The sequence below is a fragment of the Pseudarthrobacter sp. 10T415 genome, assembly GCF_056394175.1.
In genome coordinates this window covers 393,921-451,591 of record NZ_JBFTHJ010000001.1, presented here as the reverse complement: position 1 = coordinate 451,591, position 57,671 = coordinate 393,921, and the positions used below count along the sequence as shown (strand labels likewise).

Sequence of the window (57,671 nt, the reverse complement as noted above, 5' to 3'; positions counted from 1 at the left end):
TGGTTCCGTGGCAGGATCAGGTATGCCCCAGCGCCTGATGCTGCTCGACACTGCCTCGCTGTACTTCCGTGCCTTCTACGGCCTCCCGGACACCATCCGGCGCGCCGACGGAACGCCGGTCAACGCGGTCCGGGGCCTGCTGGACATGATTGCCCGGCTCACCACGGACTACCACGCCACCCACCTGGTGGCCTGCTGGGACGATGACTGGCGGCCGCAGTGGCGCGTGGACCTGGTCCCCACCTACAAGGCGCACCGGGTGGCCGAGGCCAGGCCCGGCGGCACCGACGTTGAAGTGGTGCCCGATGCCCTGGAGGCGCAGTTGCCGATGATCCGGAAGGCCCTGGAGCTTGCCGGCATCGCCATCGTGGGGGCAGCGCAGCATGAGGCCGACGACGTCATCGGCACCTACGCCGCGCACGCGGCCATGCCCGTGGACGTCGTCACCGGGGACCGGGACCTCTTCCAGGTCTGCGACGACGAACGGCAGGTCCGGGTGATCTACACGGCGCGCGGAATGCGGAACCTGGAGGTCTGCACGGAGGAAACCATCGTGGCCAAGTACAAGGTCCTGCCGCAGCAGTACGCCGACTACGCCACCCTCCGCGGCGACGCGTCCGACGGCCTGCCAGGCGTTGCCGGCATCGGTGAGAAGACCGCGGCGTCCCTGCTGCTCAAGTACGGCACTCTGGATGCCCTCCTGGCGGCAGCGGACACGCCCGACGGCGGCGTGTCCGGACCCGTCCGGGCGCGGCTGTCCGCCGCGGCCGCCTACCTCGAAGCAGCCCCCGCCGTCGTCCGCCTGGTGCGGGACCTGCAGTTGCCCGCCCTGGAGGAGGCCGGCGCCCTGCTGGAACCGGTGGCCGGCGACCGGCGGGCGGAACTGGAAAGTATCGCCACCGACTGGAACCTCGGCGGATCCGTCCGCCGGCTCCTGGATGCCCTGGACCTCCGGGGGCAGCCGGGCTGACCCGCGCAGGCACAGACCCCGGGTTGCTGCCGGGCCGGGATCAGAGGCTCTTCAGCGCCCGTCCCAGCCGGGCCGCAGCCTCCTCGAGCCGGGGCACGGAAACATCGCCGAACGCAAAGCGCAGGTGGCGGTCCGAACCGGTGCCCGGCCCCGAAGCGAAGAACGAACCCCGCTGGTACTCGACGCCTTCGGCACTGGCCGCCGCCGCCAGGAGGTCCGGATCGATGCCGGCGTCGCGCAGCCGCGGCCACAGGAAGAGTCCGCCGCCAGGGAGCACGCTGTCGAACGCCCCGGGCGCCTCCCGCTCAAGTGCCGCGATCAGCGCCTCGGCCCGCGTGCGGTACAGCTCGCGCGCCCGGCCAAGGGTCGAATCGAACAGGCCCGGGTCCGCCGTCAGCGCCTCGCCCACCATCGCCTGCACCAGGGTGGAACTGTGCGAGTCCTGGCGGCTCCGCAGCGCCACGAGGTCCGGCAGCAGGCGCTCCGGTGCCACGAGCCAGCCCAGCCGCAGGCCCGGTCCCAGGGTCTTGGTGAAGGTGTTGATGTGGATGACGTGGTCCGAGTGATTGAAGGCATCCACGCTCTCCGGCCCGCCTGAATACCAAAGCTCGCGGTAGGGGTTGTCAGCCAGGACCACGAATCCGTAATGCTCCGCCAGTGCTGCCAGCCTGCTGCGGGCCTCGGCGGGGAGTGTGCCCTGGGACGGGTTGTGGAAGTCCGGCACCGTGTACAGGGCCGAGGGCCGGGCGCCCTGGCGCAGTTTGTTTTCCAGCTCGTCCACGTCGATGCCGTGGGCGCCGACTGTCACAGGCAGGGTCTGGGCTCCGGAGAGCTGCAGCCCGCGCAGGAACAGCGGGAAGATCGGGTTGTCCACGGCTACGAGGTCACCGCGCTCCACGACGGTCTGGATGCCGAGGGACAGGCCATGGAATCCGCCGTTGGTGATGATGATCCGCTCGACCGGCATGCCCTCGCGGTCTGCGATCCACTCGCGCAGGGGTGAGATGCCTTCGGTGCGGGAGTACTGCAGGGAGGGCAGCCCGGGCCTCGAAAGGACCCTCGCCGTGGCTGCGGCCAGCTCCGCCGCCGGAAGGACGCCGGGGTCCGGGACGCCGCCCAGCAGCTCGATGGCGTCCTCCCGCTTGTCCCGCAGGGTGGCATCACCAAACCCCTTGGGGGCGGTGAAGCCGGCGATCAGGGCGGGCTTCCGCAGCGATTCCGGGCGGGCTGTTGCGGTGGGGGTCAAAGTCATAATGCTGCCTCTGCTAGTTTCGGGATTCGGCTGTGTTCCGCGGGAGTGTCTGCCAGTGCGGGCGGCGCCAGTCCTGAGGTGCCCGGGATGGCGTCCAGGAGCGCCCGTGTGTAGGGGTGCTGCGGCCGCTCGAAGACCTGGTCCACCGTGCCGTGCTCCACCACCTGGCCGCGGCGCAGCACTGACACGGTGTCGGCCACCTGCCGCACCAGGGCAAGGTCATGGGAGACGAACACGTAGGTCAGCCCAAGGTCCCGCTGGAGCCGGGCCAGCAGCTCGAGGATGCCGGCCTGCACGCTGACGTCGAGTGCCGAGGTGGGCTCGTCCAGGACCACGACGTCGGGACGGACCACCAGTGCGCGGGCGATGGCCACGCGCTGCCGTTGCCCGCCGGAGAGCTGGGCCGGACGGCGGTCCGCAGCGTCGTCCGGCAGGCCGACGGACTGGAGGGCCTCCCTCACACTGTCAGCGCGGTCAGCCGTGCTGCCCACCCCGAACCGGTCCAGGGGCTCCCGGACGATCTTTCCCACCCGCCACGTGGGGTCCAGCGACGTAAACGGGTTCTGGTAGACCAGCTGCAGGTGGCGGCGCACATCGCGCAGGCCGGCCCGGGTAAGTCCGGCGGTGGAGTCGCCGCCCACCGTGATGGTGCCGCTGTCCGGCTGTTCCAGTCCGAGCAGCAGCCGGACAGCTGTGGTCTTGCCGGAGCCGGATTCGCCCACCAGGGCATGGGTTCGGCCGCGTTCGACGGCGAAAGATACTCCATCGACGGCGCGCACCTCCTTGCCGCGCGTCCGGAAGCTCTTGGTGACATCCGTGACCGCGATCTGCGCCGGCCGGTCCGCGGTGGTGAGGTCCGCCGTCGTACCGTCCTGCGTGGCGACGGCCTGTGAAACGGCGTCCTGTGAAGCGCTGTCCTGCCAAGTGCGCCGCAGCGTGTCCCGGGGCTCGCCGGTGCGCTGGCTGCGGTACCGGTCCGGATTGAGGGCCGGAACATCGGCCTGCAGGTTGCGCGTGTAGTCCGTTCGGGGGGCTGCGAACACCTGGGCCGAGGGGCCCTGTTCCTGGACTGCCCCGTCCTTGAGCACCACCAGCGTGTCGGCGCGTTCGGCCGCGATCGCGAGGTCGTGCGTGATCAGCAGCAGGCCGATGTCCAGCTCCTTCCGCAGTTCGCCCAGCAGGTCCAGGATGAGCTTCTGGACCGTGACATCGAGGGCCGAGGTTGGCTCGTCCGCCACGATCAGGGACGGCCGCGGCAGCACCGTCAGGGCGATGAGCACGCGCTGGAGCATCCCGCCGGACAGCTGGTGGGGATAGGAATCGTAGACGCGGACAGGATCGGGCAGGCCCACCTGGTCGAAGACCTCCAGGATGATCCGGCGGCGGGCGGCGGCGTCCCGTTCGCCGGTCAGTGCGGCGGCCTCGTGGGCCTGGGCGCCGATGCTGCGCACCGGATTTAGTGCCGAGCCGGGGTCCTGCGGGATGAACCCAAGCTGCTTGCCGCGCAGGGGGCGGAACTGCCGCTCCGGCAGGGACAGCACTTCGGTCCCGGCCAGCCGTACGCTGCCGCCCACCGTCGCTTCGGCGGGCTGCAGCAGCCGCAGCACTGCCTTGGCGATGGTGGACTTCCCGGACCCGGATTCGCCGATCAGGGCCAGGCTTCCGCCGCGGGCCAGGGTGAACCCGACGTCGTGGACCACTTTCCTGCGGCCGTAGGCGACGTGCAGGCCCTCGACGCTGAGCAACGGGGATGCCTTGGTTTCCGGCACTGTCGTGTCCTTTCCTCTGGTGGTTCCACCGGGGTTGGGGGCGCTCATTTGCTGTTCCTAAGCCACCGGCTGATGCGGTTGATGGACAGGACCGTGGCCACGATCACCAGGGCCGGGGCGTAGACCAGCCACGGCGCGGTGACGTAGGTCTTGCCCGAGGCCACCAGCAGGCCCCAGTCCGAGGATGGGGGCGGATCACCGTAGCCGAGGAAGGCGAGGGAAGCGATTACCAGGATGGACGTTCCAAACTGCAGCACCGCCAGCACCAGCACCGAACGGTAGGCGTTGGGCAGGACATGGGTCAGCAGGGCCTGGAGCCTGTTGCCGCCCTCCAGATATGACGCTTCCACGAACGCCGAGCGGCGGACCCGGATGACCTCCGCACGCATGAGCCGGGCGAAGACGGCCACGGCGGAAACCCCGGTGGCGATCGCGGCGTTGATGGTCTGGAAGCCCAGCGAACTGACAATCACCACGGCCAGCAGGAAACCGGGGATGGCCAGGAGCACGTCAACGAACCTGCCGAGGGTGGCATCCAGCCAGCCGCCGCGGAAGCCGCTGGCAAGGCCGATTGCGCTGCCCACCAGCAGGCCGATGGCCACGGCAACCAGGGCGCTGGTGACCGAGGACGCTGTTCCGTAAACCACCCGTGCGTACTGGTCCCGGCCCAGGTAGTCGGTGCCGAACCAGTGCTGCAGGCTGGGCGCGTTGAGTTTGCTGCCGGTATCGCCGTTCACGGGGCTGTACCCGGTGAACAGTGAAGGCAGCAGCGACCACAACACCACCACCAGGACCACGAGGAAGGACAACAGCACCGTGGGCGGGATGGCGGCCCGGGTGCGGAGCGTTGCCGTCCCGGCGCTGCGGAGACGGGCGAAATTCAGGTCCGCGCTCATGCGTTGGCTGCCTCTCTGACGTTGACCCTCGGGTCGAGCAACGGGGTAAGGAGGTCCGCGGCGAGGTTGACCGCCACGAAGACCACCGCGGAAAGGGACACCACCGCCTGCAGGACCGGCTGGTCCTCGCCCGTGACGGCTTTCTGGACCACTGTGCCGATGCCGTCCCGGCCAAAGATGGTCTCGGTGATGACGGACCCGCCCAGCAGTTCGCCCACAATGAGGGCCACCATGGCCACCGAAGGCAGCGCCGAGGGCTTCACCAGGTGCCGGGCGAACAGCTGCGCTTCGGCGAGGCCCCGGGAGCGGGCCACAAGTGCATACTCCTGGCGGGATTCGTGGTCCAGGCTGGCGATCAGCACTTCAGCAAGTGGAGCGGAAACCGGGATGGCGAGGGTGACGGCCGCGAACAGGGTTGCGGTGGCACTGTTCGGGTCGGTGGTGGTGAAGGCGTGCAGCCGGAACGCGAAAAGCTCGATCAGGACCAGGCCGATCACGAAGTTGGGCACGGACAGGAAGAAGGACGGAATGGAGCGCAGGATGCCGGCCCACCTCGGCGGAGCGTAGTGCGCCCCGTAGGCAATGACGACCGCGAAGACCACGGCGATGGCCAGGGCGGTGGTGGCCAGGGTGAGCGTCGACGGCAGGGCGTCACCCACGATCTGGGCCACCGGCAGGTTGGACTGCAGGGAGAAGCCCAGCTCGCCGGTCAGGAAGCGGCCCAGCGACAGCACCAGTTGGACGAGGACCGGCTGGTCCAGCCCGTAGTACTGCACGATCCGCTGGATGTCGGCTTCGCTCAGGCCGGACTGCGGGTCGCGCAGCGAGTTGGTGATGGCGTCACCGGGCAGGACGCTGATGACCAGGAACGTCAGCACATAGGCCAGGAGCACGACGACTGCCGCCTGCCCGGCCCGGGCAAGGGCGAAGCGGCCATAGCCGCTGGTCACTTGGCCACCCAGGCAGTGTAGAAGTTGGCGTACGCCAGGCCGTTGTACTGGACGCCCTTGACCGCGGGCGAGATGAGGTAGAGGCGCTGTACCAGCTGGTTCAGGGGGATGAAGTAGCCCTGTTCCAGGACGTACTGCTGCAGGTCACCGGCGACCTTCTCGCGGGATTCCCGGTCAGAAGCGCTGGCGATCGCAGTGGACAGGTCATTGAGTTTCTGGTCGCTGGTGCCCAGGTTGAACCAGTTTTCACCGTTGTTCTGGCTGGTCAGTACACCGGCCACCGTTCCCACGTCAACGAAGCTGCGGGAGGTCTGGAACAGCGGCGGGCGGCTGGCCTGGATGGCGGCGTAACCTGCCACGTCCACCACCTTGAGGTTGACCTTGATGCCGATGCGCTCCAGCTGCTGGGCGATGAGCTCGTCCTCGGCCTTGGTGGAGGGGACGTACGGGTTGGGCGTGAGCGGGAATTCGAGGACCTTGCCGTCCTTCACGCGGAACCCGTCGGGCCCGGGCTTCCAGCCGGCGTCGTCCAGCAGCTTCTTCGCTTTGTCCGCGTCGAAGGCGAAGGCACTGCTGTAATCGCCGGCCTCCGGGACGTTGCCCTGGATGAAGGTGGTGGCCGCGTCCCAGTCCTCCGTGTACACGGTCTTGCGGATTTCCTCACGGTCGATGCCGTGCTGGATGGCCTGGCGGACGCTGGGATCGTTGGTGGGGAAGGCCTGGGTGTTGACCTGGAAGCCGTCTACGAAGCCCAGGTACTTGGGTGTGCCCACGGTGAAGCCCTGGGCTTTAAGGGAGTCGATTTCCTGCGGTTCCACATTGAAGGCAACCTCGGCCTGTCCGGACGCCACCGTCGAGGTCCGCACCGACGTGTCTTTGATGACCTTGTAGGTGATGGTGTCGAGCCGGGCGGCACCGGTGTGGCCCAGGGCGGCCGGACCCCAGTTGTAGTCCTTGCGCTTCTCGAGCACGTAGGAGTCGCCCTGTTTCCAGGACTTGAGGACGAACGGGCCGCTGCCGATTTCCTGCGCCAGGTCCGCCTGGGCGTCCACCGGCAGGGCGAGGGTCTTGGGGGACAGCAGGATGCAGCCGTGGTACGCAAGCGTGGCGATGAAGCCCAGGGCGGGGGAGGAGAAGGACACCTTGACCGTCCTGGCGTCGGTGGCTTCCGCACTGACGAAGTTGCTGGACGGGAACAGGCCCACCTTGCTGACGCCGCGGTCCGGGGCGCCCTTGGCCCAGGCGTTGAGGTTGGCCACGACGGCGGCCGCGTCCAGGGGTGTGCCGTCGGAGAAGGTCACTCCGTCCTTGAGGTGCAGGACGAAGTCCTTGGCCCCGTTGAGTTCTTCCCAGCTCTCGGCGACCCAGGGGCTGAGCTGTCCCTTGTCGTCGACGTAAACCAGCTTGTCGGTGATCTGGCCCCAGAGGTTGCCCTCGTAGCTGGAAATGGACGTCTTGCTCGAGACCCAGCCGGTGTCGTAGCCCTGGATGAGGAAGGTGATGTTTCCCCCGTCAACCGGCGTGCCGGCGTCGGAAGAGCTGGTGGCTGCGGGGCCGCCGCATGCGGTGAGGACGGCGGAGCCGGCGATGGCGCTGATGCCGGCGAGGAAGACGCGGCGGCGGAATTCGATGGGGGTCATGGGAGTTCTCCTGGGTGGAAGTGGTGGGAGCCCGCTGGGCTAGATGGCTTTGCCGGGGTTGAGCAGTGCTTGCGGGTCCAGAGCTGATTTGATGGCGTGCTGCGCCTGGCGGATCCGGGGGGAGAGTTCCAGCGCGGCCCAGTCCTGCTTGATGCTGCCGATGCCGTGTTCGCCGGTGACGGTGCCGCCGAGCGAGAGGGCCACGCGGACCAGTTCGGTGGCGGCCTCCTGGAGGGCCGCCGGCGGCTGCGCGGGGTCGTCGCCGGGCTGCCTGTCGAGCGTGATCAGCGGGTGGAGGTTGCCGTCGCCGGCGTGCGATACGGCCGAGATGTCGACGCCGAACCGTGCTTCCAGCGCCGGAAACGCTGCATAGACTTCGGGGAGCCGGGACTTCGGGACGGCAATGTCCTCGCCGATGTACCACTTGTCCTTCGGGAGGCCGCGGCCGCTGCGGCGCAGTTCCCAGAGCCGCACGCCGTCGTCGTCCGATTCCACTGTGACCCGCCCGCCGGCGGCGGTGAGTGCAGCGGCAAGGTCCGCGGACTGCGCCTCGATGCCGTAGCCGTCGAGTTCGATCAGGATCAGCGCGGCGCCGCGGGCGCGGAGGCCGGTGCCGGAATAGCTGTCGATGTTTTCCAGGGTGGGGGTATCGAAGAACTCGATGGCCGCCGGCCGGACGGGGGAAAGGGTGATGGCGGAGAGGCCCTTGGCGCCCGCCGCCGTGCTGTCAAAGAACGCTGTGACCGTCTTCCGGGCCACCGGGATGGGCCGCAGCCGGACAGTGGCCCTGACCACGATCCCCAGGATCCCCTCCGAGCCGACGAACAGCGAGGTCAGGTCCAACCCTGTCACGCCTTTGATGGAGCGGTGCCCCACGCTGACCAGGCTGCCGTCGGCGAGGACGACGTCGAGGGCCAGGACGGATTCGCGGGTCACCCCGTACTTGGCGCACCTCAGTCCGCCGGCGTTGGTGGCGATGTTGCCGCCGATCGACGAGATGTCGAAGCTGGCGGGATCGGGGGCATAGAACAGTCCGTGCGGCGCGAGGCGTGCGTTCAGCTCAGCGTTAATGAGGCCCGGTTCAACCACGGCAACTTCGTCGAGCGGCGAGACCTCGATGACAGCTGTCAGCCGTTCCGTGGACACCACCACCTGGCCGGCGGTTGCGGTGGCGCCGCCGGACAGTCCGGTACCGGCGCCGCGGGGAACCACCGAGACGCCCAGTTCAGCGGCCAGCCGCACCACCTGCTGCACCTCACCGGCGCTGGCAGGGAAGACAACTGCGGGACCATCTGTGCCGGCGTCGGGCGCGGCCGTTTTCGCCGTCGCGGCGTCGTAACGGTAGGACCCGGTTTCCGGCGTCGGCGCCAACACCTCAATGCCCGGGTGGCGGGCGGAAAGTTCCAGGACGAATGAGTCCACGGCACGTTGCGTATGGGTGGGGCGTGGCCGCGTTTCGGGTTCTGCTGATGTCATGCCGGAATCTCTTTCGGGGTGGGTGCCTGGCGGAAGAATGTGACAGTGAGGGAAAGAGGAATTTCCCGGGAGCGTCATTTTTCAATTCGGTTCTAAGGGAAATTAGCTTTGTTGGCCCCTGCGCCGCGAACCTGGACGAAACCGGAATAAACAAATCGAAATTGCAGGACATGCGGATCAACGGGCGGTAAGAAACGGTCATGAACGGCGTAACAGTGCCGTCAGATGACGCCGCGGGTACCGGCGTGAAGCCGCGTTGCGGAGCGCGTCAGTGCATTGCGGCTGTGCTTGTCGAATTGATTTGGGTAATGGTTTGGTGAGGTAACGATCCAAACGAGAGGCCACATAATGACAGCCACATCAGATCTTGCCCCCCGCCGGCTTCGCGATATTTTTGGAACCTTTGCCAGCGGGCTGACGGTAATTACCAGCTCAACCCCGCAAGGGCCGGCCGGCTTTACCTGCCAGTCGTTCGCATCCCTGTCGCTGGAACCCGCGCTGGTCACGTTCAGCCCCGCCCGAACCTCCAGCACGTGGCCCGTCCTGCGGGACGCGGGCTCCTTCACGGTGAACATCCTGCCGGCCGAACACCAGCACCTCGCCGGACAGTTTGCCCGCTCCGGAACGGACAAGTTCGCCGGGGTCAGCCACACGTCCTCGCCCCTGGGCAACCCCATCCTTGACGATGCCCTCGCCTGGATCGATTGCGAACTCCATGCGGAGTACGACGGCGGCGACCACACCATTGTGGTGGCCAGCGTGCGGCACCTGAGTGCCCGGATGGACGCAGAGCCGCTCCTGTTCTTCAAGGGCCGGTACGCCGGACTTTCGCCGGCCCGCCTGCTTGAAGCCGCCAGCTGACCACCCACTTCCGCTTCGGGATGGCGACGCAGCGGGCGGCCGTTTCCGCCCGGGTGGCGGCCTGGTCCTGATCCGGCTTCCTGCAGGGTTCTTGCATCCGCACCGCCGAGTAGTAAGCTTGCTGAGCATTACCGTAAGCTTGCTGATTAGCGGACGATGGAAGCAGGAACAATGGGCGCAGTATTCGGCGTTGCCTGGTCACTGATGCTCACTGCCGGCGGAGCAGCCGTTGCCGCGTCAGCCCCTTATGGCGGTGCGGCGCCCGGCGGACAGTACCTTGCCGGCCATGTGCTGCTGGGCGTGGGCATCGGGCAGTTGGCAGCGGTCCTGCTGCGCGCAGCGGTCCAGGGCGTCCTCGGACGTCTCCGCGCCCACGCTGGCACCCGGCACGGCCCGCAGCCTGTTGCCGGGGCCGATGCCGCCGAACGCGATATCGCCGCGGTCCCAGTTCCGGCGCGGGTTTCCACCCTGCCGATGCGCCCGGCTGCGTCCCTGGCCCCACTCCGGGGCCGGCATGCTGCCTGAGTTGATGCCGGGCGGTGAAGCCCCGGCCGCGAGGCCCGTAGCACCGTTACCCGTAGCCCCTTCATGGCCAACACGGCGCCCCCGCCGCCTGTCACGCTCCACTCTCCTCCGCAGCGGTATCGCCGTCCTGGTCGCTGCGGCCCTCACGGCCGGCTCCGCGGCTGTCTATCAGGGGCAACAGGCCGGCGACACCGATCAGGCCACTATGCGGGGCTTCCAGATCCGGGTCCTGAGCATCAGCCAGGCGGCCGCGGAAAACAGGCTCGAGGGCGCACTTGCTGCCCTGCAGGGACTCGAAGATGACCTCGACCGTGCCGCCCTCGACGGCCGGATCACCGCACCGCGGCTGCGCGGCATCGAGAGTGCCCTGGGCGAGGTGCGGGCCGACATCACCGGGCAGCTTGAGTCCCGGGCTGCGGTGGCCGGCACCGCCGCTGCCGCCGGGACAGCACCCACAGCGGAGGCCGCCCAACCCGCGGACGGCACGCCAACAGCCGGTTCCGCAGGCACCGTGGCCGTGCCCGAAGCACCTGCTCCTGCTCCTGCTCCTGCCGCGCCGGATCCCGCGCCGGCCGTGCAGCAGCAACCCGGACCTCCGCCCGGCGTCACAGCACCCCAAGGCAAAGCCAAGGGCCACAAGAAACCCTGACCCGTCCGCCCGGGACCACGCTGCAGGACTTCGGGGGACCGGGCTGCAGGCAGAATGGACAGGTGAGTTTGTCCACGGGTCCGTCCGCCACCCCTGATACCCAGCCCTTTGACCTCGCTGCCATTGGCGCTGACCTCGCGTTCGCGCGGTCCCTCCCCGAACTCCGGAAGGCGCTCGACGCCGGCGGTCCGTCCGCCGCTGCCGTGGTCCAGGCACCTCCCGGCACCGGCAAGACCACCATGCTGCCGCCGCTGCTGGCCAACCTGGCCGGTGGAGAGGGCCGCGTTGTGGTGACCCAGCCGCGCCGCGTCGCAGCCCGTGCCGCCGCGCGGCGGCTGGCCTCCCTGGATGCCAGCCAGCTGGGCGGCAGGGTGGGCTACACCGTCCGCGGCGAGCGCCGGGCCGGAGCGGAAACCCTCGTCGAGTTCGTGACCCCCGGCATCCTGTTGCGCCGCCTGCTGGCCGATCCCGGGCTGACAGGCGTGGCCGCCGTCGTGCTGGACGAAGTCCACGAAAGGGGCCTGGAAACGGACCTGCTGGTGGGAATGCTGGCCGAGGTGCGCCAGTTGCGCGGCGACCTGCAGGTGGTGGCCATGTCCGCCACGGTGGAGGCTGCACGGTTCGCGGCCCTGCTGGGGGATCCCGACGGCGGCCGGCCGGCTCCCGTGGTGGACTCGCCGTCGGTCCTCCATGCCCTGGAGGTCCGCTGGCATCCGGCCACCGTTTCCAGGCTGGATGACCGCGGCGTGACGCGCGCGTTCCTTGACCACGTCGCCATCACCGCAGCGGAAGCCCAGGAGCAGGCCCTGCGCACCGACCCGTCCTCCGATGCCCTGGTCTTCCTTCCCGGCGCCCGGGAGGTGGCTCATGTGGCGGCGGGACTGCGCCATCGGCTGGGCGCCGCCATGGACGTCCTCGAACTCCACGGCCAGGCCGGCCCTGCTGAACAGGACAGGGCAGTCTCAGGCCGCCTGCCGGGCGGCAAGCCAAGGATCATCGTGTCTACGGACCTTGCCGAATCGTCGCTGACAGTACCCGGCGTCCGCCTGGTGATTGACTCCGGCCTGGCCAGGGAACCCCGGCGCGACGCTGCCCGCGGCATGGCCGGCCTGGTGACAGTGTCCTGCGCACGCGCCTCGGCGGACCAGCGGGCGGGCCGTGCGGCACGTCAGGGGCCCGGCACCGTGGTCCGCTGTTACAGCCAGCAGGCGTTCGGTGCGGCGCCCGCGCATGCCACCCCGGAGATCAGGGTGGCGGACCTGGCCGGCGCCGCCCTGACCCTGGCCTGCTGGGGTTCCCCCGGGGGCCAGGGCCTGGCGCTGCCGGACGCGCCGCCGCAGCTGGCCATGGACGAGGCCATGGAAGTGCTGCGGGAGCTCGGTGCCGTCACCCCTGACGGTCATGCCACCGCCGCCGGACGGGTCCTCGCGGAGATTCCGGCAGACCCGCGGCTGGCCCGCGCCCTGCTCGACGGCGCCGCGGACGTGGGTGCGCAGGCAGCCGCCGAAGTGGTGGCGGCCATTGCTGGGGACCAGCGGGCGCCCGACGCCGACCTGCCGCGGCTGCTCGGCAGGTTGCGTACGGAGGCGGGGCCGGCCCAGCGGCGGTGGCAGGAGGAGACCCGGCGCCTGGAAGCACTCGCCCGCCGGCACGGGCCAAACGCCGCAGGACGCAACGCGGCCGGACGCGCCGGCCCCGCCACCGGCGGGGCGCCGGGCGTCGTCGTCGCGCTGGCATACCCGGACCGGGTGGCACGCCTGGTGCCCGGCGACGGACCTGCCCGCTACCTGCTGAGCTCCGGGACCAGGGCCGGGCTGCCGGCGGGCAGTTCACTGGGCGGCCATGAGTGGCTCGCAGTCGCGGAAGTGTCGAGGGCCGATGGGCGGGACGCCGCGGGCACCGGGGCAGTGATCAGGTCGGCGGCGCCGCTCACCGCAGCGCAGGCTGAGCACGCCGCCAGCCACCTCCTGGCCGAAGCCGTTGAGGCAGAGTTCCGGCAGGGGCGGGTCACGGCACGGAAGGTCCGGCGCCTTGGCGCCATAGTGCTGGCGGAGACTCCCGTCCGGCCCACGCCGGAGGCGGGCCGTGCGGCGGTCAGCGCGGCCCTGCGCCGGGATGGGCTCGCCCTGCTGGAATGGTCGACGGCGGCACGGGACTTTCGCGGGCGCCTCGCCCTCCTGCACCGCGAGCTGGGCGGACCGTGGCCCGATGTTTCGGACGGTGCGCTCCTGCAGCGCCTCGACGAGTGGCTCGGACCGGAACTCCAGGCACTCGCTGAAGGGGCCGCCGTCGCGCGCGTTGACTTGGCCCGGCCGCTGCGGAACCTGCTGCCCTGGCCGGACACGGCACGGTTCGATGAGCTGGCACCCGAATGGCTTGAGGTCCCCAGCGGTTCAAGGATCCGGGTGTCCTACCCGGTCCCCGGCGAGGAAACCACCCGGCCCGTTGTGGCCGTGAAGCTGCAGGAGTGCTTCGGGCTGGCCGAGTCCCCGCGCCTGGCCGGCGGACGGGTTCCGGTCCTGTTCCATCTGCTGTCCCCGGCACGCCGGCCGCTGGCCGTCACCGATGACCTCACCTCCTTCTGGTCCGGGCCGTATGCCCAGGTCAGGGCCGAGATGCGCGGCAGGTATCCCCGGCATCCTTGGCCCGAGGATCCCTGGGCAGCTCCGGCCACCGCACGGACCAACCGGCGGAACTGAGGCATGCATCGGCAGTAAGCCGCGGCGCATGGCTGCGCAGACGGCTGCGTGAGAACAACGATACAAAGCCGAAACGTCCCGTCGACGTGCTGAAACATCCCTTGCCTAGGCTCTTTCCTACGCGGACAGCGTGGTCCGCACCACCTACGGAAGGACTCATCATGTTTCTCTTGACCAGCCTCAACCTCCTGCTGGATGGCCGCCGCAATGACGCCGGTGGATCCCGCAACGCCGAGTCCGGCACGTTCCCGGCGGGCCGGCTGACCTCAGCAGCGTGGGAGGGCTGGTGGCACGAAGACGCCGCCTAGCCTGCGCCAAGCTATGGCGTTATCCGCCGCTGGCCCTGATGAAATCCGCCACCGGCGCCGCCAACGAGGCACCAACCTGGCCTGCGGGCCGTTTAGCCCCCGCCACCGCAAAGGAATGGTCGCCGCCGTCCACCCACTGCAGGACCGCCGTCGGGCCGATCCGGGCCACCACGTCCTCAAGGAGGGCGGCAGTGGCAAAGGTGTCCCGGCTGCCCTGCAGGAACAGCATAGGCGTGGCCAGCCCGTACAGGTGTTCGTCGCGCAGCTTCTCCGGCTTGCCCGGCGGATGCAGCGGGTAGCCCAGGTAGATGAGGCCGGCCGCCGGCATCCCCTCCGCCACGGCCATTGACGCCATCCGGCCGCCAAATGATTTACCGCAGGCCCACACGGGGCCTGTGTCACCGTTGACCGTTGCCTGCTCCGCGGCGGTATCCATGACGGCCCGCCAGGTGGCGATGGCCAGCGGCGGGCGGTCCGGAAATTTACGGCCCGCTTCACGGTAAGGGAAGTTGAACCGGAGCGTGGCCAGGCCCAATACGTTCAGGGCATCGGTGAACCCGCGCAGGAACGGGTGCTCCATCCCGGCGCCGGCACCGTGCGCCACCACCACAGTAGGTACGGGGCCCGCCGGGCTGTCCGGGCGGGCATAGTCGGCGGAGACGGCGGTATCGCCCACCGGGATGGACAGGTGCTGATCGGTTGCGGGCATGGATCCATCATGCCGGACCTGGCAGGGCAAATGTGCTGCCGTACGGACCGCGGGGTGTACGTTGTCCCCATGGCGAGCGAACAGACCACCATCACCGTCCCGGGCCCCCACGGCGAGCGCGAGATGCGCATTTCCAGCCCCAGCCGGGTCCTGTTCCCGGACCTGGGCCTGACCAAACTGGATCTCGCCCGGTACATCTGCGAAGTGGGGGAGGCGTTCATCGCAGCGAACGGGGACCGTCCGGTGTCCCTGCAGCGGTACTCAGACAATATCGACGGCGAGATGTTCTTCTCGAAGAACCCGCCCCGGGGCACCCCGGATTTCGTCCGGTCCGTCAAGGTGGTCTATCCGAGTGCGCGCTCCCATCCGCAGCTGGTGCTGGACGAGCCGGCAGCCGCCGTCTGGGCAGTGCAGATGAACACTGTGGTGTTCCACCCCTGGCCGTCCCGGGCGGAGAACACGGACAATCCGGACCAGCTCCGCATCGACCTCGACCCCCAGCCCGGTACGGACTTCGACGACGCCATCCCGGCCGCCCAGGTGCTGCGGGATGTCCTGGCCGAAGCCGGACTCGAATCGTTCATCAAAACCTCAGGCAACCGCGGCCTGCATGTCTACGCCCCGATCGAGCCGGTCCGCGAATTCCTGGACGTCCGGCACGCCGTCATCGCCGCCGCCCGCGAGGTGGAACGGCGGATGCCGGACAAAGTGACCACGGCGTGGTGGAAGGAGGAGCGCGGAGAACGGATCTTCCTGGACTTCAACCAGGCCAACCGGGACCGGACCATCGCCGGCGCCTACAGTCCCCGCGCCCTGCCGCACGCCCCGGTCTCCTGTCCCATCACGTGGGATGAGCTGGAGAACACGGATCCCCGGAAGTTCACCGTCCTCACCGTCCCGGACCGGCTGAAAACGGTGGGCGACCCCTGGGCCGGGTTCGGTGACAAGCCCGGCACCATCGGCACCCTGCTGGAGTGGTGGGACAGGGACGCCAAGGACGGGCTCGGCGAGATGCCGTTCCCGCCGGACTACCCCAAGATGCCCGGCGAACCGCCGAGGGTCCAGCCGAGCCGCGCCAAGAAGCAGGACTGAGCCGCAATCCTGCAGCGGGGCGCGCTGGCACGGACCCGCCGGCCGCCGTCGTAATCCACGACGGCGGCCAGCGGCACAGTGCCCCGCGAAGGCGGTCAGGGCCCGGCGGTTACTCGAAGCGTGACGGGTCTCCCATGCCCCGCCGGACCACCTCGGCCACCCCGCTGGAAAAATCCACCACCGTGGTGGGTTCGGCCCCGCAGTCGCCGGCATCGATCACAGCGTCCACCTGGTGGTCCAGGCGTTCCTTGATTTCCCAGCCCACGGTCAGCGGCTCGTCCTCGTCCGGCAGCAGCAGGGTACTGGACAGCAGCGGTTCGCCCAGTTCGGCCAGCAGGGCCTGGACCACCCGGTTGTCCGGGATCCGCACGCCCACCGTTTTCTTCTTCGGGTGCAGCAGCCGCTTGGGGACCTCCTTGGTGGCCGGCAGGATGAACGTATAGCTTCCGGGGGTCACAGACTTGATGCTCCGGAACACATCGTTCCCGATGTTCACGAACTGGCCCAGCTGGGCGAAGTCACGGCACACCAGGGTGAAGTGGTGCTTGTCATCCAGGTGGCGGATGGTCCGGATCCGGTCCAGTGCGTCTTTGTTGCCCATCTGTGCCCCCAGCGCATAGCAGGAGTCTGTGGGGTAGGCGATGAGCCCGCCGTCGCGGACGATGCTGACGGCCTGCGCAATGGCGCGGGGCTGGGGATCGTGCGGATGAACATCGAAGAATCTGGCCATCACCCGAGCCTACTTTCCTCCGGAGCGTTAGGCACCACTTTTCGTCCGGGTCAGCCGACGTGGACCCACGGGCGCTGGGTGACGTCCGGTTCGGCCTCGCGCAGGATTTCGCGGGTCACCGGGGCAATCTCGCCCTCGCCGAGCACCAGGAACCGCAGGAGGTTCGACACCGGGTTGCCTTCGGTCCAGCGGAAGTAAATGTGAGGCATCAGCCCTGTCACATCCCGGATGTGCAGGAGCACCGAGGCGATGGTGTTGGGAACCACCGGGCCGTGGACTTCCAGCACGGGGTAGCCGTGGCGGAGGACACCCCGTACTTCCAGGGCCGTTTCGAAGTCCGAGGAGTCGTCCACCATCACTTCCAGGAACAGGGGGGTTGCGTTGTCCGGGAAGTGGCTCGCCTCAGTGGCGGAGGCCAGCTTCCGGCGGTACGCCTCGGCGGACTGGCGCAGCGGCTCGTGGGCGATGATGCCGATGGGGCCGGCCACCGCAGAGGTGACGAACTGGAGCGCCTCAGTGTCCAGGCGGACGTGGGTGGCGTGCAGCTCGAAGGACCGCAGCACCCTGGACAGCAGGGAGATGGCCACGATCGCCAGGATGAAGAAACCTGCAATCCGGATGCCCTCGGGCCGCTCGAAGATGTTGGCCACCGTGGTGTAGAGGAACAGCAGCGCAATGACGGAGAAGGCGAAACTCCTGCGCCGTTGCCGGAGCCGGCGCGCGGACAACGTCACGGCAACGGCGGCGGAGGTCATCAGCACCAGGACGCCGGTGGCGTAGGCACCGCCCTGGGCATCGACGTCGGCCTCGAACAGCACCGTGATGAGAACACCCGTCAGCGTGAAGACCAGCACCAGGGGCCGGACCGCTTTGGCCCACTCCGGCGCCATGCCGTAGCGGGGCAGGTACCGGGGGACGAGGTTCAGGAGCCCGGCCATCGCGGAGGCGCCGGCAAACCAGAGGATGGCGATGGTGCTGATGTCGTACACCGTGCCGAACTCCGGGCCCAGGTAGGTGTGCGCCAGGAACGCCAGGGCGCGTCCATTCGCCTCGCCGCCGGGCTGGAACTGCTGCTCCGGAATCAGGACCACCGTGGCGAAGCTGCTGGTGATGAGGAACGTGCTCATGATCAGGGCGGCAGTGGTCAGCATGCGGCGGGTACCGCGGATCCGTCCCGCAGGGTTGGCCTCGGTGTCACCGGCGGCTCCCCGGATCTGCGGCATGACGGCCACGCCCGTCTCAAAACCGGACAGGCCCAGTGCCAGGCGGGGGAAGACCAGCAGCGCCACGGCCACCGCCATGAGGGGGTTTCCGTGGCTGGTGGTGAGGGCATCCCACCATCCGCTGACCGCCACCGGGTGGGTGGCCGCCTCGGCGAGTGCCCGGGCCACCACCACCACGTTCAGTGCCAGGTACACGGCCACGAGGACCACGGCGATGCCGATGGCCTCCTTGAAGCCGCGCAGGAACACCGCCGCGAGCAGGCCCAACAGCACCAGGGTGATGACGACATTCTGGCCGTGCAGCCAGCCCGGCGCGAACGGGTTCTCGATCAGGTGGGCGGTGGCATCGGCGGCGGACAGCGTCATGGTGATCATGAAGTCGGTTGCCGCGAAGCCGAGGAGAACCAGGACCAGCAGTTTGCCGCCCCAGCGGGGAAGGAGGCGTTCCAGCATGGCGATGGACCCCTCGCCGCGCGGGCTCTCCGCCGCCACCCGGCGGTACACCGGAAGCGCCCCGAACAGGGTGACCGCCACCAGCACCAGGGTGGCGAGCGGGGAGATGGCGCCGGCGGCCAGGGCAGCGATGGCAGGCTGGTAGCCCAGGGTGGAGAAGTAGTCCACGCCCGTCAGGCACATCACCTGCCACCAGCGGTGCTTTCGGTGCCCGCTGGCTGCCACGCCGCCAGGACCCTGGTGCGTGCCCTTGGTGTCCTGCAGCCCGAACAGCAGCCAGTTCTTCATCGCCACGCCCCGCGGGAGCGGTGGGGCTGAGGGATCAGCCGGGGGCCGGCTCATGGTGGTCATCGCCATGCCTTTCGATTCAAAGTCCCGGCACGCCGCCGGGCACAGCCGAACGTAGCACCGGGCACGGGCCGCGGAACCGGCAAACGGGCGATCTTGATGCATCCTTAACGCCGTTGTGAGCGGACCCACACTCAGCGGCCCCGCAGCGCGTCCACCTGCCGCAACGGTGGAAGAATGTGCCTCATGGCAACCGAACGGATCGTCGCCGGCCTTAAGGGCGGAGACGACGACGAACTCCTGGTCAGGCGCGCCGCGCGCCTTGCAGGGCGCGGCGGCGGGGAGTTGCTGGCGGTGCACGTGAGGACCCCCTCAGGGACCCGAGGCGACTCGCCACGCGCCCTCGAAGACCAGAAGCGGGCAGTTGCCGGCCTGGGCGGCGAGTACCACGCGCTCGCCGGAACCGACGTCGCGCAGGCCCTGCTGGACTACGCGCGGTCGGTGCAGGCAACCCACATCCTGGTGGGACAGTCACGGCGGCGGCGGATTGCGGGACTGTTCCGCGGCAGCGTTGAAGCCCGGGTGGTGCGCGACGCCGGCGACATCGATGTCCAGGTGGTGCCCCGCGACCCGGCCGCACACCCTATGCGGCGTGCACGGACCGAGCTCGGCCGGGGCCGGACCCTGGCGGGATTCGCACTCGCGGCCTTCCTGCCGGCAAGCCTTCAGCTGCTCCTCGCCGTCCAGGACCACAGCGTGGCCACGGCGGTGCTGGTCCAGCTGGCCGGAGCGGTGGCTGTGGCCCTGGTGGGCGGGCTGTGGCCGGCTGTGGCCGGTGCACTCTGGAGCAGCCTGCTGGTCAACTACTTTTCCACGCCGCCCGTGGGGGACCTCGCCATCCACGACCCCCAGGACGTCCTGGCACTGGGCGTCTTCGTGGGGGTGTCCGTTGCCGTGGCCGGCGTAGTGGACGGATCGGCCCGCCGCTCCAAGGAAGCGGCCCTCGCCCGGGCCGAAGCGGCAACCCTGGCTGACCTGGCCCTGGGGGCCTCCCGCTCCGAGGACTCGCTGCAGGCGCTGCTCTCGGAGTCACTCAGTGTCTTCGGGGTCTCCGGAGCCGCCGTCGTCACCGCCGCCGCGGACCCTCCGCAGCCGGGCTGGGAACTTGTGGCGGGAGCGGGGGACATCCCGGACTGGGACGAGGGCCCGGACGGTTCGGCGGCGCGGACTGCCGAAGAACTGGGCAGCCGCACATGGCTGCTCCTGTTCGGGCGGGAGATTCCCCGCGCGGAGCGCCGGCTGCTGGACGCCTTCGGGGTTCATGTCCGGGCACGGCTGGAACGGCGGCAGCTGGAGGCGAGCAGGCTGGAGATTTCCCGCCTTGCCGAGGGAAACGCCATGCGGACCGCCATCCTCCGGGCCGTGTCGCATGACCTCCGCACGCCGCTGGCGGGCATCAAGCTGGCGGCCGGGGGCCTGCTTCAGGACGGCGTGGGCTACGGTCCGGAGGAACGGCGGGAACTGCTGGAAACCATCGATGAGTGCACTGACCGGCTGGACGGGCTGGTGGGCAACCTCCTGGACATGTCCAGGATCACTGCCCAGTCCGTGGAACCGCTGCTGGAACCCGTTCGGTGGCGGGTCGCTGTGGACCATGCCCTCCGGACGTGCCCCGCCGGCGCAGTAGCGGTGGCCCTTCCCGCCAACATGCCGGCTGTGGAAGCGGACCCCGGGCTGCTGGAGCGCGCCATCGCCAATATCGTGGAGAATGCGCTGAAGTACGCCCCTGGTGCGGGCATCACCATATCCGGTACCCCGATGCAGCAGGCCGGCCCCGGCGGCCACCCCGCCGGCGAGCTGCGCATCATCGACCACGGCCCGGGTGTCCCGGCCCGCAAGGTGGTGGAAATGTTCCAGCCGTTCCAGCGGCTGGGGGACGCGGACCAGGGAACCGGCATCGGGCTGGGGCTGGCCGTGGCACAGGGTTTCGTGCAGGCGATGCGCGGAAGCCTCGACGCTGAAGAAACACCGGGCGGCGGCCTGACGATGGTCATCCGCCTGCCGCTGTCCGCCGGGCCACCCGTCGCAGGATCTCCAGTTGCCGGCCGTGCCCTCACGGGACCCGGTGCCGGGCCGGCGGGAGTGACGGGGGCATGACGCAGGCGAACCAGGATACGACGGCCGACGGTGCACCGGATGCCCACGCCAGGGTGCTGGTGGTGGACGATGATCCCCATCTCCTGAAGGCGCTGCGGATCACCCTTGCCGCCCACGGGTACGCGGTGGACGCGGCCGCCGACGGCGCATCGGCGCTCCTTTCCGCGTCGCGGCACGCACCGGACCTGCTGATCCTGGACCTGGGACTGCCGGACATGGACGGCGTCGAAGTGCTGCGCGACCTGCGGCGGTGGAGCACCATGCCGGTGCTGGTGCTGTCGGCGCGGCATGGCTCGGCGGACAAGGTGGGTGCCCTGGACGCCGGCGCCGACGACTACATCACCAAGCCCTTCGGGCTGGACGAACTGCTGGCACGGCTGCGCGCCCTGCAGCGCCGTGTCCCTGCCCCGGAGGCGGCACCCGTGGTGGCCTCCTCTGCGTTCAGCGTGGATCTGGCGGCCCGCCGGGTGGACCGCGGCGGCACTGCGGTCCGGTTGACGCCCACCGAGTGGAAGATCCTCGAAATCCTGGTCCTGAACCCCAACCGGCTCATCACCCAGCAGCAGCTGCTGGCACGGGTGTGGGGTCCCGGCTACGTCAAGGAGGCCAATTACCTGCGCGTGTACATGGCGCAGCTGCGGCGGAAGCTGGAAGCGGACGCCGGCAAGCCGCGGCACCTGCTCACGGAACCCGGCATTGGGTACCGGTTCGTGCCCTGACCAGCCGGGCGAGGCGGCCTCCCGAACCCCCTACCCCCGGGGGCGCCCATGGGGCAGGATGTTGTCTGGTTCATGAGCAAGACACCACGCGAAGGAGATCCAGTATGCCGACCATACTCAACCCGTACATCAGCTTCCGGGACAACGCCCGTGAGGCCCTGAACTTCTACCAGTCAGTCTTCGGCGGCGACCTGCGGGTCAGCACGTTCGGCGAATACCAGATGGCCGAGGACCCGGCGGAAGCCGAGAAGGTCATGCACGGCATGCTGACCACGCCCAACGGCCTGGTGCTCATGGGCTCGGACACCCCCAACCACATGGAATTCAGCGAGGGCTCCGCAATCTCCATTTCCCTCAGCGGCGAGGACGAAACGGAGCTGCGCGGCTACTACGACAAGCTCAGCGGCGACGGCGGCGCCGTCACCGTTCCGATGGAGAAGTCCCCGTGGGGTGACGTCTTCGGCATGTGCACGGACCGGTTCGGCGTCGCGTGGCTGGTCAACGCCAACGCGGGGGAGCGTGCCGCTGACGCCCCCTGATCCGGCTGCCACGTCAGCGAAGGGCACCCCCGCGATTCACCGCAGGGGTGCCCTTCCCGGTGCCCGGCCGGTGCTACACCCGACCGCAAGCCCGGTTCCTATGCCCGCGGCAGGCCAACGGCCCTGCTGATGAGCGTGTCGAACAGCCGGTCGGTGAGGAGCCTGCGGGCCGCGATGAGGGGCCGGGCACCGAACCCGGCCACGTACCGGGTCTTCGGGTGGCGGGCGGTCACCGCCTTACCCACGGCGTCGGCAATGACCGTCGGCGGGGAGTTGCGTTTCGGGTTTGAACCTGAGCGCAGCGTCCTCGCCACGGCCGACGCCTGGGCTGCGTAGGGTCCCCTGCCGGAGGTCTCCTCAACGAAGTCTGCTGCGATGGCGCCCCACTCGGTTTCGATCCCGCCGGGTTCGATGACCACCACGTCGATGCCGAACGGTTTGACCTCCAGCCGCAGGCAGTCACTGAGGGCTTCAAGGGCGAACTTGGTACCGTGGTACCAGCCGCCCAGCGGGGTGTAGATCTTTCCGCCCATCGAGGTGATGTTCACTACGGTGCCGGAGCCCTGGGCGCGCATGTGCGGAAGTGCCAGCTGGGCCAGCCGTATGGCGCCGAAGACGTTGACCTCGAATTGCCGCCGTCCTTCATCGATGTCCACGTCCTCCAACGCGCCGTACGAACCGTAGCCGGCGTTATTGACCAGGACGTCGATCCGTCCGGTCGCCGCCATGATCTCGCCAATGCCGGACAGCATGGAGGCGTCGTCCGTCACGTCCATGGCCAGCGGGCGGACACCGTCCCGCGCAAGGTCCTGGAGCCGGCCGGTCCGCCGTGCGGCGCCGTACACGGTGAAACCCAGGGCGTGGAGTTTCCTTGCGGTGGCCTCTCCGATGCCGGAGGATGCCCCCGTGACGAGGGCGGTCCTGGTACTCATGCCTGTGCTCCTGTCCTGTGATGAGGCTGGTTCACCTACATCATGAACCAACGGCCATGCCGCAGCCTTGAGGCAGCCCCTGCCGCCTGCGAGGATGGTGCAGTGGAGCACCTCTTTGATTTCCTCTCCGATAAATGGTGGCTGGTCTTTCCGCTGACCGCTTTCGCCGGCCACTATGCCAATTCGTGGCGCAAGGCCAGCGAGCGGCGGCACCGGCGCAAGGTGGAACTTCTCACATTGAAGAACCAGGCCCGGGAAGCCGGGAAGGCTTCGGCAGCCGACGTGGAGGCGCTGACCGCCACGCATGACGCCACCAACCGGCGCTGGCTCGAGTACGAACTCGACGTGGGCAAGCTCATCGACTTTCCACTCATGACGGATGTGCGTGAACCCCTGACCGTCGCGTTCCTGCGGGCCAAGCGCGACGCCGACGGCCAGCGTCCCCACTCCGCCGCGGACCTGTCGCCCGCCCAGCTGGACGCCTACCGGACGGCAGTGAACGCCTTTGCCGTTGCCCTGGACGTGGCGGAGCGGGAAGCCCGCCGGATCCGCGACAGCAAGTTTTCCGGGCCCGAGCGTGAGCGGCTCGCCACGGCCAGGAAGCTGCTCATGATTGCTGAGAACGCGGCTGCCACCCCGGCGGAGCGCCAGGCTGCCTACAAGCGGGCGCGGCGGGAACTGGACGGCCTGATCGTCCTGCCGGACGTGACCATCGCCGCCCTCGAGAGGCTCGCTGCGCCAGGCCTGGACGCCGGACGCACGCCATCGGACCAGCCCGGCTGACCCGCGCGGACGGACACCGTGTCACGCACGCTGTATATCGACGTCGACGGCGTCATCTGCCCTTTTGGGCCGGCCGGAACCACCGGCTGGGGTACTGCGTGGCGTCGGGCCGACGCCGGGCTGCTGCCCGTGGCCTACGCCGCTGAGCTGGTCACCGGGCTCAACAGCATCGCCCGCACCGAAGGCGTGCGCTGCGTGTGGCTCACCAGCTGGGAGGAGCTTGCACCCCGGTACCTGTGCCGGGCCATCGGCCTGGACGGCAGGGACTGGCCGTATCTCACCGCGGCCGGCGCGGGAACGGGGGAGGGGTGGTGGAAACTCCAGGCCATCATGGGCCACCTGGAAGCCACCAGTCCGGATGCTGCCGTGTGGATCGATGACCAGCTCGGCTACGAGGCGGAGGCGAATTCATGGGTGCGGCTGCTGGGCCGTCGGATGCTTGCCGTATCCCCGGATCCCCGGCGCGGAATCTCACCATCCGAACTGGAGTCCGTCCGGTCTTTCCTGGCCGGATCGCTGTTTTGACCTGCTGCCACGGGCGCGTACGATCGATAGGGTTTCGCACCGGTTTGGTTAGCAGCACAGGACATTCCCCACGAACATCCGGTGAATTATGCTGTGCACGGCAGCCGGGGTACGGAAACTGCTGAACACCAACTCTGCAGATTGGGCAACAGGTGGACATCACCTTCATGGTGGCGCTGGTCATTGCACTGGCTCTATTTTTCGACTTCACGAACGGCTTCCACGACACCGCGAACGCCATGGCAACACCCATCGCCACGGGTGCCATCAAGCCGAAGACCGCGGTGACTCTGGCCGCCCTCCTCAACCTGGTGGGCGCGTTCCTGTCCACTGAGGTGGCGAAGACAGTTTCCGGCGGCATCATCCGCGAAGGATCCGGCACGAGTCCGATCACTCCGGAAATCATCTTCGCGGGCCTGATGGGCGCCATCCTCTGGAACATGATCACTTGGCTCAAGGGACTGCCGTCCAGTTCGTCGCATGCACTTTTCGGCGGCCTGATCGGTGCGGCCATCGTGGGCATCGGCTTCAACTCCATCAACCTGGAGAGCTTGCTGCAGAAGGTCATCCTGCCGGCCATCTTCGCCCCCCTTATCGCCGGGCTGGTGGCCTATGTATGCACCCGCCTCGCCTACGCCCTGACCTCCCGGCACGATCCCGAGACCGGCAGCAAGCTGACGCAGAAGCGTGGCGGCTTCCGCACGGGCCAGATCTTCACCTCCAGCCTCGTGGCGCTGGCGCACGGCACCAACGACGCCCAGAAGACCATGGGCATCATCACCCTGGTCCTCATCGCCGCCGGCACCCAGGCACCCGGCACCGGACCCCAGTTCTGGGTCATCGCTGCCTGTGCCCTGGCCATTGCCATCGGCACCTACTCCGGTGGCTGGCGCATCATCCGCACCATGGGATCCGGCCTCACCGAGGTCAAGCCGGCCCAGGGCTTCGCTGCCGAGACCAGCACCGCATCAGCCATCCTGGCTTCATCGCACCTGGGCTTCGCGCTGTCCACCACGCAGGTGGCCTCCGGCTCCGTCATCGGCTCCGGAATGGGCCGCAAGGGCACCACCGTCCGCTGGAACATGGTGGGAAAGATCGCCATCGGCTGGCTGTTCACCCTTCCGGCCGCCGGCATTGTCGGCGCGCTGACTGCCCTGCTCGTCAACACCGGCGTGGTGGGAGTCCTCATCGCAGCGATCGCCGGTACAGGCGCTGTGCTGTTCATGTTCTTCTACTCACGCAAGTCTGCCGTGGGCCACCACAACGCCGTGGAGGTCGAGGAAGCCGGGCAGGCCGTCCGCTTCGCCAAGAAGAAGGCCATGGCCCGGGCACGCGCCGAAGCCAAGGCCAAAGCGAAAGCCGAAGCCAGCGCCAAGCCAAACGCCAGGCCGCAGGCGGAAACGGAGCCGCAGTCACAGGCGCCGGCTGACGCCGACGCAACCAACCCGAAGGAAACGCAGCGATGAAGTGGTTGGAACTCCTGACAGTTGCCGGCGCCACACTCATTGCCGCTTCCACGGTGGTGACGCTGTACGCGCTGGGTGTCCGGCTGACGGCGATTGCCGCCGATGCCCAGCAGCCCTCTCCAGGTTTGAAGCGGTCGCTGGCTTACCTCTGCTTTGGCCTCTGTGGTGCTGCGGTCCTCTTCGGGCTTTACCTGATCATCCCGTACTTCTCCAAGTAGCCACCGTCCTCCAGGCGGCCATCGCGGTCCTGCCCGGCACAAGGGCCATGAAAGGCGTACTGGGCAGGCCCTGCGCCGTTGGCTAGGCTTGGGCCATGCCACGCATCCAGTATTTCGTCGCGGCCTCCCTGGACGGCTTCATCGCCACCTCCGGGGACGATCTCGGCTGGCTCCTGCAGTTCGACGGTTTCGAGGGCGGCAGCGAAAGCTACGAATCTTTCATGGCTGACGTGGGCTGCATCGTCATGGGCGGTGAGACCTACGCCTGGCTGATGGAACACGAACCGGGCAAATGGCCGTACCCGTCCACCCCCTGCTACGTCTTCACCCACCACGAGCATGCTGCCCCTCCGGGCTCCGACATCACTTTCGTCCGGGGCAGCGTCACCGAGTTCGCCGACGACTTCCGCGCGGATGCCGCAGGCCGGAACATCTGGGTGGTGGGTGGCGGCAACCTCGCCGCCCAGTTCGCCGCTGCGGGTCTCCTGGACGAGATCATCCTCTCCGTCATCCCTGTCATCCTGGGCGACGGCAAGCGCCTGCTGCCCATCCAGGGCCCGACGCCGCCGCTTGAGCTGACTGCCTCCCGAACCCTGGGCAGGGGCATCGTGGAGTCCCGGTACCTGCTCAGCGGCCGAACCACCTAGAGATTCCGCCGGACGCCCTACGCCCGGACGTTGTCGCGGAGCATGTTGGTGATCCGGGCCGTGGAGAGCCTGCGGCCCTGTTCGTCGGTCATAACGATTTCGTGGGTGGCCAGTGTGCCGCCCAGGTGAATGGCGGTGCAGGTGCCGGTCACCAGGCCTTTCGCAATGGACCGGTGGTGGGTGGCGCTTACCTCGATTCCCACGGCGTGCCGGTGCGGACCGGCGTGCATGGCTGCCGAGAACGAGCCAAGGGTTTCGGCGAGGACCACATGGGCGCCGCCGTGCAGGATCCCCGCCACCTGCGTATTCCCTTCCACCGGCATGGTGGCAACGGTCCGTTTCGGGCTCATTTCGAGGAACCGGATCCCCATTTTCACCACCAGCGCGCCGATGCCGAACTGTCCCAGCCAGCCGTGCAGGTGCTCTGGGACGCCGGCCGCGGTCAGCTCGGCCGCAAAGGGGCCGGGCGTGAAATTGTCCATCATGCCAACTAGGCTGGCACCTGTGAGTGAAACAACCAAACCGGCCCCTCTTCCATCCCCAGTACTTCCGCAGGGCGCCGCCGCCCAGGATGCGGCCCCCTCAGCCGGTGAGTCGGTTTCAGCCACTGCCGCTCCCGTCGTACCCATGACCGGCCAGCCCCGGCTCCTGGTCCTCGACGGCCATTCCATGGCGTTCCGCGCCTTCTTTGCCCTGCCTGCAGACAAGTTCTCCACGTCCAACGGGCAGCACACCAACGCCATCCACGGCTTCACGTCCATGCTGATCAACCTCATCAAGGAACAGCAGCCCACCCATATTGCCGTGGCCTTCGACGTCTCTGACGAGTCGACCCACCGCAAGGCCGAGTACAGCGAATACAAGGGCGGCAGGAACGAAACGCCGCGGGAGATGAGCGGCCAGATCGACCTCATCGGCCAGGTGATGGAAGCCTGGGGGATCAAGACCATCAAGATGCCCGGCTACGAAGCCGACGACATCCTGGCCACCCTCGCGGCGATGGGCGAGAAGGCCGGCCACGAGGTGCTGCTGGTGTCCGGTGACCGCGACGCGTTCCAGCTCATCACGGACAACGTCTTTGTCCTCTACCCGAAGAAGGGCGTGAGCGACATCCCGCGGATGGACGCCGCAGCCATCGAAGCGAAGTACTTCGTCCCGCCGTCCCGCTATTCGGACCTCGCCGCACTGGTGGGCGAGACCGCGGACAACCTTCCCGGCGTACCCGGCGTCGGTCCCAAGACCGCGGCCAAGTGGATCAACCTCTACGGCGGGCTCGAAGGGGTCCTGGAACACCTTGACTCCATCGGCGGGAAGGTGGGGGACTCCCTCCGCGAAAACGTGGACAACGTCAAGCGGAACCGGCGCCTCAACCAGCTGCACACAGACCTGGAACTGCCGGTCACCCTGGATGACCTGTATGAGCCCCGCCCTGACCAGGCGGCCCTGGAAGACCTCTTCGATGAGCTCGAATTCAAGACCATCCGCAGCCGGCTCTTCGCGCTCTACGGCAACGACGACGCCCCCGCCGCCGAACGCGAAAGCATTGAGGCGCCCGCCTACACCGTCCCGGCCACCGCGGACGAACTGGCCGCGTTCCTGGCCGGAGGGGACGGGCAGCGCTCAGCCCTCGCCGTCGACCTCGTCCCGGGACGCATCGGCGAAGACGCCGCCGGCGTGGCCATCGTCCGTGCGGGCGGCGCCGTCTACCTGGATCTCACCGCCCTTGATGCGGATACCGAGAATGAGCTGGCGGCCTGGCTCCGCGACCCCGAATCGCCCAAGGTCCTGCATGGGTTCAAGGCCGCGCTGAAGGCACTTACCGCCCGCGGACTGGAGCTCGAAGGCGTGGTGGACGATACGTCCATCTCGGGCTACCTCATCCAGCCGGACCGGCGCACCTACGAGCTCGCCGAGCTGGCCCAGCACCACCTCAATGTCGGGATGCCGGCCGCAACCGCCAAGGCAGGCCAGCTGGAGCTGTCCTTCGACGGCAACGACGCCGCCGCCGCAGAGGCACTTGTCCAGGCTGCCGCCGTCGTTTCCGCGCTGAGCCGGTTCTTCGAAACCGAGCTGAAGGAACGCCGGGCCGAAGAGCTCCTGTCCACGCTGGAGCTGCCGGTCAGCCGCGTCCTCGCGGACATGGAACTGGCCGGCATCGGGATCGACCTGAACCGCATGGACGAACAGCTCGCCGACCTCGCCAGGGTGATCGACCAGGCGCAGGAACAGGCCTATGCGGCGATCGGCCATGAGGTCAACCTTGGCTCGCCCAAGCAGCTGCAGACGGTCTTGTTCGAGGAACTGCAGCTGCCCAAGACCAAGAAGATCAAGTCCGGCTACACCACCGATGCCGCATCGCTGAAGAACCTCCTGGAAAAGACCGGCCACGAGTTCCTGGTCCAGCTCATGGCCCACCGCGAAGCCGCCAAGCTGCGCCAGATGATCGAGTCCCTGAAAAAGTCAGTGGCCGAAGACGGCCGCATCCACACCACCTATGCCCAGAACGTGGCAGCCACGGGCCGGATCTCGTCCAACAACCCCAACCTGCAGAACATCCCCATCCGCAGCGAGGAAGGCCGGCGCGTCCGCGGCATCTTCGTGGTCAGCGACGGATACGAGTGCCTGCTGTCCGCGGACTACTCGCAGATCGAAATGCGCATCATGGCCCACCTCTCCGGCGACGCGGGGCTGATCCAGGCGTACAAGGACGGCGAGGACCTGCACCGGTTCGTCGGCTCGAACATCTTCCACGTGCCCACGGACCAGGTCACCAGCGCCATGCGCTCCAAGGTCAAGGCCATGTCCTACGGCCTGGCGTACGGCCTGACGTCCTTCGGTCTGTCCAAGCAGCTTGAGATTTCCGTGGACGAGGCCCGTACCCTCATGAAGGACTACTTCGACCGGTTCGGTGCCGTCCGTGACTACCTGCGGGGAGTGGTGGACCAGGCCAGGGTGGACGGTTACACCTCCACCATCGAAGGGCGCCGCCGCTATCTGCCGGACCTCACCAGCACGGACCGCCAGCTCCGCGAGAACGCCGAACGGATTGCGCTCAACAGCCCCATCCAGGGCTCTGCCGCGGACATCATCAAGCGGGCCATGCTCGGGGTGCATGCCGAGCTGCAGGCCCAGGGGCTGAAGTCCCGGATGCTGCTGCAGGTCCACGATGAACTCGTCCTCGAGGTGGCGCCCGGAGAACGTGCGGCGGTGGAGACTCTGGTCACCGAGCAGATGGCCGCCGCCGCGGACCTCAGCGTGCCGCTGGAAGTCCAGATCGGCGTCGGGCCCTCCTGGTACGACGCCGGCCACTAGGCTGCGTGCGCAGGCCCGCCCGTGCCCGGGCGTGTCTGCGCTGGTCAGGCGCCGGATGCATTCGTTACGCTCTCCCTTGTGGCTGATTTGAGCGGAAACTATGACATCCGGCGCTTCCCTGCGGTATCCAAGGGCAAGGACGGGTACGCCGAAGCCGAAACCTGGGCGCAGGCCGTAGGGTTCGGCTTCCATGAATCCACCCGGACTCCCGAGCACCGCGAACGCTCACTCGCCACCTACGAAGTGGACGGCCGCATCTTCACCGGCGCCTACCAGACCGGCACCGTGGCACCGTCGTCGCTGCCGGCAGATGTTCCGGTGGCCACGTTCGGAACGTTCCGGAAAACGCTGAACATCGGCTTCGGCCGCATGCTCGAAGCCCAGCTGGTCACAGCCGTGACCGTCCGCACGTCGCACCGCCGGCGCGGCCTGCTGCGCCGCATGATGACCGAAGACCTGCAGGGTGCCAAGGACGACGGCATAGCTGTCGCCGCACTGACCGCCTCCGAAGGATCCATCTACGGGCGGTTCGGCTACGGCGTGGCCAGCCTCGAGCGCTCCATCAAGGTGGACACCACGGCGCGGTTCAAGCTCGCACACCAGGCCACCGGAACCATAGACGTCGCCGACCCCAGGGTGCTGCTGGACGTGGCGCCCGCCGTCTTCGACCGCGTCCACCGCAACACCCCGGGGTCCATCGGGCGGCAGGACTGGTACCGGCAGCTGGCCTCCGGCTCCCTGGGCCGCGACGGCAAGGAAGACCCGGCCATCAAGGTGGCACTCCACTATGCCGCCGACGGCGGCGTGGACGGCTACGTCTCCTACAAGTTCCTCGGCTGGGAAACCGAGCCCTACACCGTGGAGGTGGTGGACCTGGTGGCCGCCACGGACCACGCCTACCTTGAGCTGTGGGAGTACCTTGCGGCCATCGACCTCGTGGAGCGGGTCTCCTGGAATGAGGCGCCGGTGGATGATCCGCTGGCCTGGGCGCTGGTGGACCCGCGCTGCATCGACGCCTCGGACAGCCGCGACATGCTGTGGCTGCGGCTCCTCGACGTGCCTGCGGCGCTGGCCGCCAGGCACTACCCGGCAGACGGCCGGCTGGTGCTCGCCGTCGGGGACACCCTCGGCCTCACCGGCGGAACCTTCGCCCTTGATGTCGACGGCGGCCAGGCCGCCGTCGAACGCGTCCCCGACGAAACGTCCGCCGACCTCGAACTGGACGTCTCCGCGTTGTCCTCGATCTACCTGGGCGGTGTGTGCCCGGTGACGCTGAAGGCGGCCGGGAAAATCCGGGAGGCCACACAAGGGTCCGCACTCAAGGCCAAGCAGATGTTCGCCGTTGAGCGGGCAACACACTGCCTCACCCACTTCTGACCGCTTCCGCGGCCGGACTTCCGGCGAGGGGACCGCCGCGGGCGGGTCGCTAAAGGGGATACGGTGGGCTGCAGCTTTTGACCCTTGTTGCGCGCTGCGACTAGAATAAACGGGCGTGTACCACGTGCACGCTTCTGCGGTGATAAAACACTTCAGTACACCAATCCATAAAATCAGGATGACCCGGGGAATCCATCGGATTTCCCGAAAATCGCGCCTGCGTTCCATGACGCGGGCGCGCCGGTTGGCCTGACCGACTAACTATCCACAACGGAGCCCCTACTACATGACCATCACCTCCACCGAGAAGCCCGGTACCCCCGTAGTCGCCATTAACGACATCGGTACCGCTGAGGACTTCCTCGCAGCAGTCGACGCGACCATCAAGTACTTCAACGACGGAGACCTCGTCGAAGGTACCGTCGTCAAGGTCGACCGCGATGAAGTCCTGCTCGACATCGGTTACAAGACCGAAGGTGTCATCCCCTCCCGCGAGCTGTCCATCAAGCACGACGTTGATCCCGGAGACGTCGTCTCCGTTGGCGATCAGGTCGAAGCCCTGGTGCTCACCAAGGAAGACAAAGAAGGCCGTCTGATCCTCTCCAAGAAGCGTGCTCAGTACGAGCGTGCCTGGGGCGACATCGAGAAGGTCAAGGAAGAAGACGGTGTCGTTACCGGTACCGTCATCGAGGTTGTCAAGGGTGGTCTTATCCTCGACATCGGCCTGCGCGGCTTCCTGCCCGCATCCCTCGTCGAGATGCGCCGTGTGCGCGACCTTGCTCCGTACATCGGTCAGCAGATCGAAGCCAAGATCATCGAGCTGGACAAGAACCGCAACAACGTTGTGCTGTCCCGCCGTGCATGGCTCGAGCAGACCCAGTCCGAGGTCCGCTCCACGTTCCTCAACAAGCTGGAAAAGGGCCAGGTCCGTCCCGGCGTCGTTTCCTCCATCGTCAACTTCGGTGCATTCGTGGACCTGGGCGGCGTAGACGGCCTCGTTCACGTTTCCGAGCTGTCCTGGAAGCACATCGACCACCCGTCCGAGGTTGTCGAAGTTGGCCAGGAAGTCACCGTCGAGGTCCTCGAGGTCGACCTGGACCGCGAGCGCGTTTCCCTGTCGCTCAAGGCTACGCAGGAAGATCCGTGGCAGACCTTCGCCCGCACCCACGCCCTCGGCCAGGTTGTTCCGGGTAAGGTCACCAAGCTGGTTCCGTTCGGTGCGTTCGTTCGCGTCGAAGACGGCATCGAAGGCCTCGTGCACATCTCCGAACTGGCTGTCCGCCACGTGGAGCTGGCCGAGCAGGTTGTCTCCGTTGGCGACGAACTGTTCGTCAAGGTCATCGACATCGACCTGGAACGCCGCCGCATCTCGCTGTCCCTCAAGCAGGCCAACGAGGGCGTCGACGCCGACAGCACCGAATTCGATCCCGCTCTGTACGGCATGGCCGCAGAGTACGACGAAGAGGGCAACTACAAGTACCCCGAGGGCTTCGATCCGGAGTCCAACGAGTGGCTTGAAGGCTACGAGAACCAGCGCGCCGCCTGGGAGCAGCAGTACGCTGACGCCCAGACCCGTTGGGAAGCCCACAAGAAGCAGGTTACCCAGCACGCCGCCGACGACGCTGCAGCAGCAACGTCCGGTGACAGCGACTCGGGTACCACCAGCTACTCCTCGGAGCCCGCTGCCACCGATTCCGGTGCCGGCACCCTGGCTTCGGACGAGGCACTTGCTGCCCTGCGTGAGAAGCTGACCGGCAACTAATTGCCACCGGCCCTTCGGGGCTGACACAACAGACCCCCTGCCGCACGGCAGGGGGTCTGTTGGTTTAAGGCGGTTGCGGATTTAGAGGTCGACGACGGCGAGGACCGTTCCGTCGTCGTCGGGCGTGAGGCGGCAGCCGGCTGAGGCCAGCAGCTGCTGGGCGGCCCGGTTTCCGGCCAGCGTCCGGGCGGTGACCCGGGAGAGTCCCGCACTGCGGGCGTGGTCGAGGACGAGCGTCAGGGCGGCGGTGCCGATGCCCCGGGACCGGTAGCTCCGTCCCAGCCAGATGCCCGTTTCTGCCGTAGGGACCTCCGCCGGTGCGATCCGTTTGAGGCGCACGAACCCTGCGGCGTGGCCGGCGCTGAAGACCGCCCAGCTCTTTTCCCCGGCCGCTCCGTCCAGTCCGGCCGCGGCCTCGCGGTGGTAGTTGCGGAACCATGCCGTGCGTTCCGGGTTCCAGCCGGGCCCGCCCATCGGGGGAGCCACCTCGTCCGGGGACGCGTCCCGGTGGGCGAGGGACAGCAGCTGTTCCAGCACCAGTTCATCGACGTCCACCAGCGTCACGCCGGGGGAGCGTGGCGGTTCAGGCGTTGGGAACATCAATCCACTCCGTTCCTTCAGGGGCCAGCGTGGCGGATCCGGCGGTCAGGCCCAGCACCCGTTCGGCCGCAGCGGAGACTTCAGCGCCGGTGTCCGGCACGGCGATGCGGAGCACTGTATGGCTGCCCCCGTAGCTGGTGCCCGCCATGGTAAAACCGCCGGCACGGAGATCGTTCTCAAGCCGTCCGGCAACGCCGTGCGGCACGGGGATGGCGCAGATCCGCAGCCGGCTGCGCCGCACCAGGGGCACCAGGGCCAGCGCCGAGGACACAGATTCCGAGTAGGCGCGCACCAGGCCGCCGGCGCCCAGGAGGATGCCGCCGAAATAGCGGACGACGACGGCGCTGACGTCGCTGAGATCCGTGGCCCCGGGCACGGTTTCCTTCTTGGTGAGGGCTTCCAGCATCGGGATGCCGGCGGTTCCTGAGGGTTCGCCGTCGTCGCTGGAGCGCTGGATGTCGCGGTCCGGTCCGATGACGAACGCGGAACAGTGGTGCCTGGCGTCGTGGAACTCGCGGCGGAGGTCTGCCACCAGTGATCGCGCTTCGTCTTCGCTGCCGGACCGGCGCAGCACGGTGATGAACCGTGAGCGCTTGATCTCCAGCTCGTGCCGGAAGTCCTCCCCGGCTGACAAGGTGGTGTAGGCCGTGGCCCTGCTGTTCCCGGCCTCCGCTGCTTCCACCACGGGCTCAGTCTAACTGCAGCCGAAAGGCCGCTATTGCGGCGGCCCTACTTGCCGGCGGCCTCGCGCCGACGGCGGCGCAGCGTCTTGGCCAGCGAAAGTTTGCCGGTGTACTGGATGGAGCCGTAGCGGAACAGATGCACGGACAGGCGCAGCATCAGGACGCCGACAATGAACAGTTCGGCGATCACAATGATCGACTCGGCGGGGCTCAGGGTTCCGAAGCCGTTCCGGAGCATGGCGGTCACGGGCGCCGAGAGCGGGAAGTAGGTAAACGCCTGCACGATGGGGGACTGGGGATCACTCAGGATGAGGCTGATGGCGTAGAACGGCACGAAGATCAGTGCCATCAGCGGGCCGAAGACCACGCCGGCTTCCTTGGCGTTGGGCATCACCGCGCCAATGGCACCCAGGACTGCGGTGAACAGCAGGAAGCCGCCCAGCAGCAGCAGGGCGCCCACCAGCAGCGGCCCCGGTTCGAACACCACGTCGGAAAGGTTGATGTCCGGCAGGGACAGCCTGTCCCTGAAGAAGGCAAAGCCGCCGATGACCGGTGCCAGGAACACCGAAATCTGGACGAGGCCCACCAGGAGGAGCGAGATGATCTTCCCGATGATCAGGGTGGTGGGGTTCAGCGTGGTCAGGATCATTTCAGTAACCCTGTTCTCCTTTTCCTCCAGCGTGCTGTTCAGCATCTGGTTCGAGAGCAGGATGATCATCACGTAGAAAAGCACCAGGAACATCAGCGGCGGAACGGCGGCGCCGAAGCCACCGGATGCCTGCCCGTCCCGGTAAGTCTCGGTGTCCACTTTAACGTTCCCGCTGGCTGCCGCCGTGAGTTGCGGCGAGCCGATGTCTGCCTGCGCCGCCACCATGAGCAGTTGCTTGGCCACCGCCTCGTAGGTCCCGTTGGCAAAGACGCCGCGGTCCGTGCCGTACACCTGCACCGGTTCGGCGGTGGGGTTGGCCGGATAGGCGAAGTAGGCGTCCACAGTGCCGGCCTTGACGTCGGCGAGTGCCTGCTCCGGGTCGGCCGCCCTGGTCCCTCCGGCCGCCCGGCCGGCGGCCTCCGGAATGATCCCCGACGCGTCCGTGTAGGTGAATGACAGTGCTGCATTCTTCTGGGCATCCGCGGAGGCGCTCGTGGAGCTGTTGCTGACGAAGATCAGGGCGAAGACGATAGCCGTCACCACGGGGATGGCCAGTGTGGCGATCCAGAACCGCGGCTTTTTGGTGGTGCGGAAGAACTCAAACCCCACCACGGTGCCCAGGTTGTGCCAGCGCACCGCCGGGCGCCGGGCCGGGATAGGCGGAGTGGACGATGAACGTGTTGGTGCAGGGCTCATGGCCGGGCCTCCACGGGTTGGTCCTGTTCGCCGTAGACCCTGATGAAGATTTCATCCAGGGAAACGCGGGCTGTGGTGAAGCTGCTGACGCTGACTCCGGCGGTGACAAGCTCGCGCAGGACGGCAGCCTGCCCTGAGCCCGGACGCGGCGCCAGCTCGGCGTACCCGCCCGAGTCGAGCGCGATGTCGTACAGGGTGGAGTGGGGCAGGACACCGTCGTAGTCCACCCGGTAGACGGTTCCGCCGAACTGCTCCTGCACCTCCTCCACTGTGCCGTAGGCGCGGGAGGTGCCGTCCTTGAGGAGGATGACGCGGTCGCAGAGCCGTTCCACTTCTTCCATCTGGTGGGTGACCATGATGACCGTGGCGCCGGCCAGCTTCTGTTCTTCGATGATGTCCATCAGCAGGCGGCGGTTCACGGGGTCGAAGCCCTTCGTGGGTTCATCCAGGATCAGCAGTTCGGGGGCGTTCATGATGGTGACGCCGAGTTGGATCTTCTGCTGCTGGCCACCGGAGAGCTTGTCCAGGTTGGCGGCAGCTTTGTCCGCCAGCTGAACGCGCTCCAGGTAGTCGAGCGACCAGGCTTTGGCCTGTGCCTTGCCCAGGCCCTTGAGCCGGCCGAAATAGACCATGACGTCCAAAACCGGTTCCTTTTTATACAGGCCGCGTTCCTCCGGCAGGTAGCCCAGCCGGGCGCCGTCGCTGGGTTCAAAGGGTTTCCCGCCGATGTGGAGCGTCCCCGCGGTGGGCTGGTAGATCCCCAGCAGGGCCCGCAGGGTGGTGGTCTTTCCTGACCCGTTGCTCCCCAGGAAACCGAACGTTTCCCCGGCACGCACATCGAAGGACAGGTCCCTGATGACGGTGGCGTCACCGAAATCCATCCGGAAATCCTTGATGTGGACCAGCGGCTCCGTGGCCGCACCCCCTGCAGTCATGGACCCAGACTACCGAACCACGTGCCCGTCCCGGTCCTGCGGCGCGAGCCGGAACGTGGCGCGGCGCCGCCGGCCGTCCGTCTAGGCTGGGACGGTGCTGAAGATCGGATTGACCGGCGGGATCGCGTCAGGGAAGTCGGTGGTTGCCTCCCGGCTGAAGGAGCGCGGGGCGGTCCTGGTGGACGCGGATGCACTCGCCCGCGAGGTGGTGGAGCCCGGCACCGAGGGCCTCGAACGCATCGTGGCCGAGTTTGGCCGGGACATGCTCGACGCCGAAGCCCGGCTTGACCGCCCGCGGCTCGGAGAAGCGGTGTTCGGCAACAAGGACCGCCTGGCCGTACTGAACGGCATCTTGCATCCGCTGGTACGCACCCGGGCAGCGGCCATCACGGCAGCCGCGCCGGAAGATGCGGTGGTGGTCCAGGACATTCCCCTGCTGGTGGAGACCGGGCAGGGCAGCAACTTCCACCTCGTCCTGGTGGTGGATGCCCCGGACGGGCTGCGGCTGGAGCGGATGCAGCAACTGCGGGGCATGAGCGCTGAAGCGGCGCGCGCCCGGATGGCAGCGCAGGCCCAGCGGGATACCAGGCTGGCCGCGGCCGACGTCGTCCTGGACAACTCCGGCACCCTGCAGCACCTGCTGGAGCAGGTGGACAGCCTTTGGGACACCCGCCTGATGCCGTACGCCCGGAACCTGGCAGCCGGCGTCCGGGCCAAAAGGACCGGCGCGCCCGTCCTTGAGGCGTACAGGGATGACTGGCCGCAGCAGGCCGCGCGGATCGCCGCGAGGCTGATGGCTGCGGCACCAGGGGTAATCCTCGCGGTAGACCACATCGGCTCCACCTCCGTCCCCGGCCTGGCCGCGAAGGACGTCATCGACCTGCAGGTTGCGGTGTCCGGACTGGACGCCGCGGACCGGCTGGTGCCGATGCTGGGTGCTGCAGGCTTCCCCCTGGTGCCCGGCGCCGGCCACGACACGCCGAAACCAACCGACCCCGACCCGCGGCAGTGGCAGAAGCGGTTCCACGCGAACGCCGATCCCGGCAGGGCCGTCAACATCCACGTGCGGGTGGCCGGCTCTCCCGGCTGGCGATACGCCCTGCTGTTCCGGGACTGGCTGCGGCTGGACGGGCAGGCGCGGCAGCTGTACGGGGCGCAGAAGGCTGAACTTGCACAGTGCTTCGCCGGCGCCGCCAGCACCAGGTCCTACGCGGAGGCCAAGGAGCCGTGGTTCACTGACGTCGCGTGGCCCGCCATGGCAGCGTGGGCCGCCGCAACCGGGTGGGAACCGCCGTCGTACGCTCCCTGAAGGCGCCGATACCGCGCCGGGCTGTTCGCCCGTAACGGACTGGACCGTCCAGTGTCGGTGCCCGGTTGTAGATTAGATCCATGAGCCTTGCGCAGGATATCAACCGTGTTGTAGCGCCCTTCGAAGTCATCAGCGAGTTCAAGCCGGCCGGCGACCAGCCTGCCGCCATCGCCGACCTGACGGAGCGGATCAACAACGGCGAGAAAGACGTGGTGCTGCTGGGCGCCACGGGTACCGGCAAGAGTGCCACTACCGCCTGGCTCATTGAGCAGGTGCAGCGGCCCACCCTGGTGATGGTCCAGAACAAGACCCTCGCCGCGCAGCTGGCCAACGAATTCCGTGAACTGCTGCCCAACAACGCGGTGGAATACTTCGTCTCCTACTACGACTACTACCAGCCTGAGGCGTACGTGGCGCAGACGGACACCTTCATCGAAAAGGACTCGTCCATCAACGAGGAAGTCGAGCGGCTTCGGCACTCGGCCACGAACGCCCTGCTCACGCGGCGCGACGTCATTGTGGTGGCCACTGTCTCCTGCATCTACGGCCTGGGCACCCCGGAAGAGTACATCGCCGGCATGGTGACGCTGCGCAAGGGCGCCGAAATGAACCGGGACGACCTCCTCCGGAAGTTCGTCTCCATGCAGTACGCCCGGAACGACATGGACTTCCACCGCGGCACGTTCCGTGTCCGCGGCGACACCGTGGAAATCATCCCCATGTACGAGGAACTCGCCATCCGGATCGAGTTCTTCGGCGACGAAATCGAAAACATCCAGACCCTTCACCCGCTGACCGGCGAAATCATCCAGGATGAAGAGGAAATGTACGTCTTCCCGGCCTCGCACTATGTGGCCGGTCCGGAACGGATGGCCCGCGCCATCAAGCGCATCGAGGACGAACTCGCCGAGCGGCTCCAGGTGCTGGAGAGCCAGAACAAGCTCGTGGAAGCCCAGCGGCTGCGCATGCGCACCACCTATGACCTGGAAATGATGCAGCAGATGGGTTTCTGCAACGGCATTGAGAACTACTCCTCCCACATCGACGGACGCGCCCGGGGCACGGCGCCGCACTGCCTCCTGGACTACTTCCCGGACGACTTTCTGCTGGTCATCGACGAATCCCACGTCACCGTGCCGCAGATCGGCGCCATGTACGAAGGTGACATGTCCCGGAAGCGGAACCTCGTGGACTTCGGCTTCCGGTTGCCCTCCGCCATGGATAACCGGCCGCTGAAGTGGGACGAATTCCTTGAGCGCGTCGGCCAGACGGTTTATCTGTCGGCAACGCCCGGCAAATACGAGCTGGGCAAGGCTGACGGCTTTGTCCAGCAGATCATCCGGCCCACCGGCCTGATCGATCCCGAGGTGGTGGTCAAGCCCACCAAGGGGCAGATCGATGACCTTCTGGGCGAGATCAAGACGCGTACCGAAAAGAACGAACGCGTCTTGGTGACCACCCTCACCAAGCGGATGGCCGAGGACCTCACCGACTACCTGCTGGGCCACGGGGTCAAGGTCGAATACCTGCACTCGGACGTCGACACTCTCCGCCGTGTGGAGCTGTTGAGGGAGCTGCGGATGGGGACCTTCGATGTCCTCGTCGGCATCAACCTCCTGAGGGAGGGCCTTGACCTGCCCGAGGTCTCCCTGGTCAGCATCCTCGATGCCGATAAGGAAGGCTTCCTCCGGTCCTCCACGTCGCTGATCCAGACCATCGGCCGCGCGGCCCGTAACGTTTCGGGCCAGGTGCACATGTACGCGGACCGGATCACGGACTCCATGGCCCACGCCATCGATGAAACCAACCGGCGCCGCGCCATCCAGGTGGCCTACAACACCGAGCACGGGATTGATCCGCAGCCGTTGCGGAAGAAGATCGCCGACATCACGGACCAGCTGGCCAAGGAAGACGCCGACACCGATGCGCTGCTGGGCAGCTTCGACTACGGCAAGGGCAAGCGCGGCATCACGGGGGCTAACAAGCCCGGCGCGAAGAAGGGCGCTGCGCAGGTACGGGCGGACGGCCTGGCCGCAGCGCCGGCCGAGGACCTGTTGGGGATGATCGCGCAGCTGACCGAGCAGATGCACGGGGCCGCAGCGGAACTGCAGTTCGAAGTGGCCGCCCGGATCAGGGACGAGGTCGGCGAGCTGAAGAAGGAACTGCGCCAGATGCAGGCCGCCGGCCACGCCTGACACATACGTCACCACGGGGTCGCATCCAGCTGCGCTGCGGTACAGTTAACGTCACGTAGGGGAGTATCCCAAGCGCTACGATCGTCAACACGCAGGGCATGGTTGCCCAGCCGGGCGTAGCGGGCCAGCCGCATCAGCACCAAGTGCACAGGCTGGCCGGAGAGACTTACACCGCATCTCTGTACCCCGCGAAAGGCTACCCCTGTGCTCGAATTGCCCTTGTGGTTCGAGGTCGGCTCATTTGTCGTCCTCGGCCTGATCCTCCTGATCGACCTGCTCCTGGTCGTTCGCCGCCCGCACGAACCGTCCATGAAGGAAGCCGGACTGTGGGTGGCGTTCTACGTCACCCTGGCCCTGCTGTTTGCCGGCGCCATGTTTATCTTCGCCGGACACGAGTATGGCGGCCAGTTCGTTGCAGGCTGGGTCACTGAGTACAGCCTCAGCATCGACAACCTCTTCGTCTTCATCATCATCATGGCCCGGTTCTCGGTGCCCAGGAAGTACCAGCAGGAAGTGCTGATGGTGGGCATCATCATCGCCCTGGTCCTGCGCGGCATCTTCATCCTCCTCGGCGCCATCGTGATCGAGCAGTTCAGCTGGGTGTTCTACATCTTCGGTGCGTTCCTGCTGTGGACCGCGTGGAAGCAGGCCCAGGATGAAGGCGAAGACGAAGAGGACAAGGAAAACCCCCTCATCGCCCGGATCCGCAAGGTCATCCCCATGTCGGAGAAGTTCGACGAAGGCAAGCTGCGCACCACCGTGAACGGCAAGAAGGTCTTCACCCCCATGCTGATCGTGTTCATCACCATCGGCCTGACGGACCTGCTGTTCGCCGTGGACTCGATCCCCGCCATCTTCGGCCTCACCCAGAGCCCGTTCATCGTGTTCACCGCCAACCTGTTCGCCCTCATGGGCCTGCGCCAGCTGTACTTCCTGCTCGGCGGCCTCATGAACCGCCTGGTGTACCTGAAGCACGCCCTGTCCGTCATCCTGGCGTTCATCGGCGTCAAGCTGGTCCTGCACGCCATGCACGTGAACGAACTGCCCTTCATCAACGGCGGCAAGCACATCGAATGGGCACCCGAAATCCCCACCTTCGTGTCCCTGGCGGTCATCGTCGGCACCATCATTATCGCCGTCGTTGCCAGCCTGCTCAGCTCCAAGGCCAAGGAAGCCCACATGGACCCGCGCCTCGAAGACGACGTCCGGAAGAGCCACAGCGACGCCGAATAGACGCTCCTTCCCGCTTCAAAAGACCGCAGTCCCGGCAGCATCAGCGCCGGGACTGCGGTCTTTCTTTTAACCCCTCCTGGACGAAGTCCCACGGGACTATGCTCGGTCCATGGCCATCATGGCGGAGCATGAGGTTGTCAGGGTGCAGCGGCGCACCGTTGCCCTTCTGGCTGCGGCGCAGGTTTTTGGCGGCATCGGCACGGGCGCCACCGTCTCCATCGGATCCATCCTCGCCGTCGAACTGTCCGGCTCCAGCGCCTGGGCAGGAGCGGTGGCCACCGTCATGACCCTCGGTGCCGCCGTGACGGCCTTGCCACTGGCGGCACTGGCGGACCGCAGGGGCCGCCGGGCAGGCCAGGTGGCCGGCATGCTCGCCGCGCTGGCCGGCGCGCTCCTGATGGTGCTCTCTGTCGTGACCGGAGTATTCGTGCTCCTCATGCTGGGTGCGGCGGGCATCGGGGCAGGCACCGCAGCGAACCTGCAGGCCCGTTTCGCCGCCGTCGACCTTGCCGACGCCGGACACCGCGGCCGGGCGCTGGCGACGGTCGTCTGGGCGGTCACCATCGGCGCTGTGGCCGGCCCGAACCTGATCCAGCCGGGCGCCGCCGTCGGACTGGCGCTGGGACTGCCGCCGGTGGCTGGGCCGTTCGTCATCTCGAGCGCCGGACTGGTGGTGGCCATCATCCTCGTCTTCGTCGGCCTGCGCCCGGACCCGCTGCTGCTGGCGCGGGAACTTGCGGCCCGTACCGCGGGGCCGGGAGGCCAGCCCGGCCCGCATGCGGCCGGGCAGGAGGCCGCGGCTCACCCAGACCTGGCCACCCAGTCCGCCGGGGCTGGCCGTGCGGCCTGCGCCGGTACCGGCACGCATTTTCGGCCGAAGCCGGCAGGAAGGCTCACCACCGGCATGCGGGCCATCCGCGGTTCCCGGATGGCGCTCCTGGCCGTCACTGCGGTGGTTGGTGCCCACGCCGTCATGGTGGGCGTGATGTCCATGACGCCTCTGCACCTGCAGCACCTGGTCGAAGGGCCAGGCACGCCGCACGCCGGCCACGCAGCCGACGGCGGAGCCCTGGTGATCATCGGCTTCACCATTTCACTGCACATCGCCGGTATGTTCGCCCTGTCCCCAGTCATGGGATGGCTGACGGACAGGGCAGGCAGGACCGAAACGGTCATGCTCGGCTTCGCCACGCTGATGGCGGGCGTCGCAGTAGCCGGCTTCGGGCAGGACTCCACCGCCGCGGTGGCCGCAGGGCTGGTGCTGCTGGGACTGGGCTGGTCAGCATCCACCGTGGCCGGGTCCACGCTGCTGGCCGAAAGCGTGGGGCAGGAGGCACGCGTGGTGGTCCAAGGGGTCTCGGACATGCTGATGGGTGCGGCGGGAGCCGTGGGCGGAGCGGCCTCCGGCCTGGTCCTGAGCGGGGCGGGCTATTTCGGCCTCAACATGCTTGCCGGCGCTGTAGCGGCCTGCGTCCTGGCTGCCGCGGCGATGGCCAGGGTTTCGGCGCACCGGCAATCAGCGGCGGCCTGACGCCGCCATTCCCAGCAGCCGCGCGAAGATTCCCTCACCGTCGTCGGCGATCCCGTCGTGGTGGAAATCGCCCGTTTCCCAGACCTGGAGTCCTCGGACCGTGGCTGCAGTCTCCAGGGACAGTTTCCGGTCCACGTAGATGTCGTCCGAGTAGACGGCAGCGGCCACCGGCACCCGGTTGGCGGCGAGCCGGCGGACGTCGTAAAGCGGCTTCCAGTCGTTCTTGGCGGCCAGCAGTCCGGCCGCCTCCCGGAGCGGCCGCAGCGCGGGGTCCTGGTCGAAGTACCAGGGGTAGACCATCTCGCCGGTGAGCAGCAGAGGCTCGGCGTCCGGCCGGAATTCGGGGTACTCGTCCAGGACCCGCCAGGCGGCCCAGTCCGTTGCCTGGCCCTGGCCGTAAATCGACTCGTGCATCAGGGCGTACAGCGGGTTGGACCCCCGCGAGACGACGCCGTGCACCTGCTCCAGGAACCCGTCCGAGAGCCTGGGCCCATCGGAGGTGTCCGTGAAGGCGTCCTCGAGCAGGTAGTGGAGGCTGTCCACCCGGGTGTTCCCGCCCAGGAACGCCCCCAGCATCTGCAGCCGCTCCACTGTGAGCGGGCTGCCGTCGGGCAGGGTTTCCGGCGTGCTGCGCAGGTGCCGGGCGATTCGTTCCAGCGCCTCCCAGTCCTCCGGGTACCACGAGAAGTACTCCGCGTTCCGGGCCGCAACCCGTTGGTAGGTGGCACGGTATACATCGTCCGCAGGACCCGTCAGCGGGGCGAGCCCGCCGGTGATGAGCACCTGGCGGAGGGCCTCCGGGGCGAAGGAGAGGTAGGTCAGGGCACAGAACCCGCCGTAACTCTGGCCATAGATGGTCCAGTACGGAATGCCCAGCGCTTTGCGGATCAGTTCTGCGTCGGCAACGATCGAGTCCGCGCGGAAGTGCTCTAGATAGGCGACCTGCCGGGCGGCCGTCCCACGCAGCGGAAGGGTATTCCGGTCCGCCGGGGTGGACAGGCCGGTTCCGCGCTGGTCCAGCATGAGGATGCGGAAGTCCTTGGCCGCAGCCTTGCTCCAGCCGCCCAAGGTCCCGAACCTGTTGCCGCGCCCTCCCGGGCCGCCCTGCAGGAACAACAGCCAGGGCAGGTTTTCCGTTTCCTCGGCGCTGTGGGCGGCCGCAACGTACTCGCGGGCAAAGACAGTGATGGTTTCTGCGTCCCCGCCGGTGGCGGCATGGTCCAGAGGCACGGTAAAGACGTGCTCCACGGTGCGCATGCCGCGGAACTCATGGCGGGCACGGATCCGGTGGCCTGCCTCAGCCATGGGCCGCGGCTGGAACCGGGGTGCCAAACTGTTCCAGGGCTTCGCCGGTAAGCCGGAATGTCGACCACCCGTCCATCGGCCGGGCACCCAGGCTGCGGTAGAAATTGATGGAGGGCTCATTCCAGTCGAGTACGCTCCATTCCACCCGGGCGTAGCCGTTCCCGACGGCGATACCCGCCAGGTGCTTCAGCAGGGCCTTCCCGTGCCCCTCGCCGCGCGCCTCCGGACTGACGTAGAGATCCTCCAGGTAGATCCCGTGAACGCCCTCCCAGGTGGAGTAGTTCAGGAACCACAGCGCGAAGCCCTGCACGTCGCCTGCCGCATTCTCGGCCATTGCCGCGAACACCCGCGGGTTATCGCCAAAGAGGACGGCCTGCAGCATTTCCGGGGTGTTCCGGACCGCGTCAGGCTCCTTTTCGTAGTGCGCCAGTTCGTGGATCATCCGGAGGATAGCCGGGACGTCGTGCTCGGTTGCGGGGCGGATTACACTCATTGTCTGAGCTTACCTAAAGGCGGTTGACGCCCGTTACCCTCAGGACCGCGGTGCCGGTTTCGTCCGATTCCGCCAGGTTCACTTCGGCGGAGATGCCCCAGTCGTGGTTCCGTGCCGGGTCGTCGAAGATCTGGCGCACCTTCCACACCCCGGCTTCCTCCGTGATGATCAGCAGTCCGGGCCCGCGGGCGTCCGGTCCGGTGCCGATGTCGTCGTGTTCGTCGAAGTAGTCATCCAGGGCGTCTTCCCAGCGGTCGGCATCCCAGCCGGAGCCGCCGTCGAGTTCACCCAGTGCCGCGGCGTCCTCATCGGCGAAGAGCTCCACGCGGCGGAACATCTCGTTGCGGACCATTACGCGGAAGGCGCGGATGTTGGACGTCAGCGACGGCGGGGGAGGCGGCGGTGCGTCGTGCGGCGTGGGCATGGCCCCGGACGCCAGTTCCTCCCATTCGTCCAGGAGGCTGGAATCCACCTGCCGTACCAGCTCGCCCAGCCAGGCAATCAGGTCTTCCAAATCGTCGCGGAGCATATCCTGCGGGACGGTTTGCCGGAGGGCCTTGAACGCATCGGCCAGGTACCGCAGCACGATGCCTTCCGAGCGGGCCAGCCCATAGAACTGGACGAACTCGCCGAAGTTCATGGCGCGTTCGTACATGTCCCGGACCACGGATTTTGGTGCCAGCTCGAAGTCGCCAACCCACGGGGCGGCCTTGCGGTAGACCTCGAAGGCCTCGGCCAGGATGTCCGCCAGCGGTTGCGGGTACGTCACTTCGTCCAGCATCGCCATCCGCTGGTCGTACTCGATCCCGTCAGCCTTCATGGCGGCCACCGCCTCGCCGCGGGCCTTCTTCTGCTGCGCGGAGAGGATCTGGCGCGGCTTTTCCAGCGTCGCCTCGATGATGGACACCACGTCCAGGGCGTACGACGGCGACTCCGGGTCCAGGAGCTCCAGCGCGGCGAGTGCGAAGGGGGAGAGCGGCTGGTTGAGTGCGAAGTTGGCCTGCAGGTGCACCGTCAGGCGGACGGCGCGGCCGTCCGGACCCTGTTCGGCTTCCGGGATCCGTTCCACGACTTCGGCGGCCAGCAGCTCGCGGTAGATGCCCAGGGCCTTCTTCATCAGCCGGAGCTGCGCCGGCCGGGTTTCGTGGTTCTCCGTCAGCAGCCGGCGTGCGGCGGCAAACGGGTCTCCGGGACGTTCCATCAGGTTCATCAGCATGGCGTGCGTGACCGTGAAGCTGGACGCCAGCGGGTCCGGAACGGATTCCACGAGCCGCCGGTAGGTGGGTTCGCCCCAGGACACGAATCCCTCCGGGGGCTTCTTCTTCACCACCTGGCGCAGCTTCTTCTGGTCGTCGCCGAACTTGGCCACGGCCTTGGCCATGGCCCTGACGTTTTCGGTGACGTGCTCCGGGGCCTGCACCACCACTGTGCCGGCGGTGTCGTACCCTGCCCGGCCGGCGCGTCCGGCAATCTGGTGGAACTCGCGGGAGTTGAGCAGCCGGGTGCGGACGCCGTCGTACTTGCTCAAAGCAGTGAGCAGCACGGTGCGGATGGGAACGTTGATGCCCACGCCCAGGGTGTCCGTACCGCAGATGACCTTCAGCAGTCCCGCCTGCGCCAGCTGCTCCACGAGCCGCCGGTACTTCGGCAGCATGCCGGCGTGGTGCACGCCGATCCCGTGGCGGACCAGCCGGTTGAGGGTCTTCCCGAACCCGGCCGCGAACCGGAAGTTCGCGATGAGGTCCGCGATTTTGTCCTTCTCCTCCCGCGTGCACACGTTGATGCTCATGAGCGTCTGGGCGCGGTCGATCGCTTCGAGCTGGCTGAAGTGCACCACGTACACCGGAACCTGCTTGGTGGACAGCAGCTCTTCGAGGGTCTCGTGGACAGGGGTCTCGTGATAGTAGAAATGCAGCGGGATGGGCCGCTCGGCCGAGCTCACGGTGGTGCTGGGGCGCCCGGTGAGCGTTGTGAGCCCCTTCTCAAACCGGGTCACGTCGCCCAGCGTGGCGGACATGAGCAGGAACTGCGCCTGCGGCAGTTCCAGCAGCGGCACCTGCCAGGCCCAGCCGCGCTGAGGATCCGAGTAGAAATGGAACTCGTCCATGATGACGGAGCCCAGGTCCGCCGTGTCGCCCTCGCGCAGGGCGATGTTGGCCAGGATCTCGGCGGTGCAGCAGATGATCGGGGCGTCCTGGTTCACGCCCGAATCGCCGGTGATCATGCCCACGTTCTCGGCGCCGAAAATCTCGCAGAGCGCGAAGAACTTTTCCGATACCAGCGCCTTGATGGGCGCCGTGTAGTAGCTGCGCCTGCCCAGCGCCATCGCCTGGAAGTGGGCCGCGATGGCCACCAGGGACTTCCCGGACCCGGTGGGTGTCGCGAGGATGACGTTGGCGCCGGTGGCGAGCTCCATGATGGCCTCGTCCTGCGCCGGGTACAGGTCCAGGCCGCGGCTTTCGGTCCACTCCACGAAGCGGGTGTACAGGTGGTCGGGGTCGACGGCGTCCGACGGTCCCGGCGCGGTCAGATCGGTCAGCTGGTCAACGAGTTTCATTGTTTTCCAGCTTAGTGCCCCGCTGCGGCAGGTAATCCGTGGGTCCTGCGTACGGTGCCGCTGCCGTTGGCCCCGGCTAGGCTTCCCGTAGCAGAGTCAGCACCAAGGCATGGAGAAACTTATGAAATGGGATCCGGCGAAGTACGTTCAGTTCGGCGATTACCGGAACCGCCCGTTCTTCGACCTCACCGGCAGGATCCACGCCGCCAATCCCGGCCAGGTGGTTGACCTCGGCTGCGGACCCGGCAACCTGACGGCAACGCTCGCCCGCCGCTGGCCCGGTGCCCGGGTGGTGGGAGTGGACTCCTCGGCCCAGATGCTGGGCAAGGCCGCGGAGCTCAGCGCCTCGCAGCCGTCCCTCGCGTTTGAGCAGCAGGACATCCGGGACTGGCTGCCTGCCGCTGACACGGATGTGGTGGTGACGAACGCGGCACTGCAATGGGTCCCGGGCCACCAGGACCTGCTGCGGACCTGGCTGGCCGCGCTGCGCCCCGGCGGCTGGTTCGCCATGCAGGTACCCGGGAACTTCAACGCCCCATCCCATCAGCTGATGCGCCAGCTGGCAGGATCACCGCGGTGGGCGGCCCAGCTCGACGGCGTCCTGCGGGGCGGAGAGTCCGTCAGTGAACCGGCGGACTACCTCGGGATCATGCTCGACGCCGGCTGCACTGCGGACGCGTGGGAAACCACCTACCAGCAGCTGCTGCCCGGGCCCGACCCCGTCCTGGAATGGGTTCGTGGAACCGCCCTGCGCCCCGTCCTGGCCGTGCTCCCGCCGGAGGACGGTGCCGCCTTCGAAGCGGACTACGCGGAGGCGCTCCGGGCCGCCTACCCGCAGGGCCGGCACGGCACCGTCTTTCCCTTCCGCAGGATCTTCGCGGTGGGACGCAAGCCGGACTGAGCGGTTCCCCGCCCCTGGACTGCCGCTGTGCAGCCGGCTCAACGGGCCTGTCATGTCTTTGACAGCGGGGGAAAGTGATCTGGCTTACAATGACGGAGTGGTCTCTGGGGGAGAGGCCAACGTCCGGCCCCGACGGCCCCCGACCGAACTGGAGGTTCGTTGCTGATCGGTTTGATGAGGCGCCTGCTCTCGGACCAAAAGGGCTCCGTCGCCGCCGTCGTCCTGCTGCAGCTGATCCAGGCAGCCGCCAACCTCCTGCTGCCAACCGTGAACGCCGCCATCATTGATGACGGAATCGTTCCCGGTGATACGGGCGTCATTTCCCGCTTGGGTATCGTGATGGCCGGCATCGCCGTTGTCCAGGCCGCAGCTGCCATCGCCGCAGGCTATCTCGGGGCCGTTGTGGCAATGCGGATCGGCCACCGGCTCCGCGCGGAAATCTTTGCCCGCATCCAGTCCCTGTCCTCCCTGGAAGTTGCCCGGTTCGGCACCCAAAGCCTGACCACCCGGGCCACCAACGACACCCAGCAGGTGCAGTCCTTCGCCATCCTGGTGTTCACGATGCTGGTGGCGGGCCCTGCCATGGGCGTCGGCGGCATCATTCTTGCCTTGCAGCAGGACGTGGCGCTGTCCGCCGTCGTCATCGTGATCGTGCCGCTGCTCGTCCTGATCATGGCACTGATCGTCCGCCGCCTCATTCCGCTCTACCGCGACGGCCAGGAACTTCTCGATAACGCCGGCGGCATCCTGCGCGAACAGATCATCGGCGCCAGCGCCATCCGCGCCTTCGTCCGGCAGGACCACGAAACGCGCCGTTTCGCCCGCGCCAACTCCAGTCTCACCGCCAACAACCTGCAGTCCGCGCTGCTCGTAGCCGGAATGCTGCCTCTGATCATGCTCGTGGTGAACCTCTCCTCGGTGGCTGTGGTCTGGTTCGGCGGCCACCGCATCCAGGCAGGCGAGATGAACCTGGGCGCGCTGACTGCCTTCATCGCCTACATCCTGCAGATCCTCCTGGCAATCATGATGTCCATGTACGTGCTGATGACGGCCCCGCGGGCGGCAGTCTGCGCCGAGCGGATCTCTGCGGTGCTGGACACCAAACCCTCCGTCGCCGACCCCGCCGACCCCCCGCCGTCGCGCCCTGCCGTGGCCGCGAAGGATCCGGTGACGCCCCTGGCCGGGCCTGGAGCCCTGGAGTTCAGGGGCGTTGGTTTCTCCTACCCGGGCGCGGAAGTGCCGGTGCTGGCAGACCTGAATTTTGTGGCTGCGCCCGGAACCACTACGGCGATCGTCGGGTCCACCGGCAGCGGCAAATCAACGCTGCTGAACCTGGTTCCGAGGTTCCTCGAGACCACCGAAGGCAGCATCCTCCTCGACGGCGCCGATGTCCGGGAACTGCCGCTGGACCTCCTGCGCAGATCCATGTCCATCGTCCCGCAACACTCCCACCTGTTTTCCGGGACCATTGCGGACAACCTGCGGATGGCTTCACCCGGAGCTTCCGATCATGAACTCTGGGAGGTCCTCGAGGCGGCGCAAACCATGCGCTTCATGCGGGACCTCCCGCTGGGGCTGGCAACGCCGGTGGGGCAGGGCGGCACCAACCTCTCCGGCGGGCAGCGGCAGCGGCTGTGCATTGCCCGCGCGCTGTTGCGCAAGGCCCCGCTGTACCTCTTTGACGACAGTTTTTCCGCCCTGGACTACGACACGGACACGAGGCTTCGGCAGGCTTTGGACGTCCGGCTGGCGGCGGCCACCAGGATTATCGTGGCCGAACGCATTGCAGCGGTGGAGGATGCCCACCTGATCCTGGTGCTCGACGGCGGCCGGCTCGTTGCGCAGGGAACGCACGGCGAGCTGCTGGAATCGTCGTCCACCTACCGGGAAATCGCCGACTCGCAGCTTGCACTGGACGGTCCGCAATGACGGCTGTGCCCGGCACCGAGATGGGCGGGGCCGGTTTCTGGCGCACCGCCGGCAGACTGCTGGGCCTCCTCGGGCCGTTCCGGGCCCTCATGCTGGGTGCCGTTGCCGCCACCTGCGGTTTCGCGGCCTTGAATGTGGCAGCCCCCAAACTCCTCGGCGACGCCACCGACATTGTGGTGGACGGGGTGGTCCGGGGAGCGCTGGACCAGGAAGGACTCGGCCTCCTGCTGGCTGCCGTGTCGATGATGTACATTTTCACGTCGCTGTTCAACTGGGTGCAGGGTTCCCTGACTGCCCGGTCCGTTCAGGGCGTCATGTACGGGTTGCGCGGCTCAGTGGAAGGCAAACTGCACCGGCTCCCGTCCACCTACTTCCGGGAACGGTCCCGCGGAGACGTGCTGAGCCGGGCCACCAACGACATCGACAACATCTCCCAGGCGCTGAACCAGCTCCTCACCCAGCTGATCATGTCCGTCCTGATGCTGTTCGGGTCACTCGCGATGATGCTGTGGATATCGCCCCTCCTCGCCTGCATCGCCATCGCCTCCGTGCCGCTGTCCATGGGGGTTACGGTGCTCGTGGCCCGCAGGTCGCAGGAGCATTTCGCGCGCCAGTGGACGGAAACAGGGGAGCTGAACTCCCACGTCGAGGAATTCATCACGGGCCATGAGGTGATCAAGGCCTTCGGCCAGCAGCCGCAGGCGGCTGCTGTTTTCGCGAGCAGCAACAGCCGGTTGGCCCGCGCGGCAACCAAGGCGCAGTACTCCGCCGGCGTGGTGCAGCCCCTGATGGTGCTGATGGCAAACCTCAACTACATCGCCGTGGCGGTGGTTGGCGCCCTCCAGGTCATCGCAGGCGCCATGACCATCGGCGGGATCCAGGCATTCATCCAGTTCAGCAGGTTGTTCACCCAGCCGGTGGGCCAGATCGGCGGCCTGCTCAACCTGATCCAGTCCTGCGTCGCATCGGCGGAGCGCGTGTTTGCCCTCCTTGACTCGGAAGAGGACGCGGAGAGCGGCACTTTGGAAGCGCCGTCGGACGGCCGCATCGTCTTTGACGACGTGACGTTCGGCTACCCCGGCGCGGCGCCCGCAGTCCGGAACCTGTCATTCGCAGTGGAACCTGGCCAGATGGTAGCCATTGTGGGCCATACCGGGGCGGGAAAGACCACTGTGGTGAACCTGCTGATGCGGTTCTACGAGCCGGGTACGGGCCTGATCACCATGGGCGGCACCGACATTGCCGCTGTCCAGCCGGACCGGCTCCGCGGGCAGTTCGGTGTGGTGCTCCAGGACACGTGGCTGTTTGGCGGAACCATCAGGGACAACATCGCCTACGGCCTGCCCGGGGCCTCTGACGAGGAGATCCTGGCGGCGGCGGAGGCCAGCTACGTGGACCGCTTTGCCAGGTCGCTCCCGGATGGCTACGACACCGTTCTGGAAAACGGGGGTGAACCCCTCAGCCAGGGCCAGCGGCAGCTCATCACCATCGCCCGGGCACAACTGGCAGGCCGGGCCGTGCTGATCCTCGATGAGGCAACCAGCTCCGTCGATTCCAGGACGGAACTGCTGATCCGCCAGGCCATGCTCCGGCTGCGGCGGGGGAGGACCAGCTTTGTCATTGCGCACCGTTTGTCCACCGTCCGGAACGCTGATCTAATTCTCGTCATGGACCACGGACGCATTGTTGAGCAGGGCACGCACCAGGGCCTGTTGGCCGCGAACAGCTTCTACGCACGGCTCTACAACGCCCAGTTCTCTGCGGCTCCGCGCCGCTCAGGTGCCCTTGAGGCCGGACTGTGAGCTCGGCAGCCGAATTCCCGGGGACGTGGAAGCCCAACTCCACCAGCACCGTGGCCCTTTTTGAACAGTTGCGCCTGCAGGTGATCCACCAGGTGGACAACGGGGCGCTGGCCCCCGGCACCAGGCTGCCTGCGGTCCGGGCACTGGCAGAGCGGCTGGACGTCGCACCGCACACTGTGGCGCGTGCCTATAAGGAGCTCGAAGCAGCAGGAATCGTGGCAACGCGGGGCAGGAACGGCACCGTGGTCTGCGCTCGTGACGAACGTCTCGGCGGGCTGTCCGACGCCGCTGCGGCCTATGCTGCCGCCGCCAAAGCGCAGGGTGCAACGTTCGCGGAAGCGGTGAAGCTGCTGGCCGCCGCCTACGATGTTCCCTGAGGGCGGAACCGTGCGCGTTCGAAGAAATTTTCGATTAGCATTATGGGGTGCCTAAAGCCGTAGCCGAAGAAACAGCCGTCCCCGCTTCCTTCACCGCCACCTCTGCCGACAGCCCGCAACGCCACGATCTCTCCCGACTTGTGGTCAAGGGCGCGCGTGAGCACAACCTGCGCAATGTGGACCTCGACCTGCCCCGCGACGCCATGATCGTCTTCACCGGCCTGTCCGGTTCCGGCAAATCCTCCCTCGCCTTCGACACCATCTTCGCCGAAGGCCAGCGCCGCTACGTCGAGTCCCTCTCCGCCTACGCGCGCCAGTTCCTGGGCCAGGTGGACAAGCCCGACGTCGACTTCATCGAAGGACTGTCGCCGGCGGTCTCCATCGACCAGAAGTCCACCAGCAAGAACCCCCGGTCAACGGTGGGAACCATCACCGAGATCTACGACTACATGCGCCTCCTGTGGGCACGCGTCGGCCGGCCGCACTGCCCCGTCTGTGGCGAACCCGTGGCCAAGCAGACCCCGCAGCAGATCGTGGACCAGCTGCTGGAGCTTGAGGACGGAACCCGGTTCCAGGTCCTCGCACCCGTAGTCCGGGGACGCAAGGGCGAATTCGTCGACCTCTTCAAGGAGCTCTCGGCCAAGGGGTACTCCAGGGCGCGGGTGGACGGCGACCTCATCCAGCTCAGCGACCCGCCCAAGCTCGGCAAGCAGTACAAGCACACCATCGAAGTGGTGGTGGACCGCCTGGTGGTCAAGGAAGGCATCAGCCAGCGCCTGACCGACTCCATCGAAACCGCCCTCGGCCTCGCCGAAGGCCGGGTCCTGGCCGAGTTCGTCGACCTCGACGCGGACGACGCCGGGCGCACGCGGGCCTTCTCCGAAAACCTCGCCTGCCCCAACGAGCACCCGCTGGCCATCGACGAAATCGAACCGCGGTCCTTCTCCTTCAACAACCCGTTCGGGGCCTGCGCTGCCTGCAGCGGCATCGGCACCAAGCTGGAGGTGGATGACGAGCTGATCGTCCCCAACCCCGAGCTTTCGCTGTCGGAAGGCGCCATCGCGCCCTGGTCCCTTGGCACCGCCACCACCGAGTACTGGAACCGGCTCCTGGAGGGCCTGGCCAAGGAGCTCGGGTTCTCCATGGACACCCCCTGGGAAAAGCTGGGCAAGGATGTCCGCCAGACTGTCTTGCACGGCAAGGACCACAAGGTGGTGGTGCAGTACCGCAACCGGTTCGGCCGCGAACGCAAGTACAGCACCGGCTTCGAAGGTGCCATCCAGTATGTCCACCGCAAGCACGGCGAAACCGACTCTGACTGGGCGCGCGACCGCTACGAAGAGTACATGCGCCAGATTCCCTGCCCTGCCTGCAACGGAGCACGGCTGAACCCCGCCTCACTGTCGGTGCTGATCAACGGCAAGTCCATTGCCGAAGTGGCAGCGCTGCCCATGCGTGAATGCGCGGCGTTCCTGGACAACCTTGTCCTCACCGGCCGTGAGGCGCAGATTGCCCACCAGGTGCTCAAGGAGATCCAGGCCAGGCTGACCTTCCTCCTGGATGTTGGCCTGGAGTACCTGAACCTGGAGCGTCCCTCCGCCACCCTGTCCGGCGGCGAGGCGCAGCGTATCCGCCTGGCCACCCAGATTGGCTCCGGCCTGGTGGGTGTCCTTTACGTCCTGGACGAACCCTCCATTGGCCTTCACCAGCGCGACAACCGCCGCCTGATCGACACCCTCACCAGGCTCCGCGACATGGGCAACACCCTGATCGTGGTGGAGCATGACGAGGACACCATCCATGTGGCCGACTGGATCGTCGACATTGGACCGGGCGCCGGTGAGCACGGCGGCCAGGTGGTCCACTCCGGTTCCTATAAGGAGCTCCTCGACAACACCAACTCCCTGACCGGCGACTACCTGTCCGGGCGGAAGAGCATCGAGATCCCCAAGAAGCGCCGCAAGTACGACAAGAAGCGCGAACTGAAGGTGGTCGGCGCGCGGGAGAACAACCTCACCAACGTGGACGCAACCTTCCCGCTGGGCCTGCTGACGGCCGTCACAGGTGTCAGTGGCTCCGGTAAGTCCACGCTGGTCAACGAAATCCTCTACAAGGTGCTCGCCAACAAGCTCAACGGGGCCAAGCAGGTGGCCGGGCGGCACAAGACGGTCCAGGGCCTCGAGCACCTCGACAAGGTGGTCCACGTTGACCAGAGCCCCATCGGCCGGACACCGCGTTCAAACCCCGCCACCTACACCGGTGTGTTCGATAACATCCGCAAGCTCTTCGCCGAGACCACCGAAGCGAAGGTCCGCGGCTACCTGCCAGGCCGGTTCTCCTTCAACGTCAAGGGCGGCCGCTGCGAAGCATGCTCGGGCGACGGCACCCTGAAGATCGAGATGAACTTCCTGCCGGACGTCTACGTGCCCTGCGAGGTGTGCCACGGCGCCCGGTACAACCGGGAAACCCTTGAAGTCCACTACAAGGGCAAGACCATCGCCGACGTCCTCAACATGCCCATCGAGGAAGGTGCCGAGTTCTTCGCGGCATTTTCGCCCATCGCACGGCACCTGAACACGCTGGTGGACGTCGGACTGGGCTACGTCCGCCTCGGACAGCCTGCCACCACCCTTTCCGGCGGTGAGGCGCAGCGCGTGAAGCTGGCAGCCGAGCTGCAGAAGCGGTCCAACGGCCGCAGCGTCTATGTCCTGGACGAGCCCACCACGGGCCTGCACTTCGAGGACATCCGGAAGCTGCTGCTGGTCCTGCAGGGGCTGGTGGACAAGGGCAACACGGTGATCACCATCGAGCACAACCTTGACGTCATCAAGAGTGCGGACTGGATCGTTGACCTGGGGCCCGACGGCGGCTCCGGCGGTGGGAAGATCGTGGCCACGGGTACCCCCGAGCAGGTGGCCACATCCACCACCAGCCACACCGCCGCGTTCCTGGCCGAAATCCTCGGCTGAGCTCTGCGCGGTTCCACCGGAAGTATTCCGCTGATGGAATGCGAGTTTCGGGCACCCGTAAAGGCATGAGAAACTAACCCGGTGACTTCAACAACAGTGCCCGTGATTTTTGACCTGGACGGCACTCTTGTCGATCCTGCCGGTGGGATAACTGACGGAATTTCCTCGGCCCTGACAGAGCTGGGACTTCCCGTGCCCAGGCAGGACCTGCTCGACTCCATGATTGGCCCCAAGCTCAGCGACGCCCTGCTGAACGTGGCGAAGGTTCCGGCGGACCGCCTCGACGAGGTGATCCGCCGGTACCGCGCCTACTACGCGGAGACCGGAATCGCTCAGGGGCGGCTTTACCCGGGTATCCGGGAAGTCCTGGAAACGTTCGTTGCAGCCGGCCTGCCCGTAGCCGTGGCCACGCAGAAACCGCAGGCCATCGCCCGGACCGTCCTGGCCCACCATGGCATTGACGGACTCTTCCGCGGCATCCACGGCTCCGCGGACAATGAATCCGCAGTCGACGGCGTCCCGCTCGGAAAAACGGAGATCATCGCCGCCGCCCTGAAGGACCTCGACACCCACCACGCCGTCATGGTCGGGGACCGTGCGCAGGACGTTTCGGGCGCCATTGCCCACGGCCTGGACTGCATCGGTGTGGCGTGGGGATTCGCTCCGGAGGGCGAGCTTGAGGGCGCCGGTGCCTTCACCGTCGTGTCGAATGCCGCCGAACTCGTCAACGCCGTGGAACGGCTCCAGTCCATCCACGCCTCCGCCATGAGCGAGGTGACCAACGATGGAAATGTTTGATGTAGTCCGCTGGACCACCCGCAACCTGATCTCGGGCACCTGCCGGCCCACCGTCGTCGGCCTCGAAAACGTCCCCAAGGACGGGCCCTTCATCGTTGCCCCCAACCACCTGTCTTTCTTTGACAGCGTCATTGTCCAGGCCCTCATGCCCCGCCCGGTGGCGTTCTTCGCCAAGGCAGAGTACTTCACCACCGGCGGCGTCAAAGGGAAAGTGATGAAGGCTTTCTTTGAATCCGTAGGTTCCATCCCGGTGGAACGAGGTGAGCAGGCCGCCAGCGTCCAGGCGCTCAAGACCCTGCTGGACATCCTTGAATCAGGCAAGGGAATTGGCATCTACCCGGAGGGCACCCGTTCCCGGGACGGACTCCTCTACCGGGGCCGCACGGGCGTTGGCTGGCTGGCACTGACCACCGGGGCACCCGTAGTTCCCGTGGGCCTGATCGGCACGGAGAACCTGCAGCGGGCCGGCGAAAAGGGCGTGAAGCCGCAGCACTTCACCGTGAAGGTGGGGGAGCCGCTGTACTTCGACAAGACCGGGCCTGACCACTCGCTGCCTGCACGGCGCGAAGTGACGGACCGCATCATGGACGCCATCGCCGACCTCAGCGGGCAGCAGCGCTCCACCAGCTACAACCAAAGCAAAATCGCGGAGTAGGGCGACGCACTTGCACCCGCGGCGGGCCCGCCGGGAATAAGTGCACGCTGAAAATTCGGCGGCGGCAAAGCCGGGCGGCGCGGCTCAGTAGACTGTATAGGTGGCAAATCCAGCAAGTTACAGGCCCCGGACAGGTGAAATCCCCACCAACCCGGGCGTCTACCGGTTCCGGGATCCGCACGGACGGGTCATCTACGTGGGAAAGGCCAAGAGCCTCCGCTCCCGCCTGAACTCCTACTTCGCCAACCCCGCCGGACTGCTGCCCAAGACCTTTGCCATGGTCCACGCGGCCAGCAGCGTGGAGTGGACCGTGGTGGGCAGCGAGCTCGAGTCCCTGCAGCTGGAGTACACCTGGATCAAGGAATTCAAGCCGCGCTTCAACGTGGTGTTCCGCGACGACAAGACCTACCCCTACCTGGCCGTCACCCTCGGCGAGAAATACCCCCGGGTGCAGGTGCTGCGCGGTGACAAGCGGAAAGGGACCCGCTACTTCGGGCCGTACACGGCCGGCGCCATCCGCGAAACCATGGACACCCTGCTCCGCGTCTTCCCGGTCCGCAGTTGCAGCGCCGGGGTGTTTAAACGTGCCGAGTCCAGCGGGCGCCCGTGCCTGCTGGGCTACATCGACAAGTGCTCGGCGCCCTGCGTGGGCAGGATTTCCCCGGAAGACCACAGAGCCCTTGCTGAAGACTTCTGCGCCTTCATGGGCGGCGAAGCGAAGCGGTTCACCAACAAGCTCGAAAAGCAGATGGCGGCCGCCGTGGGCAGGCTGGACTACGAACAGGCCGCCCGGCTCCGCGACGACATCACGGCCCTGCGGAAGGTCTTTGAGCGCAACGCAGTGGTGCTGGCTGAGGACACGGACGCTGATGTGTTCGCGCTCCACGAGGATGAACTCGAGGCCGCTGTGCAGGTGTTCCACGTCCGCGGCGGCAGGATCCGCGGCCAGCGCGGCTGGGTGGTGGAAAAGGTGGAGGACTTCACCACGCCGGACCTCGTGGAACACCTGCTCCAGCAGGTCTACGGCGAGGACGGCGAGACCCACGGCCGGCTGCCGCGGGAGGTGCTGGTTCCCGTGGCACCCAGCAACGCGGAGGAGCTGACGGAATGGCTCAGCGGCATCCGCG

Annotated in this window: 48 protein-coding genes (1 of these 48 only partly in view); 30 read left to right on the top strand and 18 right to left on the bottom strand. The window is 67.4% G+C overall.

Annotation, left to right across the window (positions count from 1 at the left end):
- Positions 1 to 22 precede the first annotated feature (22 nt).
- Complete coding sequence (locus AC1DBN_RS02110; RefSeq protein ID WP_314213146.1) at positions 23 to 970, top strand: 5'-3' exonuclease; 948 nt, start codon at positions 23 to 25, stop codon at positions 968 to 970.
- A 40-nt stretch (positions 971 to 1,010) separates the two neighbouring features.
- Here AC1DBN_RS02110 and AC1DBN_RS02105 read toward each other — a convergent pair whose 3' ends face one another.
- The 6 genes from AC1DBN_RS02105 to AC1DBN_RS02080 are packed head-to-tail and all read right to left on the bottom strand — an operon-like array spanning position 1,011 to position 8,953.
- Positions 1,011 to 2,222: an aminotransferase-like domain-containing protein gene (locus AC1DBN_RS02105; protein ID WP_091719953.1), complete on the bottom strand. Its 1,212-nt coding sequence runs from the start codon at positions 2,220 to 2,222 to the stop codon at positions 1,011 to 1,013.
- Positions 2,219 to 4,039, bottom strand: coding sequence for a dipeptide ABC transporter ATP-binding protein (locus tag AC1DBN_RS02100; protein ID WP_477722496.1), 1,821 nt, complete (start codon positions 4,037 to 4,039; stop codon positions 2,219 to 2,221). The genes AC1DBN_RS02105 and AC1DBN_RS02100 overlap by 4 nt, the downstream gene beginning before the upstream one ends.
- Complete coding sequence (locus AC1DBN_RS02095) at positions 4,036 to 4,887, bottom strand: ABC transporter permease (RefSeq protein WP_314213139.1); 852 nt, start codon at positions 4,885 to 4,887, stop codon at positions 4,036 to 4,038. Before AC1DBN_RS02095 ends, AC1DBN_RS02100 begins: the two co-directional genes overlap by 4 nt.
- Positions 4,884 to 5,837, bottom strand: a complete 954-nt coding sequence (locus AC1DBN_RS02090; protein ID WP_477722495.1) for an ABC transporter permease — start codon at positions 5,835 to 5,837, stop codon at positions 4,884 to 4,886. The genes AC1DBN_RS02095 and AC1DBN_RS02090 overlap by 4 nt, the downstream gene beginning before the upstream one ends.
- A complete protein-coding gene (locus tag AC1DBN_RS02085) occupies positions 5,834 to 7,477 on the bottom strand; it encodes an ABC transporter substrate-binding protein (RefSeq protein WP_314213134.1) in 1,644 nt (547 codons plus the stop codon). The genes AC1DBN_RS02090 and AC1DBN_RS02085 overlap by 4 nt, the downstream gene beginning before the upstream one ends.
- A 39-nt stretch (positions 7,478 to 7,516) precedes the next feature.
- Complete coding sequence (locus tag AC1DBN_RS02080; protein ID WP_314213131.1) at positions 7,517 to 8,953, bottom strand: FAD-binding oxidoreductase; 1,437 nt, start codon at positions 8,951 to 8,953, stop codon at positions 7,517 to 7,519.
- A 348-nt stretch (positions 8,954 to 9,301) separates the two neighbouring features.
- Here AC1DBN_RS02080 and AC1DBN_RS02075 point away from each other — a divergent pair, with 348 nt between their 5' ends.
- The 5 genes from AC1DBN_RS02075 (at position 9,302) to AC1DBN_RS02055 (ending at position 13,995) form a co-directional block, all read left to right on the top strand.
- Positions 9,302 to 9,814, top strand: coding sequence for a flavin reductase family protein (locus AC1DBN_RS02075; protein ID WP_314213129.1), 513 nt, complete (start codon positions 9,302 to 9,304; stop codon positions 9,812 to 9,814).
- A gap of 171 nt (positions 9,815 to 9,985) precedes the next feature.
- Complete coding sequence (locus AC1DBN_RS02070) at positions 9,986 to 10,339, top strand: hypothetical protein (protein ID WP_314213127.1); 354 nt, start codon at positions 9,986 to 9,988, stop codon at positions 10,337 to 10,339.
- A gap of 205 nt (positions 10,340 to 10,544) precedes the next feature.
- Positions 10,545 to 10,988 (top strand): mucin-associated surface protein, encoded by a 444-nt coding sequence (locus AC1DBN_RS02065; RefSeq protein WP_314213124.1) that lies wholly within the window; start codon positions 10,545 to 10,547, stop codon positions 10,986 to 10,988.
- 68 nt (positions 10,989 to 11,056) lie between these two features.
- Entirely contained in the window at positions 11,057 to 13,687 is a 2,631-nt protein-coding gene (gene hrpB / locus AC1DBN_RS02060; RefSeq protein WP_477722535.1) for an ATP-dependent helicase HrpB, read from the top strand.
- A gap of 161 nt (positions 13,688 to 13,848) precedes the next feature.
- Positions 13,849 to 13,995 (top strand): hypothetical protein, encoded by a 147-nt coding sequence (locus AC1DBN_RS02055; protein WP_314213121.1) that lies wholly within the window; start codon positions 13,849 to 13,851, stop codon positions 13,993 to 13,995.
- Between the two features lie 19 nt (positions 13,996 to 14,014).
- On the opposite strand, the gene AC1DBN_RS02050 is transcribed toward AC1DBN_RS02055, so the two are convergent.
- Entirely contained in the window at positions 14,015 to 14,704 is a 690-nt protein-coding gene (locus AC1DBN_RS02050) for an alpha/beta hydrolase family protein (RefSeq protein WP_314213119.1), read from the bottom strand.
- Positions 14,705 to 14,773: 69 nt separating this feature from the next.
- On the opposite strand from AC1DBN_RS02050, the gene ligD reads away from it, so the two are divergent.
- Positions 14,774 to 15,796 carry a non-homologous end-joining DNA ligase gene (gene ligD, locus AC1DBN_RS02045; RefSeq protein WP_172829957.1) on the top strand — a complete coding sequence of 341 codons (1,023 nt, stop codon included), beginning with the start codon at positions 14,774 to 14,776 and terminating at the stop codon, positions 15,794 to 15,796.
- A 109-nt stretch (positions 15,797 to 15,905) separates the two neighbouring features.
- On the opposite strand, the gene AC1DBN_RS02040 is transcribed toward ligD, so the two are convergent.
- The gene (locus AC1DBN_RS02040; RefSeq protein ID WP_314213403.1) at positions 15,906 to 16,526 is read right to left on the bottom strand and encodes an L-threonylcarbamoyladenylate synthase; all 621 of its coding nucleotides are present in this window, start codon (positions 16,524 to 16,526) and stop codon (positions 15,906 to 15,908) included.
- 50 nt (positions 16,527 to 16,576) lie between these two features.
- Positions 16,577 to 18,553 (bottom strand): APC family permease, encoded by a 1,977-nt coding sequence (locus AC1DBN_RS02035; protein ID WP_477722494.1) that lies wholly within the window; start codon positions 18,551 to 18,553, stop codon positions 16,577 to 16,579.
- Between the two features lie 183 nt (positions 18,554 to 18,736).
- Here AC1DBN_RS02035 and AC1DBN_RS02030 point away from each other — a divergent pair, with 183 nt between their 5' ends.
- From AC1DBN_RS02030 to AC1DBN_RS02020, 3 genes are all read left to right on the top strand, one after another.
- Positions 18,737 to 20,647, top strand: coding sequence for a DUF4118 domain-containing protein (locus tag AC1DBN_RS02030; RefSeq protein ID WP_477722493.1), 1,911 nt, complete (start codon positions 18,737 to 18,739; stop codon positions 20,645 to 20,647).
- Positions 20,644 to 21,366 carry a response regulator gene (locus tag AC1DBN_RS02025; protein ID WP_477722492.1) on the top strand — a complete coding sequence of 241 codons (723 nt, stop codon included), beginning with the start codon at positions 20,644 to 20,646 and terminating at the stop codon, positions 21,364 to 21,366. The genes AC1DBN_RS02030 and AC1DBN_RS02025 overlap by 4 nt, the downstream gene beginning before the upstream one ends.
- Before the next feature lie 104 nt (positions 21,367 to 21,470).
- Positions 21,471 to 21,905, top strand: a complete 435-nt coding sequence (locus tag AC1DBN_RS02020) for a VOC family protein (protein WP_091719993.1) — start codon at positions 21,471 to 21,473, stop codon at positions 21,903 to 21,905.
- Positions 21,906 to 22,003: 98 nt separating this feature from the next.
- Here the strand turns inward: AC1DBN_RS02020 and AC1DBN_RS02015 are convergent, their stop codons facing one another.
- Complete coding sequence (locus AC1DBN_RS02015) at positions 22,004 to 22,837, bottom strand: oxidoreductase (protein WP_477722491.1); 834 nt, start codon at positions 22,835 to 22,837, stop codon at positions 22,004 to 22,006.
- Between the two features lie 102 nt (positions 22,838 to 22,939).
- Between AC1DBN_RS02015 and AC1DBN_RS02010 the strand changes: the two genes are divergently transcribed.
- From AC1DBN_RS02010 to AC1DBN_RS01990, 5 genes are all read left to right on the top strand, one after another.
- On the top strand, positions 22,940 to 23,620 hold the full coding sequence (locus AC1DBN_RS02010; RefSeq protein ID WP_477722534.1) for a hypothetical protein: 681 nt from the start codon (positions 22,940 to 22,942) through the stop codon (positions 23,618 to 23,620).
- An 18-nt stretch (positions 23,621 to 23,638) separates the two neighbouring features.
- Positions 23,639 to 24,145: an HAD domain-containing protein gene (locus tag AC1DBN_RS02005; RefSeq protein ID WP_314213106.1), complete on the top strand. Its 507-nt coding sequence runs from the start codon at positions 23,639 to 23,641 to the stop codon at positions 24,143 to 24,145.
- Between the two features lie 152 nt (positions 24,146 to 24,297).
- Positions 24,298 to 25,611: an inorganic phosphate transporter gene (locus AC1DBN_RS02000; RefSeq protein WP_314213104.1), complete on the top strand. Its 1,314-nt coding sequence runs from the start codon at positions 24,298 to 24,300 to the stop codon at positions 25,609 to 25,611.
- Positions 25,608 to 25,829, top strand: coding sequence for a hypothetical protein (locus tag AC1DBN_RS01995; protein WP_056078903.1), 222 nt, complete (start codon positions 25,608 to 25,610; stop codon positions 25,827 to 25,829). Before AC1DBN_RS02000 ends, AC1DBN_RS01995 begins: the two co-directional genes overlap by 4 nt.
- A 95-nt stretch (positions 25,830 to 25,924) precedes the next feature.
- A complete protein-coding gene (locus AC1DBN_RS01990) occupies positions 25,925 to 26,476 on the top strand; it encodes a dihydrofolate reductase family protein (RefSeq protein ID WP_477722490.1) in 552 nt (183 codons plus the stop codon).
- Between the two features lie 17 nt (positions 26,477 to 26,493).
- Here AC1DBN_RS01990 and AC1DBN_RS01985 read toward each other — a convergent pair whose 3' ends face one another.
- A complete protein-coding gene (locus AC1DBN_RS01985) occupies positions 26,494 to 26,961 on the bottom strand; it encodes a PaaI family thioesterase (RefSeq protein ID WP_314213100.1) in 468 nt (155 codons plus the stop codon).
- A gap of 184 nt (positions 26,962 to 27,145) precedes the next feature.
- On the opposite strand from AC1DBN_RS01985, the gene polA reads away from it, so the two are divergent.
- From polA to rpsA, 3 genes are all read left to right on the top strand, one after another.
- The gene (polA, locus tag AC1DBN_RS01980) at positions 27,146 to 29,788 is read left to right on the top strand and encodes a DNA polymerase I (protein ID WP_477722533.1); all 2,643 of its coding nucleotides are present in this window, start codon (positions 27,146 to 27,148) and stop codon (positions 29,786 to 29,788) included.
- Positions 29,789 to 29,875: 87 nt separating this feature from the next.
- Positions 29,876 to 31,165 carry a GNAT family N-acetyltransferase gene (locus AC1DBN_RS01975; protein ID WP_407681248.1) on the top strand — a complete coding sequence of 430 codons (1,290 nt, stop codon included), beginning with the start codon at positions 29,876 to 29,878 and terminating at the stop codon, positions 31,163 to 31,165.
- 286 nt (positions 31,166 to 31,451) lie between these two features.
- Entirely contained in the window at positions 31,452 to 32,927 is a 1,476-nt protein-coding gene (rpsA, locus tag AC1DBN_RS01970; RefSeq protein WP_056078912.1) for a 30S ribosomal protein S1, read from the top strand.
- Positions 32,928 to 33,008: 81 nt separating this feature from the next.
- Here the strand turns inward: rpsA and AC1DBN_RS01965 are convergent, their stop codons facing one another.
- From AC1DBN_RS01965 to AC1DBN_RS01950, 4 genes are read right to left on the bottom strand one after another with little or no spacing between them, the layout of a single operon-like run.
- Positions 33,009 to 33,527 carry a GNAT family N-acetyltransferase gene (locus tag AC1DBN_RS01965; protein ID WP_091720046.1) on the bottom strand — a complete coding sequence of 173 codons (519 nt, stop codon included), beginning with the start codon at positions 33,525 to 33,527 and terminating at the stop codon, positions 33,009 to 33,011.
- The gene (locus AC1DBN_RS01960) at positions 33,511 to 34,212 is read right to left on the bottom strand and encodes an IMPACT family protein (protein WP_091720048.1); all 702 of its coding nucleotides are present in this window, start codon (positions 34,210 to 34,212) and stop codon (positions 33,511 to 33,513) included. Before AC1DBN_RS01960 ends, AC1DBN_RS01965 begins: the two co-directional genes overlap by 17 nt.
- A gap of 44 nt (positions 34,213 to 34,256) precedes the next feature.
- Positions 34,257 to 35,555 (bottom strand): ABC transporter permease, encoded by a 1,299-nt coding sequence (locus AC1DBN_RS01955; protein WP_091720049.1) that lies wholly within the window; start codon positions 35,553 to 35,555, stop codon positions 34,257 to 34,259.
- Complete coding sequence (locus AC1DBN_RS01950; RefSeq protein WP_091720051.1) at positions 35,552 to 36,490, bottom strand: ABC transporter ATP-binding protein; 939 nt, start codon at positions 36,488 to 36,490, stop codon at positions 35,552 to 35,554. The genes AC1DBN_RS01955 and AC1DBN_RS01950 overlap by 4 nt, the downstream gene beginning before the upstream one ends.
- A 94-nt stretch (positions 36,491 to 36,584) precedes the next feature.
- Here AC1DBN_RS01950 and coaE point away from each other — a divergent pair, with 94 nt between their 5' ends.
- The 4 genes from coaE (at position 36,585) to AC1DBN_RS01930 (ending at position 42,758) form a co-directional block, all read left to right on the top strand.
- Entirely contained in the window at positions 36,585 to 37,799 is a 1,215-nt protein-coding gene (coaE, locus tag AC1DBN_RS01945) for a dephospho-CoA kinase (RefSeq protein ID WP_091720052.1), read from the top strand.
- Positions 37,800 to 37,879: 80 nt separating this feature from the next.
- Positions 37,880 to 39,994 carry an excinuclease ABC subunit UvrB gene (gene uvrB / locus AC1DBN_RS01940; protein ID WP_091720053.1) on the top strand — a complete coding sequence of 705 codons (2,115 nt, stop codon included), beginning with the start codon at positions 37,880 to 37,882 and terminating at the stop codon, positions 39,992 to 39,994.
- 204 nt (positions 39,995 to 40,198) lie between these two features.
- On the top strand, positions 40,199 to 41,227 hold the full coding sequence (locus AC1DBN_RS01935; RefSeq protein ID WP_091720054.1) for a TerC family protein: 1,029 nt from the start codon (positions 40,199 to 40,201) through the stop codon (positions 41,225 to 41,227).
- 109 nt (positions 41,228 to 41,336) lie between these two features.
- Complete coding sequence (locus AC1DBN_RS01930) at positions 41,337 to 42,758, top strand: MFS transporter (protein WP_091720055.1); 1,422 nt, start codon at positions 41,337 to 41,339, stop codon at positions 42,756 to 42,758.
- Here the strand turns inward: AC1DBN_RS01930 and AC1DBN_RS01925 are convergent.
- From AC1DBN_RS01925 to AC1DBN_RS01915, 3 genes are read right to left on the bottom strand one after another with little or no spacing between them, the layout of a single operon-like run.
- The gene (locus AC1DBN_RS01925; RefSeq protein ID WP_091720056.1) at positions 42,744 to 44,063 is read right to left on the bottom strand and encodes an alpha/beta fold hydrolase; all 1,320 of its coding nucleotides are present in this window, start codon (positions 44,061 to 44,063) and stop codon (positions 42,744 to 42,746) included. The genes AC1DBN_RS01930 and AC1DBN_RS01925 overlap by 15 nt on opposite strands.
- Entirely contained in the window at positions 44,056 to 44,556 is a 501-nt protein-coding gene (locus tag AC1DBN_RS01920; RefSeq protein ID WP_314213080.1) for a GNAT family N-acetyltransferase, read from the bottom strand. The genes AC1DBN_RS01925 and AC1DBN_RS01920 overlap by 8 nt, the downstream gene beginning before the upstream one ends.
- Positions 44,557 to 44,569: 13 nt before the next feature.
- Positions 44,570 to 47,113 (bottom strand): DEAD/DEAH box helicase, encoded by a 2,544-nt coding sequence (locus AC1DBN_RS01915; RefSeq protein WP_091720062.1) that lies wholly within the window; start codon positions 47,111 to 47,113, stop codon positions 44,570 to 44,572.
- 121 nt (positions 47,114 to 47,234) lie between these two features.
- Between AC1DBN_RS01915 and AC1DBN_RS01910 the strand changes: the two genes are divergently transcribed.
- The 8 genes from AC1DBN_RS01910 to uvrC form a co-directional block, all read left to right on the top strand.
- Positions 47,235 to 48,014 carry a trans-aconitate 2-methyltransferase gene (locus tag AC1DBN_RS01910; RefSeq protein ID WP_091720064.1) on the top strand — a complete coding sequence of 260 codons (780 nt, stop codon included), beginning with the start codon at positions 47,235 to 47,237 and terminating at the stop codon, positions 48,012 to 48,014.
- 174 nt (positions 48,015 to 48,188) lie between these two features.
- Positions 48,189 to 49,943 carry an ABC transporter ATP-binding protein gene (locus tag AC1DBN_RS01905; RefSeq protein WP_197676715.1) on the top strand — a complete coding sequence of 585 codons (1,755 nt, stop codon included), beginning with the start codon at positions 48,189 to 48,191 and terminating at the stop codon, positions 49,941 to 49,943.
- Complete coding sequence (locus tag AC1DBN_RS01900; RefSeq protein WP_477722489.1) at positions 49,940 to 51,745, top strand: ABC transporter ATP-binding protein; 1,806 nt, start codon at positions 49,940 to 49,942, stop codon at positions 51,743 to 51,745. The genes AC1DBN_RS01905 and AC1DBN_RS01900 overlap by 4 nt, the downstream gene beginning before the upstream one ends.
- Entirely contained in the window at positions 51,742 to 52,122 is a 381-nt protein-coding gene (locus AC1DBN_RS01895; protein ID WP_091720071.1) for a GntR family transcriptional regulator, read from the top strand. The genes AC1DBN_RS01900 and AC1DBN_RS01895 overlap by 4 nt, the downstream gene beginning before the upstream one ends.
- A gap of 47 nt (positions 52,123 to 52,169) precedes the next feature.
- A complete protein-coding gene (uvrA, locus tag AC1DBN_RS01890; protein ID WP_091720073.1) occupies positions 52,170 to 55,091 on the top strand; it encodes an excinuclease ABC subunit UvrA in 2,922 nt (973 codons plus the stop codon).
- Positions 55,092 to 55,172: 81 nt separating this feature from the next.
- Positions 55,173 to 55,889 (top strand): HAD hydrolase-like protein, encoded by a 717-nt coding sequence (locus AC1DBN_RS01885; protein ID WP_477722488.1) that lies wholly within the window; start codon positions 55,173 to 55,175, stop codon positions 55,887 to 55,889.
- Positions 55,876 to 56,544: a lysophospholipid acyltransferase family protein gene (locus tag AC1DBN_RS01880; protein WP_091720078.1), complete on the top strand. Its 669-nt coding sequence runs from the start codon at positions 55,876 to 55,878 to the stop codon at positions 56,542 to 56,544. The genes AC1DBN_RS01885 and AC1DBN_RS01880 overlap by 14 nt, the downstream gene beginning before the upstream one ends.
- A 100-nt stretch (positions 56,545 to 56,644) precedes the next feature.
- On the top strand, positions 56,645 to 57,671 hold the 5' portion of the coding sequence (gene uvrC / locus AC1DBN_RS01875; RefSeq protein WP_091720080.1) for an excinuclease ABC subunit UvrC. 974 nt of this gene lie beyond the right edge of the window; the window shows 1,027 of its 2,001 coding nt (coding positions 1–1,027); its start codon is at positions 56,645 to 56,647; its stop codon lies beyond the right edge, outside the window.

Bases quoted from the DNA above. Each gene is read 5' to 3' on its own strand.
- polA (WP_477722533.1), top strand. From the start codon at position 27,146: ATGGCGTTCCGCGCCTTCTTTGCCCTGCCTGCAGACAAGTTCTCCACG.
- AC1DBN_RS01920 (WP_314213080.1), bottom strand. From the start codon at position 44,556: ATGAGTGTAATCCGCCCCGCAACCGAGCACGACGTCCCGGCTATCCTC.
- AC1DBN_RS01900 (WP_477722489.1), top strand. From the start codon at position 49,940: ATGACGGCTGTGCCCGGCACCGAGATGGGCGGGGCCGGTTTCTGGCGC.
- AC1DBN_RS01950 (WP_091720051.1), bottom strand. From the start codon at position 36,490: ATGACTGCAGGGGGTGCGGCCACGGAGCCGCTGGTCCACATCAAGGAT.
- AC1DBN_RS01990 (WP_477722490.1), top strand. From the start codon at position 25,925: ATGCCACGCATCCAGTATTTCGTCGCGGCCTCCCTGGACGGCTTCATC.
- AC1DBN_RS01930 (WP_091720055.1), top strand. From the start codon at position 41,337: ATGGCCATCATGGCGGAGCATGAGGTTGTCAGGGTGCAGCGGCGCACC.
- AC1DBN_RS02020 (WP_091719993.1), top strand. From the start codon at position 21,471: ATGCCGACCATACTCAACCCGTACATCAGCTTCCGGGACAACGCCCGT.
- AC1DBN_RS02105 (WP_091719953.1), bottom strand. From the start codon at position 2,222: ATGACTTTGACCCCCACCGCAACAGCCCGCCCGGAATCGCTGCGGAAG.
- AC1DBN_RS02095 (WP_314213139.1), bottom strand. From the start codon at position 4,887: ATGAGCGCGGACCTGAATTTCGCCCGTCTCCGCAGCGCCGGGACGGCA.
- AC1DBN_RS02065 (WP_314213124.1), top strand. From the start codon at position 10,545: ATGCGGGGCTTCCAGATCCGGGTCCTGAGCATCAGCCAGGCGGCCGCG.
- AC1DBN_RS02035 (WP_477722494.1), bottom strand. From the start codon at position 18,553: ATGACCACCATGAGCCGGCCCCCGGCTGATCCCTCAGCCCCACCGCTC.
- AC1DBN_RS01915 (WP_091720062.1), bottom strand. From the start codon at position 47,113: ATGAAACTCGTTGACCAGCTGACCGATCTGACCGCGCCGGGACCGTCG.
- AC1DBN_RS01905 (WP_197676715.1), top strand. From the start codon at position 48,189: ATGAGGCGCCTGCTCTCGGACCAAAAGGGCTCCGTCGCCGCCGTCGTC.
- AC1DBN_RS02040 (WP_314213403.1), bottom strand. From the start codon at position 16,526: ATGGCCAGATTCTTCGATGTTCATCCGCACGATCCCCAGCCCCGCGCC.
- rpsA (WP_056078912.1), top strand. From the start codon at position 31,452: ATGACCATCACCTCCACCGAGAAGCCCGGTACCCCCGTAGTCGCCATT.
- AC1DBN_RS02100 (WP_477722496.1), bottom strand. From the start codon at position 4,039: ATGAGCGCCCCCAACCCCGGTGGAACCACCAGAGGAAAGGACACGACA.
- AC1DBN_RS01910 (WP_091720064.1), top strand. From the start codon at position 47,235: ATGAAATGGGATCCGGCGAAGTACGTTCAGTTCGGCGATTACCGGAAC.
- uvrB (WP_091720053.1), top strand. From the start codon at position 37,880: ATGAGCCTTGCGCAGGATATCAACCGTGTTGTAGCGCCCTTCGAAGTC.
- AC1DBN_RS02085 (WP_314213134.1), bottom strand. From the start codon at position 7,477: ATGACCCCCATCGAATTCCGCCGCCGCGTCTTCCTCGCCGGCATCAGC.
- AC1DBN_RS01995 (WP_056078903.1), top strand. From the start codon at position 25,608: ATGAAGTGGTTGGAACTCCTGACAGTTGCCGGCGCCACACTCATTGCC.
- AC1DBN_RS01985 (WP_314213100.1), bottom strand. From the start codon at position 26,961: ATGATGGACAATTTCACGCCCGGCCCCTTTGCGGCCGAGCTGACCGCG.
- AC1DBN_RS02015 (WP_477722491.1), bottom strand. From the start codon at position 22,837: ATGAGTACCAGGACCGCCCTCGTCACGGGGGCATCCTCCGGCATCGGA.
- AC1DBN_RS02075 (WP_314213129.1), top strand. From the start codon at position 9,302: ATGACAGCCACATCAGATCTTGCCCCCCGCCGGCTTCGCGATATTTTT.
- AC1DBN_RS02080 (WP_314213131.1), bottom strand. From the start codon at position 8,953: ATGACATCAGCAGAACCCGAAACGCGGCCACGCCCCACCCATACGCAA.
- AC1DBN_RS02030 (WP_477722493.1), top strand. From the start codon at position 18,737: ATGGCAACCGAACGGATCGTCGCCGGCCTTAAGGGCGGAGACGACGAC.
- AC1DBN_RS01925 (WP_091720056.1), bottom strand. From the start codon at position 44,063: ATGGCTGAGGCAGGCCACCGGATCCGTGCCCGCCATGAGTTCCGCGGC.
- AC1DBN_RS01880 (WP_091720078.1), top strand. From the start codon at position 55,876: ATGGAAATGTTTGATGTAGTCCGCTGGACCACCCGCAACCTGATCTCG.
- ligD (WP_172829957.1), top strand. From the start codon at position 14,774: ATGGCGAGCGAACAGACCACCATCACCGTCCCGGGCCCCCACGGCGAG.
- AC1DBN_RS02070 (WP_314213127.1), top strand. From the start codon at position 9,986: ATGGGCGCAGTATTCGGCGTTGCCTGGTCACTGATGCTCACTGCCGGC.
- AC1DBN_RS02025 (WP_477722492.1), top strand. From the start codon at position 20,644: ATGACGCAGGCGAACCAGGATACGACGGCCGACGGTGCACCGGATGCC.
- AC1DBN_RS02050 (WP_314213119.1), bottom strand. From the start codon at position 14,704: ATGCCCGCAACCGATCAGCACCTGTCCATCCCGGTGGGCGATACCGCC.
- AC1DBN_RS02110 (WP_314213146.1), top strand. From the start codon at position 23: ATGCCCCAGCGCCTGATGCTGCTCGACACTGCCTCGCTGTACTTCCGT.
- AC1DBN_RS01955 (WP_091720049.1), bottom strand. From the start codon at position 35,555: ATGAGCCCTGCACCAACACGTTCATCGTCCACTCCGCCTATCCCGGCC.
- AC1DBN_RS02055 (WP_314213121.1), top strand. From the start codon at position 13,849: ATGTTTCTCTTGACCAGCCTCAACCTCCTGCTGGATGGCCGCCGCAAT.
- AC1DBN_RS01965 (WP_091720046.1), bottom strand. From the start codon at position 33,527: ATGTTCCCAACGCCTGAACCGCCACGCTCCCCCGGCGTGACGCTGGTG.